Below are 57,671 nucleotides of genomic sequence, written 5' to 3'. Positions count from 1 at the left end.
CAGATCTAGTAAAAGCAAAACAAGAGCTGTCAAAGGAAGAGCTTAAAGAAAAAAACAAATCAAAAAGAGATCAAGAGGAATTTCAAAAGAAACAAATCCTATTTCAACGTGAACAGACAAATTTTCAACATGAGCAAGAAAAGCTTCAATTAAAATTACAAACTGATATTTCTAATCAAAAGGAAGTTTTAAATACGATTGTGAATCAAATCCATTCTACTAAAAATGAAAATAATACTAATGAAAATAAAGAATATGATTTTTTTATTTCACATGCAACTGAAGACAAAGAAACCTTCGTTCAGCCATTAGCAGAAGTTTTACAGCGAGAAAATATAAATATATGGTATGATAAGTTTCAGATGAAAATTGGTGATAGCTTACGAAAAAGAATCGATGAAGGTTTAAAATCTTCAAAATACGGCATTGTTGTTCTCTCAAGAGACTTCTTTAAAAAGAATTGGACAGAATATGAATTAAATGGACTTGTTGCTAGAGAGATGAATGGCATCAAAGTTATTTTACCTATTTGGCATAATGTAACAAAAAATGAAGTATTATCATTTAGCCCTAGCTTAGCAGATAAAGTAGCTTTGAACACCGCTATATACAGTATTGAAGAAATAGCTAATGAATTAAAAAGGCTAATTGAATAAAAAAACTTAGACTTATAAGAAAGTAAATGAATCAATAAAAAAAAAACAATGACAATGAAAAAAATATCAATAAACAATATAATTATATTCAGACAAAAATCTGAAAAAGGTAAACAAACATTTCTTAATTATTTACGAAAAAAAAGTTTAGAGAAAACTACAGAAGGAGGAAATTATTGGGTAAGAAGTTTAAGTGCTATGAGTAATGCATTTAAAAATAATGATAATAAACCGTTAAAGGATAAAATTGCAGAAATCTTAGATCTTTTTAATCCTAAATTGACTAAACAGACTAAAGACATGTATCAAAGAAATCTTGATATTTTACATAATTATGAAGATTTTGATTTCTCAACATGGATGCCAGGAACAATAAATATTTTATCTAAAACAAATAAAAGATCAATAATATATCTAAATACTGTTCCTGTACAAATTACACCTAACCAAATCTATTCTTTTGATAAAGATGATAGAAAATGTGTAGGAGCAATTTGGTTTGTTTCTAAATTAGAAGGCTACACAACAGAAGAGCTTGGAATATTTTCAGAAGCTCTTTTTATCTATCTATCAAATAATTTTGAAGAAGAATACTCGGTAAGTCAAGAAAATTGTTTAGTTGTTGATGTTTTAGCAAAAAAAGAAGTTAATTATAAAATGATTATAGATAAAGAAATTTCTTCAGTCTTCAATTCAACATTATTAGCAATAAAAAAGCTAATGTAAGAATATAACAATAAATTAAAACTTCGGACTAACATTAAGGAATAAAACTAGAAACGTATTCACCTTATTTTGAAAATATACATTACGATAATATAAACATTCACTATGAGCAACCAAGAAAACTTTAAAAATTTTATCTCTAAACTAAATGATAGAAATCTACAAAGAAAAAGGGAATCAGGATTTACTTCATATGTTCTTTACTCAGCATTAATATTTTGTTTATATAAATTATATAAAAATGTATTTTATTATTTTCAAAATTTAGATAGTTTGGATATATATAATTCTATATTTTTAATATGCTTTACTTCAAACTCAATGATAGCTTGCTATTATATTATAATAACTTTTCAATCTGAAAAAAAAACATTTTCAAACTTAACGACCATTAAACATAATAAGTTAAATATGAATTTTTATGGATATCTTTTGATGTTCATATTTTTTCTAATACCTATATTAAGTACTTTTTTATCAATAAGATTTAGAACAACACAGCTAGATTTTGAATACTTTTTAATTTTAGGAATTTTAAATCTAATTTCTATATCAATACTTACTAAGATTCTAGTAAATAATCCAAAGAAAATAAAAATTGTAAAATCAAATAATGATACCATCCCAATCGAAGCCATAACGTTTTTTACTTCATTAGGTGTGATAATTTATTCTTTTATTATTTCAGTAAAAATAGAATTATTTGAAAAATTTATATTTGTTAAAATTGTGATTCTAACATATGTCATTTTATTTATTATAGATAGAATTATTAATCAAAATAATAATGATGATAATACATTTAATTTAGAAAATTTCGAATATGAAATCTATTTAAAAAATTTTAATGATGATCAGATTAGAGAAAAATTACAAGAAAATTATATCGGTTATTTAATTGATGATTGGATAGAATTTAATATCAAAAAAATTAATACCTCCTCTTTTAATATAGCAAATAAAATCACTAATATAAAATCTCAATTAGTAACTTTAAGCAAAGAAGTTGATGCTAAAAAATACCCCATAGAATTTGAGGGTAGAAAAAAACAAATAATTGGCAATTTTCAAGAAGAACTTAAAATAGAAGTTAATAGTTTTAGTAAATTAATTAATGATATAAAGAAAATAATTAATGATAAACGAAATTTAACTGATATTGAAAATCAACAATTAATTGATTTAGAAGAAAATATAAGTAAATTTACATCAAAATATAAAGATTACAAGATTTAATTTTAACAGTAACAATTAGTATTATAGACTAAAAATTACCGCACAGCAGTCTTTTATTTATTAGTATCATCGGGCTTTAGCCCGATATAAAAAGAAAAATACAAAAGGCTTTAGCCAATTATATTACTCACAAAAGAAAACGGGCTAAAGCCCGTTGCTATTGATTTATTCTATACTTTTATTAATGTATTATTATGTACAAAAAACGGGCTCCCTTCGACTAACTCAGGATTACAGCCCGTTTATATTGAATTATTGAATTTTATATTACAATAAGTTTTCGTCTACAAGGTTTGGAAGCGTTACTTTCAGATTTGGTTCTGCTTCCATCGCTCTTTTAATCGCAAAAACAGCGCCTTCGTTTCTTGCCCAGCTTCTTCTTGAGATTCCGTTGTTTACATCCCAGAAAAGCATGGATTTTAATCTTCTGTCAGCATCATCGCTTCCGTCAAGAAGCATTCCGAAACCTCCGTTGATTACTTCTCCCCAGCCTACTCCACCACCATTGTGAATAGAAACCCAGGTAGCTCCACGGAAACTATCACCAATTACGTTGTGAATGGCCATATCTGCGGTAAATCTTGATCCGTCATAGATATTGGAAGTCTCTCTGTAAGGAGAATCTGTTCCTGAAACATCGTGGTGGTCTCTTCCCAATACTACAGGTCCTATTTCTCCATTTCTAATGGCTTTGTTGAAGGCTTCAGCAATTTTCATTCTTCCTTCTGCATCTGCATAAAGGATTCTCGCCTGAGAACCTACCACCAGTTTATTTTCCTGTGCTCCTTTGATCCACTGGATGTTGTCTTTCATCTGCTGCTGGATCTCTTCAGGAGAGTTTTTAACCATTTCTTCCAACACTGCACAGGCAATATCATCCGTTTTCTGAAGGTCTTCCGGATTTCCGCTGGAACATACCCAACGGAACGGCCCGAAACCATAATCGAAACACATAGGTCCCATGATATCCTGTACATAACTCGGATATTTGAATTCTCTTCCTAATGTTGGATTTTCTGCCATTACATCTGCTCCGGCTCTGGAAGCTTCCAGTAAAAAGGCATTTCCGTAATCAAAGAAATACGTTCCTTTCGCTGTATGTTTGTTGATGGCTGCAGCATGTCTTCTCAATGTTTCCTGAACTTTTTCTTTGAACAGTTCTGGGTTTTCAGCCATCATGGTATTAGATTCTTCAAAGCTTTGTCCTGCAGGATAATATCCACCTGCCCAAGGATTGTGAAGTGAAGTCTGATCTGATCCGATGTCGATTCTTACATCTTCCTGATCAAATTTCTCCCAAACCTCTACAATATTTCCAAGGTAAGCCAAAGACACGGTTTCTTTGTTAGCCTGCGCTTCTCTTACTCTTTTTACTAATGAATCAAGATCTTCATGAATTTCATTCACCCATTTCTGATCATGACGGATCTTTGTGATCTTTGGATTCACTTCTGCACATACCGTAACACACCCTGCAATATTCCCTGCTTTGGGCTGAGCTCCGCTCATTCCACCTAGTCCTGAAGTTACAAAAAGTCCACCTTTCGGTTCTTTTTTGATTTTTCTGAAAGCATTTAATACCGTAATCGTTGTTCCGTGAACAATTCCCTGAGGGCCAATATACATATAACTTCCCGCCGTCATTTGCCCATACTGGGTAACGCCTAATGCATTGAATTTCTCCCAGTCATCCGGTTTTGAATAATTCGGAATCATCATTCCATTGGTTACAACCACTCTTGGTGCATCTTTATGGGAAGGGAACAATCCCATCGGATGTCCTGAATACATGACCAATGTCTGATCATTATTCATTTCCGACAGATATTTCATCGTCAGCAGATACTGTGCCCAGTTTGAGAAAACCGCTCCATTTCCACCATAAGTAATCAGTTCGTGAGGGTGCTGTGCTACGGCATAATCCAGGTTATTCTGAATCATCAGCATAATAGCTTTCGCTTGCTCAGATTTCCCGGGATAGTCTGTAATAGGTCTCGCCTTCATTTCATAATCCGGACGGAAACGGTACATATAAATTCTTCCATAATCTTCCAGCTCCTGCTTAAACTCAGGAATCAGTTCTGCGTGAAATTGAGGATCAAAATAACGTAAAGCATTCTTCAATGCCAGCTTTTTCTCTTCTTCTCCTAAAATTTCTTTACGCTTCGGAGCATGGTTGATATTGGTTTCGTATGGTTTCGGTTGTGGCAGCTGATTTGGAATCCCCTGCTGTATCTGTTCTTGGAATGTCATATTGCTATTTAAAGGTCTATGTTTTAAACAATGTTTGAAGTCTTAAAGATATTCAAAATAGGAAATATAGGCAAGTGGGGAAAGGAAAGAATGACTGAGGGTTTAGGGTTTAGGGTTTAGGGTTTAGGGTTTAGGGTTTAGGGTTTAGGCAAAATTATCTAATCTGTAAATCAGTAGCTATTAGATATTAAATACTATATTTGAAAAGACGCACCTCAATTCCCATCACATGGAGGGGAATTGTCCTTACCAAAAGCAGTCATTATTCAACATAAAAAAACCTTACTGAAATTCAATAAGGCTGGTTTTTGTATCGTCAAAGTTTAAGTTAAAACATCATCATTTTCTTCTTCATGATCATCTTCATTATCGCTGAGACTCCAGTAATTATTTTCTTCATCTTCCTCGCCTATTTCTTCCATTTCATCATCATCTTCAGCACCTGGAATATCTAAACCCTTATCAATTTTATCATCATCAAAATCTTCGTCCAGAATAGGGTTCCCGTCTCCATCGAGCGAAATATGTTTTTCTCTCTTAAATATATCTTCGTTGGGGTTATAATCCATCTGTTCTAACCTCTTGTTTTGTTCATTACTATTTTTCTCTGGTGCCATACTATTTAAGATTTTAGGTTTATATAATCAGAACAAAAATAATTCCAAGTTATGATGATTGATGAGAATAAACGTCAGGATTTGCACAATTTGGCATTTTTTCATTTTTTGAAAAAGCAATGATATTTCCCGCAGCCAGTCTTGCCATTCCGTTTCTGGCCTCAACAGTAGCAGATCCAATATGTGGCAGAATACAGACACTTGAAAGTCCCAGAATAGGATCATCAGCAGACATTGGTTCCGGATTGGTAACATCCAGACCGGCTCCCCAGATTTTCTTATCAACAAGTGCCTGATACAGATCTTTTTGGTTGTGAAAACCGCCTCTTGCTGTATTGATGAAAATCGCATCCGGCTTCATCTGTTCAAATATGGACTCATTGAATAATTCTGTATGTTCGGGAGTGAAATTGGCATGTACACTCAATACATCTGAATTTTTGATCAATTCATCAAAAGAAACATAGGTTGCTCCCAACTCTTTTTCTGCTTCTTCATTTTGTCGGCGATTGTGATAGATGATATTCATTCCAAAAGCCTTTTTTGATTTTTCAGCCATTTCATAACCGATACGACCCAACCCAAAAACCCCAAGTGTTTTTCCGTATAATTCCTGTCCCAAAGCATGTAAAGGATCAAATCCTCCCCAGTTATCCTCTTTTACTTTCTGAAAATTATAACTAGCTCTTCTTGCAACAGACTGCATCAGTAAAAAGGCTACATCGGAAGTTGCCCTGCTCAGCACATCCGGGGTATTTCCAATCGGAATGTTTCTTTTTGTAGCTTCCTGAATATCTACATGATCAAATCCTACAGAATATAGAGCAATGGCTTTCACATTCGGACAGGCATCAAAAAAATTCTTATCATATTTGAAATCTCCGCCTACATTTAGGATGGTATCTGTATTTTTACAGTAATAAATCCACTCTTCGTAAGAAAGGTCTTCCTTTTCTGGAAAAAGAAGTTCTAAGCCTGCTTCTTTCAGCATTTTAATTCCTGTTTCGGGAATTCTTTTATTGATAAAAACTTTCATTATACAATACTTTTTTTGATGATTCTAAATAAAAAAACCTCACTCGCGAAAAGTAAGGTTATTGAACTTTAATATTAAAAATTTATTTCTTTTCATCTGAATGTTCAGTATCTGTTTTATTTTTCCTTGGTGAGAAAGTTGAAGATCGAGGGGTTTTAATTCCATCAATTTTCATTCCGAAATAGAGTTAAAAATTTTAAATTTTGGATAAAATCACATGAATTTTTATTCAAGAAAAGCAGACTAAAGTCTGTTCTTATTGATAAGAATAATTTTCAAAAGAACTGGTGTTTGAGACCAGTTAGTCTACCAATTCCGTTCTATTGATTGGTATTTCCAAGCATCGGAACAAATTTATAAGCCCCAAATTCTTCTTTTTCAAATTCTGTTGGGCCTACTTTTGTAAATCGGTATAAAACCTGTTCATCTGTTGGGCCCAATGGAATCACCATTATTCCTCCGACATTCAGTTGTTTCAAAAGTTCTGTCGGTAATGTGGAAGCTCCACACGTTACGATTATTTTATCAAAAGGAGCAAAAGTAGGAAGTCCGGCAAAACCATCTCCAAAACTTTGGAATTTTGGAAACAAATGAAGCTCTCTGAGTTTCTTTTTAGAAAAATCAAACAGATCTTTCTGTCTTTCAACGGTATATACATGAGCTTTCATCGCCATCAGAACAGCAGTCTGGTATCCACATCCTGTTCCGATTTCCAGTATTTTTTCACCTGGTTTCACCTTCAACAGTTCAGACTGTTCCGCTACCGTGGAAGGATGGGAAATAGTCTGGTGCGCCAGAATGGGAAATGCCCTGTCTTCATAGGCAAAGTCTTCAAAAATACTTTCGATAAAAAGGTGTCTCGGAACTTCACTCATCGCCAGAAGTACATTTTCATCCGAAATTCCAATTCTCTGTCGAAGATATTCAACTAAAATCTTTCTTTTTCCTTTATGTACAAACGAATCCTGCATTTGACAAAAGTAAGAAATTAGAAATTAGATTTTACAAATTGGAGCAAAGAATTATCCACAAAAAAGAAGCAATCAAAAAAATGACTGCTTTATTTTTGTTTCTTAATTCCATTTTATAGGATAAGGTCCGTAAAACGCGCTAAAGGTATTATCAGCACATCTTTTTCTGACGAAAAAGTTATAATTCTGGGTTTTACTTAGTCCTGTATAGATGGCTTTTTGACCTGCAATTGCTAACTGTCCACTCGCAGGAGGTGCCGAACTTATCGTTAAAACAGTTTCATATGCAGAAACACCATCATTATCCCAGGATACTGTAGCATCAAAAGTAGAAGAAAGCGTGGAGGAAGTCGTTTTGGTATACGTTGCATACGCTGGCTGTACACAAGTTGTCGTACTACTTGCCAAAACAGTAATAGGTCCCGCCCAGTTACTTCGTCCATTGTCTATTCCGCAATTTTTTCTTACGTAAAGATCATACTTATTATTCTGATAGAGCGGGAGGCTATAGGAATTTTTGTAGGTGACCACTGTGGTTCCCTTTCCTAAAGAAAAGCCATGTTCTCCATACTGCACTTCATAATATCCTTCGCCCATGGTGTTCATGTTCCAGGAAAGGGTGTTACTCCCTTTTTCAAATGTCAAATTGGTTGGAGTTCCACATTGAGCCTGCGGGTCATACGGGCTATCTCCTATACATCCGGCAGTACACAATCCAAAGAAGAGTACAATTGAAATTATTCTTTTCATCGTTATTTTTCAGACCGTGAATTTACTGTAATTTCTTTAATGAATAAATGTGCTGAACCTTGAATATATCAAGTGAAAAGTCATGTATTTTATAAATGTACATTCACTATATTTACAAAAATTTAATACAGCTATGTTAAAAGCAGGTTTGGTAGGTGCCGGACACTTGGGAAAAATACATTTAAAACTTCTTAATCAGTCTGATAGATATGAATTTGTAGGTTTCCACGATAAAGATGTTGAAAACGGAAAGAAATTAGAAGCCGAATTCGGATATAAATATTTTGAAAATTTTGATGAATTGCTTGAGCAGATTGACATGCTTGACATTGTCACTCCCACAGTTTATCATTATGATTATGCGCTAAAAGCCATCGAAAAAGGTCTTCATTTCTTTATTGAAAAACCGGTAACCCAAACGCTTGAGCAGGCAGAAGAAATTCTTCGTTTGTGCCAGGAAAAAGGAATCAAAGCACAGGTAGGACACGTTGAGAGATATAATCCTGCATTTATTGCTACTAAAGAATACATCAGTACTCCGATGTTTATTGAAATTCACAGGCTGGCAGAGTTTAATCCTCGTGGTACGGATGTTTCTGTAGTATTGGATCTTATGATTCACGATCTTGATATTCTTTTAAGTATTGCGAAATCTAAAGTGAAAAACATTCACGCAAGCGGTGTTTGTGTAGTAAGCAAAACTCCGGATATTGCCAATGCAAGAATAGAGTTTGAAAATGGATGTGTAGCCAATCTTACGACTTCCAGAATTTCTATGAAAGCTATGAGAAAGAGCAGATTCTTCCAAAAAGATGCTTACATTTCCGTTGATTTTCTTGAGAAAAAAGCTGAAGTAATCAGAATGAAGGATGCTCCTGAAAACCCTACTCCATTTGATATGATTATTGAAAATGCAGAGGGAGAAAAGAACCAGATCTTGTTTGAATACCCTAATATCCAGCCTAACAATGCTATTCTGGATGAATTGAATTCTTTTGCAGATGCCATCACAGACAACAAAAATGTAGAGGTTTCTCTTGAAGACGGAACTGAAGCATTGAAAGTGGCTTTAGAAATTATGAGACTTATTAGTTAAAAATACGCTGTCTAAATAAGCAGCAATAGATATAATGCTATCTTATAATCAGAATAATGGGGTTATGAGGTAGCTTTTTTTATTTTACAAACGCAAAGGTTTCATTTTCAGCTATGTATTAATTGAGTGAGCAAAGGTTGAATCGATTAAAAATCGATTTGATGAAGCGGTATTATTTATTCTGTTAATTTCTGATTTGCATCCTTTAATTCTTGTGATGAAATAAAAACTTTTCATTAACAATTGCTTATTTATCAATAAAAAATCCTTTTCAAAATAAAAAAACTATATATTTGAAGAATAATTCGATACAATATTGAAAGATTTTGTTTTACATATATGGATATCTGACATCTTTAATGAACTGAATACAGATTCATCTTGTAATGTCAGCATTCTCTATCAACTCTAATATTTCCCTATTCTTTTAAACCATTGAAAATACTATGAAAAGAGCCATTCTATTATCCGCAGTTTTATTGTCTCAATTTGGGACATCACAATTATTAAAAACTTCCGGACAGAAAATCGTTAATGATAAAGGTGAAAATATTCAATTGAAAGGCCTTGGGCTGGGCGGTTGGATGCTTCAGGAAGGATATATGCTGAAAACTGCTGATTTTGCGGGACCTCAGTATAAGATTAAGGAGAAAATTGCAGAATTAATTGGTGAAGACGGAATGAATGAGTTCTACAAAGCGTATCTTAAAAACGGAATCACAAAACAGGATATTGATTTTCTGGCTAAAGCAGGATTCAATTCTATAAGGCTGCCGATGCATTACAATCTTTATACGCTGCCGATTGAAAAAGAGCCTGTAAAGGGAAAAGATACGTGGCTGGATGAAGGTTTTAAAATGACTGATGATCTTCTTCAATGGTGTACAGATAACAAAATATATTTGATTCTGGATCTTCATGCTGCTCCGGGTGGCCAGGGAAATGATGCTAATATCTCTGATAATGATAAGTCTAAACCTTCGCTTTGGGAGAATGAAGAGAATCAGAGAAAGACTGTAGCACTATGGAAAAGGCTGGCCGAAAGATATAAAGACAATCCATGGATTGGAGGTTATGACCTGATTAATGAACCTAATATCAATTTCACAGGTAAAAATCCTAATGGTACTGATGAAATGTCTAATGCTCCACTTTGGAAGCTTCAGAAGGATATCACAGCAGCCATCAGAGAGGTTGATAAAAAGCATATTATTTTCATTGAAGGAAACGGATGGGGAAATAATTATAACGGATTACCGGCTATATGGGATAATAATATGGCTTTTAGTTTTCATAAATACTGGAATTACAATGATGATCAAACGCTGAAATTTGCACTGGATCTAAGAGAAAAGCATAATATGCCAATCTGGCTTGGTGAGACTGGTGAGAATTCAAATGTTTGGTTTACTGAACTGATCCAGCTTTTGGGTAAACACAATATCGGGTATGCATTCTGGCCGATGAAAAAGATTGATAATATTGCCGGAATTAACAATGTAAAAATCACTCCTGAGTATGAGAAACTGTTGGATTACTGGAAAAATGGCGGTGAAAAACCATCTAAAGAGTATGCAAAAAAAGCTTTACTACAGATTGCAGACCATTACAAACTGAACAATACTGAGATTAAGAGAGATGTGATTGATGCGATGTTCAGACAGATTACAGAGGCTTCTACAAAACCGTTCAGAAACCATCAGGCGCCGGGAAGAATATTCGCTTCAGAATATGATTTGGGAAGAATGGGTTCTGCTTATCTGGATAAAGATTTTATTAACCTTTGGGTAAGTGATCCTGCCAAAAGATCGGAATGGAACTCCGGACAGCAGATGAGAAATGATGGTGTAGATATCTATAAATGTAACGACAAGGTTACGAACCAATATTATGTGGGGAAAACAGAAACCGGAGAATGGCTTCAGTATACGGTTCAGTCAAAAGGAGATAGAAATTATGCAATTGACATCAGATATTCGGCTTCCAATGCCTCTAAAATAAGAATTGAAACAGCTTCCGGAAAAGTTTTAGCTACGATACCGCTGGCATACACTGGAGGAAATGAGAACTGGAAGACCATTTCGGCAAAAAACATCAACCTTCAGAAGGGAGAAAATAAAATCAGAATCGTCTTTGAAAATGATGGTGCCAATCTGAATTATTTTGAATTAAAATAGTAATAATTGTCTTAAATTGCAGCTCTCTTTTGGTCTTCAGAAGAGAGCTTTTTTAATGATATTATTATGAAAAAAACAGCATTCTTTTTTCTTTTGATCTCAGCATTTACATTTGCTCAGACTTCTCTATTAGAACAAAAAATAAACTCAATTCTTAAGAACAAAAAGGCAACCGTAGGTGTTTCGGTCTTAGGCTTTGAAAATGGTTTTAAATATAATAAAAATGCAGACAAAAAGCTTCCGATGCAAAGTGTATTTAAATTTCACATTGCTGTTGCGGTTTTGAATGCAGTAGATCAGGGGAAACTTTCCTTAGATCAGAAAATTAAATTGGATCATTCAAATTTATTGGAGAACACATGGTCGCCGCTTCGTGATCAATATGCCGGAAAAGAGGTTGAAATTCCGTTAAGTGAAGTGATTGAATATACAGTTGCCAAAAGCGATAATAATGGCTGTGACATTCTTTTAAAACTATTGGGAGGAACTCAGACTGTACAGAAGTTTATGGATTCCAAAGGAGTAAAAGGCTTTCAGATCAAATATAATGAAGAGGCAATGCATAAAGACTGGAATGTTCAGTATGAAAATTACAGCACTACAAAATCAGCAGCTGATGCTCTTAAAAAATTCTATGACGGAAAATTATTATCCAAAAAATCTACAGATTATCTGATGAAAGTAATGTGGTCTACTTCAACAGGATTGAATAAAATGGTAGAGCAGCTTCCAAAAAACACTCCCGTGGCAAGAAAAACTGGATCTTCCGGGAAGAATGATGCAGGCTTAACAGGTGCGGAAAATGAAATTGGGATCATTACTTTACCTAATGGCAAACATTATGCATTAGCTGTATTTGTCAGTAACTCAACGGAAACGGATACCATTAACTGCAAGATGATTTCAGATATTTCCAGGGAAGTCTGGGAATATTTTAATAAATAAAATTTTAAGCTTATTTTTAAAGCGATTTTAACATGAAAAAATTAATAGTAACAACGGCTCTATTTGCTTTCACATTCTTTTATTCTCAGAAGAATCAGAATTATTTACAAATCAGCTACGGAAGTGTCTGCTGTGGTCCGCCATCTGATAAGCCTGTGGTAAGCTTTCTGAAGGAATTTAAGAATAAAAGCCAGATCAAAAGTATGGAGATCCTGATAGAAAAAGGAAGAGGTAGAGAAGGAGAATATACATTATATGTTGGTACTGATTTTCTTACAAAGAATCAAAAAAAACGACTTGTAAGAGGATTAACAGCGGCTGTTTCTAATCAGAATAACAGTAAGAAAAATCAAAATGTAGGAAATGTTTTCTTTGATTCTACAGCGGTTGTCACTCAATCGGAGCTTACGGACATAAAAAATTTAACTATCTATAAAAAATAAAGGAAAAATGATCAAAAACATTGTAGTTATCGGAGCAGGAACCATGGGAAATGGTATTGCACATACTTTCGCACAAAGCGGTTTTAAAGTAAATCTTGTAGACGTATCCCAGGAAGCTTTGGACAGAGGTTTAAAAACCATTACTACCAATCTTGACAGAATCATTGCAAAAGGAAACCTTACAGAGGAGCAAAAAGCAGAAACTTTAGGCAACATCACAACTTTTACAGCATTAAATGATGCAGTAGGAGCTGCTGACCTTATTGTGGAGGCTGCTACAGAAAACATGGATCTTAAATTGAAGATCTTCGGTCAGATGGACGAACTGGCCCCTGCAGGCTGTATCCTTGCAACCAATACTTCATCTATATCAATCACCAAAATTGCTGCAGCTACCAAAAGAGCTGATAAAGTAATCGGTATGCACTTCATGAACCCAGTTCCCATCATGAAACTGGTAGAAATCATCAAAGGATATTCTACATCTAAAGAGACTTTTGATGCTATTTATGACATGAGTAAAACGCTAGGGAAAGTTCCTGTAGAGGTGAATGACTATCCAGGTTTTGTGGCGAACAGAATTTTGATGCCAATGATTAATGAGTCTATCGAAACACTTTACAACGGAGTTGCTGGTGTAGAAGAAATTGATACGGTAATGAAATTGGGAATGGCTCATCCGATGGGCCCACTTCAGCTGGCTGACTTTATTGGTCTTGATGTATGCCTTGCCATCCTGAATGTAATGTATGACGGTTTCAAAAATCCTAAGTACGCTCCAAACCCATTGCTTGTAAATATGGTAACAGCGGGGAAACTTGGTGTAAAATCAGGTGAAGGGTTCTACGATTATTCTGAAAGCAAAAAAGCTGAAAAAGTTTCAAAAATGTTTTTGAAGTAATTTTAAGTCAATAATTTTATTTATCTTTGAGAAAGTTAAAACATTAAAAAAATGAAATTACCAAAGTTTTTATTAGCAGATAATTCGGAATTTCCAGAGGATCTATTCGTAGTTCATACAGAATATCCAAGATTTATCTTAAACGTTGAGGAAGAAGAAGTTGAGTGGTTAGATGATCTTGAAGGTGATGATGAAGAAACGATGGCAGACGAGGCTACTAAAGTAGTAGAAGCAGCGTTCAAATGGTGCGACGAAGAGTTGGCTAAGTACGACGAAGAAGAGGAAGATTAATAATACTCTAAACATAAAAAAGGAACTCAATTGAGTTCCTTTTGTTTTTTATTCTGATTTAGTGAATTTCAATAGTAAAAGATTGTCTTTATACAATTCTAAAGTATTTCCGGAAATCACATATTTGTTTGCTTTTCCCATCATATCCATAAAGTTCTGCTCTACTCCAATATTGTTGCACATCATTTTTGTAGATCCCATTTGTCCCGCTGTAAAACCACCTGTAGACGGATCTATTGTAGCTGTTCCGAAATAGTTGTTACATCCGGCATTTCCAGTGATCTTTTCTCCTTCAATATTCAATGTTGGAACTTTGCCTTTTACCGTTTCAGCCAATGTCCATTTTGTGTTGGCAAGAGCAGGCTGAGCTTTTCCTACTTTAGACGCAGACGGGCTTGTCATGGATCCACATGAAGCCAAAACTGCAACTGTACATATACTTAAAAAAAGATTTTTCATTTTTTACTTTTTGAATTAACCCAAATTTACGGAAATTATATTATTTAAACGGGTTGCCGTGAATTTTATTATTCTTTAACACTTGATATTTTGAATATTTTTCAGAATTATTTTTATGTTCTTGATGATCAAAAAAAGGGTTAAAAGCGCTAAAACATAAGAACTTTATCTGCACTAAAGTTGTAACGTTGCCTTCTCATTCCGAAGGAATCTATACTATAATTGTTTTATAAAACATACTGAGACTCCTACGGAGTGACAAGATTGGGATAGATTATTTTTATAAAAACCTTCTATTTTAAACACTAATAACACTAATATATTCACAAATATCACAAATGCTATTCAATAAGAATGGGCTATAATCCTGAACCTAGTCGAAGGGAGCCCATTTTGTCTAAACAAAAATTCATTTGGCTTTAGCTGAAACATGTTAATACATTTTTATTAAACCTTAAAAAAACGGACTTAAAAAGTCCGTTTTTATTATCGTGAAATATATATTTTCAAGTATTAAGATCTCAATTCTGCGTTGAATTCTTTCTGGAAAGCTTTGATAAGAGAATCCATTACTTCAGTGATCTCTTTTTCTTCCAGTGTTTTTTCTTCGTTTAACAGCTCGAAGCTCATTGCATAAGACTTCTTACCTTCAGGAAGATTTTTACCTTCATACACATCGAACAGATTAATATTCTTAATGAATGGAGATTTGTTCTTTTTAGCCGTCTGATATAAATCCTGATAATTTACCGTTTTATCAATTAATAAAGCCAAGTCTCTTCTGATTTTGTTGAATTTCGGAATATCTTTGAATTTCAGTTCATTTTTAGAACGCAATTCCTGAGCATATTCCAATTCAATTTCTGCATAGAAACATTCCTGATCGATATCAAAATCTTTCAATAAAGCCGGAGCTACTTTTCCAATTCTCACCAAAGCTTTACCATCCGCTTCGTATACCAATGCATCGGAGAATCTTTCGTCAGACAGAGCTACTTCTTTATAGTTTACAGCAAGTCTTTCCAATAAAACTTTCACATAGGCTTTAAGGTTATAGAAACTTACAGCAGACTTTGACTGAAGCCAGTTTTCTGCAACATCTCTTCCGGAAACCAATAATGCCAATTGCTTTCTTTCTTCGTATTTATCTTTTTTGTGATAAATTTTTCCTAATTCGAAGAATTTGATATCCTGATTCTTTCTGTTGATATTGTATACTGTATTCTGAAGAAGTCCTTCTAATAAAGACTTTCTCATGAATGCCAGATCTCCGCTTAAAGGGTTTAATAGTTTTACCGCATCTGTTTCATCTTTTACAGAAGTCAATGAATTGTTCATTACTTCATTGAAACCAATACTTTGTAAAGTTCTTGCCCAGCTGTTTTCCAGTTCATCCTGATCGTTAGCACTTAGCTTAACAGGAGTAAACGAAATCTTCTGTGGAGCATCAATTTTATTATATCCGTAGATTCTTAAAATCTCTTCAATCACATCAATTTCTCTCGTTACATCCGCTCTGTAAGCAGGAACAGAGATTTCAAAACCGTTAGGAATTTCATTTAAAACCTGAATTTCCAAAGCTTTTAAGATTTCCTTTACTTTTTCTCTGTGAATTTTTGTTCCTAAAATCTGTTCAATTTTAGAGAATCTGATAATCACATAGTTATCTTCTATTTTCTTAGGATATTCTTCCAGTAACTCCCCTACTAATTTTCCTTCAGCAATTTCCTGAATCATTTTAACAGCATGAGTGATTGCTGTTCTTGTAAGGTTTGGATCTACCCCTCTTTCAAATCTGAAAGAAGCATCTGTATTCAAGCTGTGTGCTTTAGCTCCTTTTCTTACGGCGATAGGATTGAAATAAGCACTTTCAAGGAATATTATTTTCGTAGCTTCAGATACTCCTGATTTCTCACCACCGAATACTCCGGCAATACACATTGGCTTATCTTTACCGTCTTTGATCATGATTTCAGAACCATTCAATGTTCTTTCAACACCATCTAAAGTCGTAAATTTCGTTCCCGGTTTTACCACACCTACTTTCACTTTCTTATCTGCAATTTTGTCTGCATCAAATGCATGAAGCGGCTGTCCATATCCGTGAAGAATATAGTTTGTAATATCTACAACGTTATTGATCGGGCTTAATCCGATCGCTTTCAATCTGTCTTTTAACCAAGATGGTGATTCTGCAACTTTTACATCTTCAATCACAGCTCCGATATATCTTGGACACAATTCTGCATCTTCAATTTCCAATTTGAAATCATGAGTTCCCTCACTATTCAAAACTTCAGAAGCTACTTTATTAAATTGAGATTTCAATTGGTTTGTAGAAAGATAAGCGTGTAAATCTCTGGCAACACCATAGTGAGACATAGCATCTGTTCTGTTCGGTGTTAATCCGATTTCAAACACTTCGTCATTGGTAAGTTCAAAATAGTCAGCAAAGTTTTTCCCTACTTCATATTTAGTTTCATCCAGCACCATGATACCTCCATGATCATCACTAAGACCAAGTTCATCCTCAGCACAGATCATTCCCTGAGAAACCTCACCTCTGATTTTTGCTTCTTTAATTTCAAAAAAGTTTCCGGTTTTGTCATAGATTTTCGTTCCGACAACAGCTACAGGAACAGTTTGTCCAGCTTCTACATTAGGAGCTCCACAAACAATGTTCAACACTTTTCCGTTTCCTACGTCTACAGTTGTCTTCTTCAGTTTGTCAGCATTAGGATGTTTTTCGCAAGTTAAAACTTTACCTACAACAATTCCTTCCAGGCTGCCTCTTACACTTTCAAATTTATCTATCCCTTCAACCTCAAGACCTATATCTGTAAGGAATTCACCGATTCTTTCAGTTTTTGATTCCGTTTTTACAAAGTCTTTCAGCCAGTTGTTTGATATTTTCATTTGTTAATCTATCTACTTATTTAATTTGTCAGATGCCACAAAGGTTTCATCTGCTCTATTTTGAAACTTTTATTTGAAATTCCACACTTATTTCGATGTGTTTTTTCAAGCTACAAATGTCGTGTTTTTTTGAGAAATAGAGAAATTTAGAAGCCACTTTAAGATAATAAATTTTCGTTAATCTTATGCTATTTTTTATTTGAGGGTTAAAGTTTGTAAAGTAAATTTCCTTTCATAACCTTTAATATCACTTTGAGTTTCCAAAATATCCAAAGGATAATATTTTTCTAAAATAGATTTCTCAAATACTACAGGATGGTATAAAGATCGTATTTTGTCCGTTACCCACATTTCACGTTTGTAGATAGTATTTCTAATAAATTCAAGATAATCTTCATCATTCCCCTCATTATTTTCTTTGTATTCGTAAATTACCTTATAACAATCATAACCATTGATTGTTTTTTTACTTTTCTTATCTACAATTGTTCTCAATATTATATTTGAAGAATAAGCATATATCTTTTCATTAAAAGTAGTTGTGGAATCTATTTTTGAAAATGTAGTAGAAATATTCTTTTGCGTATCAATTACTTCATATCGCTCAGACATTATTTCATCTGCCGAATTAGAGCTTATAATTTTGAAGTTGTCAAATTTAAAAGCATAGATTTGTGAAGAATCTTGTGGAAACATCATCATTTCCATCATTTCAGCATTCTGTGATACCATCTGCTCTATTTCTATTTCTTTTCCTTTTCCATTACTTTCTTTTAATAAAGAATTTTGTAAAGTTTTTTTAAATTTCTCTTTTGAAATTTGTAAATCTTTATCAAATAATTTACGATCTATAATCTTTGATACTTCTTTAAATGTAATTTCTCCTTTTGTAGGTATAAATGGTTTATTGGCTTGAGCATTAACGCTCAAACCAATAAACATAATAAAAATGAAAACTATTTTTTTCATAATTTTATAATTTGCCATAAACTTTTTCTCTTTCTCCTCCTGGAGCTACCCATTCATTATAGCTTAATTCGGATGGCTGAAATTCTATTCCTGTACAACCTGTATCTTCTATCTTATTTTTTAGTTTTTCAGATACATAATAGCCTACACCACCTGAAACATATCTTAGTGAAAAAAAATCATCGCCGATAATGTCTTCTTTTAAAGCTAATTTTTCAATGATTGTTATTTCCAATTTTTCCTTTGTTCTTTTCAAGTGATTTTCAAACTCTTCTAAATCATCTACGTGAATCTCTATATTTTTGGTAGAATATGTGACATTAAAATTTTCATCTTTTTTCTCATAAATAATTTTACAATTTTTGAAATCAATAAATTCTTGATTAAACTCATACATATTTATTAACCAATAATCATGATATGCCTCATTCTTCTTTAAAATACTTATATTGAAAAATTGCATTCCTGTATTTCTGCTTTTTTCTAATATTCTTTTCAATGTACCACTCATAATTAATTTACCGGATATTGGTCCTCCGTCCATTATCAAATCATTAACTTTTGAATTGGCAAAAAGTTCAATATCTAATAAGTATGGTTCAAAATTTATCTTTTCATGATAGATATTTCCTACAAACTTTGGAACTTCCCAATATAATTGACCAGTGGGAGGAATTTTAAGTTTATAATCTTTTATATAGTTATCATTTCCTCTTATTTTCGTACTTAATGTAAAATTTATTTTGTAATAATTCATAATTTAAAAGACTAAATCATTTAGATGTGTATTTGGATTATTAATTATAGCTTGTTTAGCTTGATTGATTATTTTCATTAATTCCACATATGATTGCTCAGCCGTTAGATTAGAAGGCAATGCTTGTAATTTAGTAAAAATTCTATTATTATAAGCATGATGATTAGGTTGATTTCTCCATGAGGCAACTGCAATACCATTTAAAGCCTCATTCAAATGAAATGCATTCATTGATTTTGCTGCTTTTTGTACTATTGGGTGCGTTTGTATATTATAAGCCCAAGGTATAATATGATGTGCCTGCTTTGCTTTATCTGTTAGTTTTAATACTTTTCTCAGTTGATTTGAATATCCAAATTTAATCAATCCATCTGTTCCAACAACCCATTTTAACACTTGTCTGGAAGCAATATCGGAAGCATTCATAACTTTTACTCCAAATTTAGATCCTGTTGCAAACCAACCTGCAATAGGAATTGCTGAAGCATAGCTTAAACTTGCATTCAAACCATCCCCTTGTATAGTATAAATAACACCATTTGTTAAGTCGCATACTTCTCCTATAACAGGAACTAAACCTCCCAAATCTAATAGCAATTGTATTGTTTCTCCAGAAGCTTTCCAAAAACATTTTGCTTTACTCCATTCAGGATAAAATTTTCTATTAAAATGATAATTTGCAATAATCATTTTAGTTTTTTCATGAATCACATTTTGTGGTACAATAATAATAGAAGGGCAGCATTGATTAAGAACTGTTCCCATCTGCGCTTCCGTCATGGTTTCAATGTCTGCATAAGAGGTAAATGCAACAAATGCTTCGTTTGTTTCTTTTATATATTCTTCATCATAAGGAGAGTTTTCAATTTCTAGATTTATAGCTACATAATCTTGAATCTCTGATACCGAAAGTAGAGAAAGCTTATTGTGAAAATCTAATGTATAACCATCAAGAAAGAACTTTTTAAACTGTGCTGTTGTTATAGTACTTGGCAAATTGGCCTGCAAACACAGTGTAATGAAATTTTGTGCTTCTATGCTCCCTCCATTTAGATCAAAAAAAGCTTGGAAAGTATCATAAAACTCAGTATTTGCCATGTCATAAAGAATAGTTTTTAAATCTACTGGAAGTTTTTTAGCATAAAAAAAGAATCTACTAAGAGTTGGAATTGTAGGTGTTTCTGTATTACTTCCTCCTCCTAAACCTCCTCCATCACCAGAACCAGTACCACCTCCTGGTGCACCGTCAATTCCGAGACTTGTATCTGCTGTACATACTAATGCTACAACAGTAATATGTTGAGCTGGGTAACCTCCTTGATTTTGCCAATTACAGCTTCCCCAACTGCTTTCATTTCCTTGATGATGTTCTCCTGTGTAGCAAGAAAAATACATATCTACTGTTTGATAAGAACAAGATTCGGCAACTCCCATACTTCTATTAGAAATCACTCCTCCATAAGTTCCTTTTGCAAGTTCAATAGCAGTAGCTCTATCAGCTGTTTTCACTCCTTTTCCTGAAAGTAGGTCAAGTTTTTCCTGTTGTGTAAAATTATACGTTACTAAAAGCTCTTTATAGCTTCCATCAGGCAAAGAAGATAACACCAGATTTTCTAAAGGAGCATCTTCAGGAGCATTTTCCCGGACCAGATTAAATGTGTAAGTGTGGAAAGTCGGTCCAGATTCAATGTATGTCACATTGTCTGTGTCAATGGAAACACCATTTGCATAATCAACGGTTTTGCCTAATGCATTGGTTTTAATGTTTGTTAAATTGTTTTGTGCTTTTTGTAATTCAGTTTTAAGAAGTGATTTATGTTTACTTTGTTCTAAACGAATTGTTTTAGATGTTGGTCTGAATTGACTACTGTTGTTGTATATTTCTTGTTCTGTTGTTAGTTCATTCCTACAGGAATATAACAAGACCATAATGGCTACTAAGGAAAGTAACCTTGAAATAAATTTGTTTTTCATTGTGAATTTATGTTTAAATTAATAAGCGGTAATAGTACCAATTATCGACAAATTATTATATAGGTATTTCCCCTATATTTTAAATGTGGTTTTTACGGGAGTTCGTTTTACCCTGATAGAATAGATTTTTTCATTGTGTTCTATTTAAGTTAGCTATTAGTAATATTATCAATGCATTGTGATTTATATATTTAATAATTGAACAAGTATAAGAACATTTCATAAAAATATTATATTACTTTTGCAATAAAAATATTACTTTTGTAACAAAAATTACAATCATTGGTTATGGAAACTATGGAAATCATTATTGAAAAGATAAAAGAACATCGCAAAAAGAAAGGGTTTTCCCATGAAAATATGGCAGATGAGTTACACATCAGCCAGGCTGCATATAGTAAAATAGAGAAAAACGAGACCAAACTTACTGTAGACCGCCTGTACCAAATAGCAGAAATATTAGAAACCCCGGTTTATGAACTACTGGATGTAAACCCAAATAATATTTATAATCAACAATACTTTTATGACACTTCGGTGGGTCATCAAGAAATTCAAAATCTCTATCAGGAGAATAAGGATAAAACCGGTAAGATAGAATTTTTGTATGAAGAAAGGTTAAAAGATAAAGACAAGATGATAGAGCAACTACAAAATATCATCACTTCATTGAAAAAATAAAAGCCGGAAAATTCCGGCTTTTTTGTATATGTTATGTTAATGTTACAATCCGATTACCGGCATTGACAACATTAAGATATTTTCATTTTCTTCAAGACCGTCAAGAGGTTCGATGATCCCTGGTCTGTTAGGTTGGGACATTTTCATAGTGATATCGTCAGATCCTAGGATTGTCAGCATTTCAGTTAAGAATTTTGAACTGAATCCGATATTGATATCTTCTCCGTTGTAGTCACAAGGAATCTGCATGTCTGCTTTGTTTGCATATTCAGTATCTTCTGCATGAAGGTGAAGAATATTACCGGAAAGCTTGAATCTTACCTGATTGGTAGATTTGTTAGACATAATAGATGCTCTTTTGATTGCTCCTAACAACAAGTTTCTGTTGATTGTCAATACATTTGGGTTTTCCTTTGGAATTACCGCTGTATAGTTTGGATATTTTCCGTCAATCAGTCTACAGATCCAGATATGTTTACCAAAAGTAAATTTAGCCATATTCTCATTGAAGTCGATGGTAACGTCTTCATTGGAACTTGCCAGGATATTTTTGAAAATGTTCAGAGGCTTTTTAGGCATGATAAACTCCATCGGCTCAGCATTCATCAGGTCTGCTCTTTTGTACACCACCAATCTGTGGGAGTCTGTAGAAACGAAATTGGTTTCATTTTCTCCAAACTGGAAAAGAACTCCTGTCATTACCGGACGAAGAGAGTCGTTACTTGTAGCAAATAGTGTGTTTGTCAAAGCTTCAGACAAAACTCCTGCAGGCATCGTTACACTTTGTGAAGCGTCGAATTCCGGCAATTCAGGATAGTCTTCAGCATTGTCTAATGCTACTGCGAAATTATCTTTTTCATCTAAAATCTCAAGCTGGCTTCCAGTACCTTCGACATTGTCTTTTACAACAAATGTCAGAGGCTGTTCACCATATGTCTTGATAAAATCCTGAAAAATTTTAGCAGGAACAGCAAATTTACCTGTATCATCAGACTTTACTTCCAGAGAAGTAACAAGAGTTGTCTCGCCGTCAGATGCTGTAATGGTAACATTATTTCCGTCTAATTCAAAAAGATAGTTTTCTAAAATCGGTCTCGATTGAGAGCTTGATATTACGCCACTTACAGTTTGCAACGCCTTCTGCAGTTCACCACTTGAAATAATAAATTTCATAGATTTATAAAATAAGTTTCTACAAATATAATAAATAGATACAACAAAGAAAAGAATAATATGGAGGAGTTTTTCACAAATATCCTTAACCTGTTTTGAGCCTTGATATTATACTTAGATTTCTGCGGATATTCGTTTTTTTATCAAATACAAAACCTATATTTGTGAAAAAAGTTTGAAAATCATGCAAAAACCTCCCATTCATAAAAGTTTTCTCAATGCTTTCCGGGGTGTTTTCATGATGATAAAAACAGAAAGAAATTTCCAGATTGAACTTCTGGCATTCTTTGTCAATCTCTTTCTTATTTTTTATTTCAAATTAAACAGTACAGATACTGCATTGGTTCTTATTGCTTCGTTTGCTGTCTTAAGTGCCGAAATTTTCAATACTGCTATTGAAAAGATCTGTGATATCATTCAGCCTGATTTTGACAAAAGAATTGGCTTTATTAAAGATATTGCTGCAGGTGCTGTGGTGCTGACGGCCATAGCAGCAGTAATTGTCGGGATTCTGGTGTATGGAAAATATGTTGTAAGATTTATGAAGACCATAAAACTCTTGTTTTTATAGGTTCTAACCACCCCGTCAAAAATTCTTTGAATTTTCGTCACCCCTCCAGGGAGGAGAATATCACGTCTTCAGTTCAAAAGTATCTGAAAGTTAGAAATATTTTATTTTTTTTATTTCACAGCGATGAAAATATCAATTTCTGCGTCTAATGGATTCTGTGATTTTTTTCCATAGACTTCAAAATCAGCTGTAAATGTTCTTCCTAAATCCATATTCCAGATTTTGATCCATTCATTGATTACCAAATCTTTTGAAACATCTCCTTTTACTGTAAATTTCAGATAATCTCCACCATCAAAAGAATACCCAACCATTCCTTCCGGAATATCATCAAGGTTTTCTACTTCACATCCAAGAACTGTAGTGTATGGTTTTGTGTGGTCTTTTTCGTAGTCTGTGTAAATGGAATAGATGGTATTGTCTATTTTATTTGGAATTGAATTGACAATATCTTCGTTTATCATTTTCTCCCATAATACCGGAATGTCTTTTGCAGCCTGCCCATTTTCATTGGTTGTTCTTACTGAGATTCCGATTACCTTAAAAGGTTTTATTTTTACGTTATTCATTATTAATTCTTTATGATAGAGCAAAGATAAGAGGAGGTTGTGACAAGGGGGTGTCAGGAGTTTTTTTAAATTGATTGAATAGGATATTGTTTTTAAGTTTTGGCTAAAGCCATTTTGAGGGTTAAGATTTTTACATAAACGGGCTAAAGCCCGTTCCTATTGAATTGAATTTCTGCGGCTATTTTCTTTTGGCTTAGTCTATTCCAATTTTGTCTCTCCGTAGGAGTCTCAATATATTTTATAAACCAATTATTGTATAAATTCCTTGCTTTGCTCGGAATAACAAAGGTTCCGTTGGAATTTTATCTGAGATAGTGAGATTGCTTCGCTTTGCTCGCAATGACTATTTCCCGACATAGATAAATCCTTTTTTTCCGGATTTAAAAATGGTTTCAATTCTTTTATAATCATCTACTTCATATTCGTCAGCCTGAAGGATTTCTGCTTCTGTTATTTCAAAAAGCACTCCTTCTACCTGATCATCATCATTCCCAGAAAATTCAAGTACGGGATGGTATTTCTGGCCGCTTTTTCGCAGTACTTCAGGATCTGTAATTTCAAGCATACTTAATTTGTAGCCTGATAAAATATCTTTTTCACCCTGTAGAAGTCTTCCAAAGGTTTCCTTTTGAACCTGTTCTTTTTGCAAGGTTCCGTAAGAAAATAAATATGGCATTATAAATATTTTTCAATAATTGGGATTGCGATTTCAGCCATCATTCCATAGCCTTTTTCATTAGGATGTACACCGTCTGCGGAAAGAAGGATTTCTTTGTCATCCAGAAAAGCGGAATAGAAATCAATATATGCCAGAGAATTTTCAGCTGCAATATCTTTCAAGATCTGATTGTAAACAACTACATCCTCATTGATTCTTTTCTTCCCGGAACTTACCACTACTCCATCTATTTTTTGAGAAAAAGGAAGAATGCTTACGAGATAAATTGTATCGGAAAACTTTATGGCATGTGCGATAGCTTCTTTAATATTATTCCTAAATTTTTCAGGATCTACGATCTGTACTCCATCTTTTACTGCAAGATCATTGGCTCCATAGCATAGAAAAATGATATTTCCATCGGCAGAATTTCTTGCGTTTAATTCATGAGGAATTCTTTTTAATAATCCTTCTGTTGTTTCTCCTCCTATTCCTAGATTGAACAGGATCAGTTCATCTCCATTTCCTTCGTGAAATTTCTGCAGGGCATATCTTTTCAGAATATCTACCCAACCGCCAAAAACTCCGTCATATTCACCGTAGGTAATGCTGTCACCGAAGAACAGCCCGTAAATAATTTTCTTCATTCAACTTTATTGTTTCCTGTTTTGTTGAAGTAAAAGTATTAAGAAAAAACTGTTTAAGAGAAATAATTATCCTGAATTTATACGGTTTTTAACGCAAAGTATATATTCTAAATGAAAGGGAGCAAAGAATGACAAGTTGATTTGATGAAGCTAGCTGGAAAATGTAAACATTTAAAAATTTTCATTCATTACTCATTACTCATCATTCCAACTTAAATGTAATATTGGCATGTGATTCTATTATTTCTACCAGGATATCAAAAAGAGTCTGTCCTTTTCCTTCTGTCAAATCATCCAGTTTCTGTTGAATTAATTCTGTGTTGAAAGGTTTTCCTTTTCTGATTTTGTTTTCGTAGAATTCTTGGGTAGCTTCATAGCCTAAATCTTCTTTTGATTTTTCTGATTCTTTCCAAATGATTTCAATTTCTTCTTTACCTTCAATCACTCCGAAACCACCATAAAGAATGTCATCAAAGCCATCCAATGTTCCTACTTTCCAGTCTGTATCTTTCATCAGGACATTGGAAGCTTCTTCGTAGAAACCTCCTAAAGACGAAAAATGATCGCCATTGATGACGATCATTTTTCTTGTATTATTATTTGAAGTATTCAACACCGTTTTTGAATATGTTGTGATAATTCGCGGTTGGTATATTCTTCATGAGACCTTCAGCAAATCGTTCCGGGTGTCCCATTCTTCCATAGATCTTTCCACATGGGCTGGTAATTCCTTCGATTCCGAATAGTGAGTTATTCGGGTTGAAAGGCATCCCATGGGCAATGTTTCCATCAAGATCTATGTATTGGGTGGCAATCTGTCCGTTTTCATACAATTTCTTGATTTCTTCTTCCGAAGCCATGAAACGTCCTTCTCCGTGGGAAATCGGAATAGTGAAAGTTTGACCTTTCATTCCTTTTAACCAAGGGCTTTCGTCATTCACTACCTGTACCGTTACCATCTGAGAGATATGTCTTCTGATCGCGTTGTGTGCCAGCGTTGGAGAGTTTTCATCCAGATCTTTGATTCTTCCGTAAGGTAATAATCCTGACTTCACAAGCGCCTGGAATCCGTTACAGATACCGATAATCATCCCATCTCTGTCTAACAATTCGTGAACTGCGTTTTTCATCTTCTCGTTTTTCAGAACGTTTACAATGAATTTTGCAGAACCATCCGGCTCATCACCTGCGGAGAAACCTCCTGAGAATGCAAGAATCTGAGAAGTTCTGATCTCTTCTACCCATGCATCAATGCTTTCATCCAATAACTGGTGATTGATATTGATTAAAGGTAAGCTGCTTACTACAGCTCCTTCTTTCTGGAATGCATTCAGCGTGTCATACTCACAGTTAGTTCCCGGGAATACCGGAGCAAAAACTTTTGGCTGTGCAATTCCGTGTTTTTTAATGATGATATTTCTTGGGTTGACAGAATTGTGTTTTGTATCAATTTCAACCGTGATTTTTTCTTTTTCTACTGTTGGGAAAAGGTTCTCGAATGTATTGGTATTGGCCGCTACAAGGTCTGTAATATTTGATTCAAGACCGTTAATTTTTAAAGTTCCTGAGTCTTTTACTTCTCCGATTAACTGAAGAGCAGTCGAACTTAATTCTTCTTTTGATTCGATGATTAGGCTACCGATATTTTTAGCTAGTAGATCTGTTTCATCAGCATTGATTTCAGCACCTAGTCTGTTTCCGAAGCTCATTTTTGCTAAAGCTACTGCAAGACCTCCTTCTTTCACTGTTTTCACAGAAACAATTTTTCCTGCTTTGATATTTTCGAAAATGAATTCAAAAACTTCTTTTAAAGCATTATAGTTCGGAAGTCCGCTTTCCTGAGCAATGTGATTGAAGAAATACAGTTTGTTTCCTTCATTTTTCAATTCTGGAGAGATGATATTTTCTTTATCTCCGTTGGCACATGCAAAAGAAATCAAGGTTGGCGGGACATTAAGATCCTGGTACGTTCCACTCATGGAATCTTTCCCTCCGATGGCAGCAAGACCTAAATTGATCTGTGCATCGTAAGCTCCTAAAAGTGAAGCCAAAGGTTTACCCCATTTTTCTGGATTTTGTCCTAGTTTCTCAAAGTATTCCTGAAAGCTTAGTCTGATATTTTTATAATCACCTCCCATTGCTACGATCTTTGCCACACTTTCTACTACAGCATAAGATGATCCTAACAGTGAGTTTTGTTTTGATATTTCAGCATCGAATCCCCAGCTTGCCAAAGAAACAGTTTTAATATCTTTTGCTCCTAAAATTGGTAATGTCTGCACACTTCCTTCCATCAGGGTCTGCTGATATTTTCCTCCTAAAGGCATAGCCACTGTAGTAGCTCCAATTGAAGAGTCAAACATTTCCAATAGTCCTTTTTGGGAAGCAACGTTTTTATCTTTTAAGATGTTCAGGAAGTTTTCTGCGGTGAACGCTTTTGTTTCTTCTTTTACTTCTTCAAGGTGAGTGATTTTCACTTCCTGAGATTTTGAACATCCGTTGGTATCTAAGAAAGCTCTTGAAAGGTCTACAATTTTGTCTCCTTTCCAGAACATCTGCATTTTTCCGGAATCTGTCACTTTTGCCACTTCTACTGCAACGATGTTTTCAGCTTCACAGAATTTGATGAATTTTTCTTTATCCTGAGGATCTACTACCACCGCCATTCTTTCCTGAGATTCAGAAATAGCCAGCTCGGTTCCGTTTAATCCTTCATATTTTAAAGGTAATACGTCAAGGTTTACTTCTAAAGAGTCTGCAATTTCACCAATTGCTACAGAAACACCTCCTGCTCCGAAATCGTTTGATTTTTTGATCAGCTTCGTTACTTCAGGATTTCTGAATAATCTCTGAATTTTACGCTCTTCTACCGCATTTCCTTTCTGAACTTCAGAACTCATGGTGTGGATAGAAGTTTCGTCCTGTTCTTTTGAGCTTCCGCTTGCTCCTCCTACTCCGTCACGGCCTGTTGCTCCTCCTAAAATGATGATTGAATCACCATTTTCAGGTTTTTCACGTCTTACCCAGTCTACAGGAACAGCTCCGGTAACGAAACCTACTTCCATTCTCTTGGCTTTGTATCCTTCATCATAGATTTCGGAAACCATTGTAGTGGCAAGACCGATCTGGTTACCATAAGATGAATATCCGTTGGCAGCCTGTTTTGTAATGGTTTTCTGAGGTAATTTTCCTGGTAAAGTTTTGTCAACAGATTCTAAAACATCTGCCGCACCCGTTAATCTCATCGCCTGGAAAACGAAAGACCTTCCGGATAATGGGTCTCTGATAGCACCTCCCAAACAAGTGGATGCTCCTCCAAAAGGTTCAATTTCTGTTGGGTGGTTATGCGTTTCGTTTTTGAATAATAAATACCAAGGTTCTTTTTTACCGTCGTATTCTGCTTCAATCTGGATCGTACATGCATTGATCTCGTCTGAAATAACAAGATTATCCAGGTTTCCTGTTTTATGGAAATATTTACCGCATACTGTTGCCAGATCCATTAAGGAAATTGGCTTCAACTCACGGCCTAAGAATTTTCTTTTTTCGATATAATCATTGAAAATAGTTTCCAATGTGTGTTTGAACTGACCTTCAAACTGAATGTCTGACAACTGTGTTTCGAAAGTGGTGTGACGACAGTGGTCGCTCCAATACGTGTCTAATACTTTTAATTCTGTTTCCGTAGGATTTCTTTCTTCAGTTTTGAAGTATTCCTGAATGAATTTCAAGTCGTCTAATCCTAATGCAAAACCATGATTATTGTAAAAACTTTCAAGTTCCGCATCATTGAAATTGATGAAGTTTTCGTGGATGATTACTTTTGATGGTGTTTCATCAGCAGGAATATCCAGAATTGACAAGTCTTTTTCCTGAGACTCTACTTTATTGATCAGAAGGTCTTTGATTTTAACCAAATCCGCTTCAGAAACTCCTTCAAATTCGATTAGTTTTCCACTTCTTACTTTTGATTTTTCATTTTCTGTCAGTAAAGCGATACACTGCTGCGCAGAATCTGCTCTCTGATCATACTGACCAGGCAAAAACTCCATTCCGAAATGAATAGCTTTTGCAGGGTTTTCTGTGTGTAAAATATCAGTAACAGGGTCTACAAAGGTGTTGTTTACTACTTTTTCGAATTCTCCGTCATTCAAGTTGAAAATATCATATACATTGTATACTTTCACGCTTTGAACTGCCGGAACAACCGCTTTTACTTCATCAAAAATTTTTGGACTTTCAACATCGAAAATTCCTCTTTTTTCTACGAAAATTCTTTTGTTATTAGACATTAGATGTCAGATTTTTAATATTAGATTTATTTTTTATTTTCAAATTTATTTCTTGCTATCTCTATTGAACGATGCAATTTTTCAAGCAAAACTTTTTCAGAAGGTAAGATAAGTAAATATTCTGCTACTTTTATATTATCCCCTTCCAGATTCATGAGTTCTATATGTTCGGTATTTTTTCCTGAACAAAGGATTAAACCAATGGGAGGGTTCTCCCCTTCTACTTTTTCATATTTATTCAGATATGAGAGATATAGCTCCATCTGACCTTTATGACTGGCTTCAAATTCACCTAATTTTAGCTCGATAACAACTAAAGATTTTAGTTTCCTATGATAGAAAAGTAAATCCAGGTAGTAATCTCTATTATCTATTGTGATTCTTTTTTGTCTTGAAAGAAATGCAAAATCACTTCCCAACTCAGAAATGAATTTTTGCAGCTCTACAATAATGGCTTCTTCCAAATCTTTTTCAGAAAAGGTATCTTTCAATTCTAAAAAATCAAGAAAATAGGGATCTTTAAAAACCAAATCAGGATTTAAAATATTCTTTTCAGACCAGTTTTTCAGCTCTTTATGTATTATTTCTTCAGGCTTTTTACTTATTGCTGTTCGTTCAAAAAGCAGAGAATTGATTTTTTCTCTCAAGATCCTAACACTCCAGTTTTCAATTTTACAAACTTCAAGATAAAAGTTTCTTTTAGTATCTTGAGAAATAGGTATAAGAAGCAAAAAATGGGTCCATGATAATTGTCGCATCGCTGATGCGACAATTTCAAAGTCATCGAAAACAGATGCAAATTGCATCATTTTTCGGATATTTTTTTCAGAGAATGAATTTCCAAATTCTAATGTAAGTTGTTGAGAGATTTGTACAATAACTTCTTTGCCATACTCTGCTCTTTTATTATCTAAAACATCTTCATTTATTCTTTTTCCTATTTCCCAGTACAAAACCACCATTGCCGAGTTTACCTGAGCTGCAACCTGACTTTTCGTCTTGTCTACCAGCTCCTTCAGATCGGTCATTAATTGTTGATGATTTTGATTCTGTAACATTATTAAAATTAGATGTCAGATTTTTAATATTAGATTTATTTTTCTTTTTACTTTTCTGAATTTAAAGTTTCTATCTTTAAATCCATCTGTATGGGAAATTTTGGAGAAGATTTCTCTCTAACCATTATTCCGTACAAATTTAAAGGAATAAGTCGTATTTTTTTCAAATTTGACCTATGTAATTTCCAAATTTATTTTATTTGTTTATAAATTTATTGGGATTTTCCTTATGCTCTTTCTGAAAGTCTTCTGCATTTTTTATTTCTTCTTTCAGCCAGTTTTCAAAAGGAACATTCTTTTCATTAAAATCCTCAATGGCATAAAATGTTTTACCATCTTCTGAGACCAGGAATTTGAAACGATAAAGCATATCCAATTCTTTCTTCCTGTCATTATAAGTATTCACCTGATAATAAGGAAAGTTTTCTTTTGGCCTTTCTACAATTTCAAAAAACAGATTCTTTTCTTTCTCAGATAATTTATTGTAAAAGTTTACATAATAAAGATCTGCAAGCTTTTTCTTCTGTTTTTCAAAGAAGTGAAGGATATTTTTCTCTTTTTCATTGTATTGAAATGGATTAGGATAATATTTCCCCTCTATTTCAACATCCTTCTCTGTTGATTTCGCCAATGGCTGAACAGTTTGTCCTTTAATATTCATAACACCCCATTTTCCTCCTACAATGGATCTGTGTTCGTCATTTGTTTTTTCCCAATCGCATCCGTCACAAAATACTGCGTAACCATAATTAAAAGGTGAGGCAAAATCATGCTCAGCTTCAATAATAATTTTGCCGTTACGGTCTGCAAATCCTACTTTACCCTTCTTAACCAATCTTCTCAAGCCTTCGGAGAAGTAATCTGCTCCATTATCATAAAGGAAAGGCTGGTACAGAAATTTTCCATTTTTGTCATACACATATCCCCATGCATTTTTCTCTGATTTCTCACCTTCTTTACTGCCATCAAAAAGAATGGTTTCTCCTTCTACAGGATCTCCATCTTTTAGGAATGAAAAGATTTTGAACTGTGCAGGAACAATTATTTTTCCGGCTTTATCTTTTACTCCAACTAAAGAATCTTTGGATTTAAAATAATGTAAATCCTCTTTACTCTGAGAAAAAGAAATAATTGGAATCAATAAAATGGTTACCAGTAGTTTTTTCATAGCAATGGAGTGGGAAATAAAATATGCAGCCCAAAAGACTGCATATTGTTTTATACTTTAAGATCAGCTTCCAATCCTATTAAGTCTTTGTTTTGGTCTATAATCGGCTGCACTTCATTTTTGATGAATTCCTCCGTCTGGATCGGCGCGAAACCAATAAAGTTTTTAGGATCTAAAACTTCTTTCAGTTTTGATTTGTCTAGTTTTAAAGAATCATCGTTTAAGATTCTTTCGATAAGGTCATTTTCTTTTCCTTCTTCTTTCACTTTTTTGGAAGCTTCCATAGAATGAACTCTGATCACCTCGTGGATTTCCTGACGGTCACCACCAGCTTTTACTTCTTCCATGATGATATATTCTGTCGCCATGAAAGGAAGTTCTTCCATAATATGTTTGTTGATTCTGTTTGGATATACAACAATTCCGTTCATAATGTTGTTCCAGATTAATAGAATAGCATCAACCGCTAAAAATGCCTGTGGAATGGTTAATCTCTTGTTTGCAGAGTCATCTAATGTTCTTTCAAACCATTGTGTAGAAGCTACCATTGCAGAACTTGTTGTCAAAGACATTACGTATTTTGCCAACGCTCCAATTCTTTCGCTTCTCATTGGGTTACGCTTGTATGCCATTGCCGATGAACCGATCTGGTTTTTCTCGAATGGTTCTTCAATTTCCTTAAGGTTTTGAAGTAAACGTAAATCGTTTGTGAATTTGTGCGCAGATTGTGCAATATTTCCTAGTAAAGCAACTACTTTAGCATCAATTTTTCTATCATAAGTTTGTCCGGAAACTCCGAAAACTTTTTCGAAACCGAATCTTTTTGAAAGTTCTTTATCTAAGTGTTTTACTTTAGAATAGTCACCGTTGAAAAGTTCAAGGAAGCTTGCAGCAGTTCCTGTAGTTCCTTTTACGCCTCTGAAACGAAGTGTTTCAAGGAAGAAATCCAATTCTTCGATGTCAAGAACCAAACTCTGTAACCAAAGTGTAGCTCTTTTTCCAACTGTCGTCAACTGAGCCGGCTGGAAGTGAGTGAATCCTAAAGTGGGAAGGTCTTTATACTGAATCGCAAAATCCGAAAGATTTTTCATCACGTTCACCAACTTTTTCTTTAAGATTAAAAGTCCGTCACGGATTTGAATTAAGTCTGTGTTGTCTCCTACAAAAGCTGAAGTTGCTCCCAAGTGGATAATTCCTTTTGCTGAAGGCGCCACATCACCATATGCGTGAACGTGAGCCATTACATCATGACGGAATTTTTTCTCATACTCTGCCGCTTTTACGTAATCGATATTTTCAGCATTTGCTTTCAATTCTGCAATCTGCTCGTCTGTGATATCAAGACCAAGGTCTTTTTCAATTTCAGCAAGAGCTATCCAAAGCTTTCTCCAATTCTGGAATTTATTATTGTGTGAGAAGTTAAATAACATTTCTTCACTGGAGTAGCGTTCTTCCAATGGATTTTTGTAGGAATTCATTCGTTCTTTTACTTTTTAGATGTACAAAAATACGATTTTTCAGTGAGAGAGGAAAATCCTGTTTCCATGATTTTCAACTATATTTTGATGATTTTTATTTATACTTTTACCTTGAAGCAAAAGTATACAAAAGTTCAAGACGGGAATCATCCACTAAAAATTTAAATGGAGTCTTAAAATTTCCAAACTCGCTTGGATCATATGGTTCTCCTTCGGGTCTAAATTTCGTCCATGCTCAAACAGTGGAAATTTTTTAACGGATTCCATTTAAATTTTCTTAACGCTCCTGATTCCTAAGTCGATTGATAAACAATACATAAAACAGGCTATCTCATTTATGAGACAGCCCGCTTTACATTATTTTCATGAATCAGATTAATCAATAAGTCCGCATGATGAACCTACAGGAATACATTTTTTCACAAATGAACACCAGAAGTATCCAGGCAGACACATTGGGATTCCTCCCTGAACGGTTTTCAATTCTCTTTTTGAAAGTTTTCTTAGATTTTTCATAGTACTATTTTTTGTTTTTTCCTACTCTATATGCTTTTCGGATTACGCTTTAATTTGGTAGATCCAATATACATATTTTTCGGATATAAAAATATAAACTACTCATTTTATACAATTTACACCCAAACATCCATCTACTAATAGTATTTATACTTTTGCCTTGAAGCAAAAGTATACAAAAGTTCAAGACGGGAATCATCCGCTAAAATTTTGAATGGACTCCTATTACAATTGTCTTATTAATAACTTTTGTAAAATTTATATTTTCCTAAACCGCCCTTTCTAAAAATGCTAAATTCTTCGGTGTTTGCTTTTTTAGAAATAGAATCTGCAATGTATCATTTTTAGAGTCAGTCGTTGTTATGCAATAATCATTGCTATAATAAAACTGTAATGATTTATTCTCATACTTATAAACTTTGATAATTTTTGCTTGCACATTATTTGTATAGAAAAAATAACTATTTAGGAATACCACCCTGTAAACATAAAAATATGTAAATGCAATTAATCCCAGTAAGAGAGGAATAAAGCGATAATAATTATTCTTTTTCATAACTTAAATTGAGATATTATATAAACTCTAACTAATAAAAATTAACATTTTAGAATAGCAACCTTTATTATGGCCTATTTTTTAACGTTTTATAAAAACTATAATCTCCTGAACTATCAATCCTATAGATTTGATAGTTTTCAGAGTCTTTTGCCTTATAAATTGAATCTCCTATCTTTAAATCACTCTCATCAGGAGCATAAATCCAAAAAGCGTAATTAAAATCAGAATCTCCAACAAATTTTGCAACCTTAGAGTTTTCAAACTTTCTATTGGATTTTATATCTTTAATTATACCATTTAGCCCCGAAGTATAAAATTTATTGTGCTTATTAACATTCCAGAAAATCACAAATAATACACTTATACAAATAATTATAATAATTATATTTCTTCTTTTTAATTTCATATTAGTCTGATCCCATTCCAGATACTCCATCTGCAGGTGCAAGGATTACTTCTCGTTTAATTGTTTAAATTGTATTTTCTAATTTGCTGAATTAAATTATTTTTTAAAACACTATCATTTCTAAAAATATATTCTATTGAATCACCTCTATTTTTTGAAATAGAATCGCCAATTTTGTATGGATAATCTAACAACTCTACTGATCCATTAGAATATTTTACAAATAAGAAATTATGTTCATTCTTATCCCTATAAATATCAATAACTTTTTCATGTCTATTAATTTCTAATATCTGCTGCTTTGTCAGATTATTAGAATTATAACTCAAATAAAAAATTACAAGAAACACAATTGATCCGAATATTAAACCCAAAATAATCAGTGCTTTTTTACTGGATTTATCCAATTCAAAAATACTTTCCATATGTGTATTTTATATTTTGTCCACATTACAAACAAAAACTATATTATATCTCTAAAAACCTTACATGCAAGATACTTTTTAGGATTTTTTTAATATTAATTAAAGACCCTTTCTTCTTCTAATAAATCCAATAAAAAAATAAAGACCGATGGACAACATTATTGAAATCCCTATTGCTAAATAAGTCTGAAAGGGGATGTTGTGGCTGCTGCTAAGTGCCGTTAATAAATACAACCCGAAAAATAAAGTACTGACAATACAAATAAACTGTACTATTTTCAATCCTGTTTTCATTGATTAATTATTTACCTAATACATCTTTTATCCAGTAAGAGTAAGGCTGTTGAGATAATGCAAATGCCAAAATAAAAAAACTAATTTTAAAAAATAAGTTCTCTTTACAATAAATAAAAATAGCATAGTACATGTAAGAAAGTAAAACAGGAATAAAATATACAATGATCATCATATTTTCCATCGCAGCAACACTATTTTTAACTTTATACATGTTTATAAATCTGTCCAGTTTAAAAACATTATAATATATTATTAAAAAATATAAAATATTTATACTGAAAAATGATTAATGTATGAAACAAAAATCTCCCCACAAGTTTTAGAATAAGATGAATATTGAGTGATAACATAGTTTATCTGATCATTAGTTTAATTGAATTAAAAAAGTTCAAAAATATAAAATTTTATTTTCCAGGTTATTATTTTTGGGGGAATGATTATTAATATTTGCATATTCAATCAATATTATCAGGTCTATTTGAAATTTCTAATATAATAAAAAAGCCACTCTTCCGAGTGGCTTCCTATTTTTGAGAATCTGATCTTATTGATAAATGACTTCATCATTTTTTTTGATCTGATAACTTTTTTTGTACGGAGTTAAAATATAAGTATCTTTAACATGAGTTCCGCTTTTCCAGACTTTTTCTTTTCCCTGTTTGTCCAGAATGATACTTTTTGCCGCTCCATCCGGAATAAATATTTCAGCTTTTGTCATGCTTTTATTGAAAATCACTGCGGTGCCTGAAATATAACTTTTATCTGTACTGACTTCTTTAAGTTTTATTTTCTGATCAAAAGTTCTTATACAGTTATTTTTAATCTGAGAATAGGTATACCCTGCTGAGCCAATACAACCATGTACATCTCTATCACCTCCTAAAACAGGAGATTTTTGAGCAAAAATACATGTACCAAGGAGCATTGCACTGAATAAAATAGTTTTTTTCATAGGTTAAATTTTTGTTTTCTGACTGGTTAAAGATATCACAAAAATGTGACATCAATTAATTTCTCTCTAAGTTACAAAAAACCACTCTTTCGAGTGGCTTTTCATCTTTAAAATTTGATCCTATTGATAGATTACAATATTATCTTTTTTAAGCTGGTATCCGTTTTTCTTGAAAGGAACCAATACATAGCCATCTTTTTTCCAGGCTTTGGCTTTACCTCCGGCTCTGGTTAGGATGATACTTCCTGACTCGGCATCTTTAACGAAAACCTCAGCTTTTTTCATGTCTTTGCTGAAGATTACTGCAGCTATTGAAGTATAGCTTTCTTTCGGAGCTACTTCTGTTAACTTAATTTTTTGTTCAAAAGTTCTTACACAATCCTTTTTAATTTGAGAATAGGTATATCCTGCTGAACCGATACATCCATGTGCATCTCTGTCTCCACCTTTAATAGGTGTTTGTTGTGCAAATACTAATGAACCCAGGAACATTGCGCTAAGGAAAATTGTTTTTTTCATATTGATTTTTTTATATAATAATAGTTACCGAGTTATTATTAAAAATCATGCCAAATAAACCATAACACACATTTCTGTGAATAAATTTCTTTTTTATTACTTAGTCCAATTGATCTTTGAATGCTTTACATCAGCAGAACTTGTACCAATCATAACATCAAACTCACCTGATTCCCAGTCGTATTTCAAATCTCCGTTGTAGAATTTAAGCGTTTCAGGGGTAATATCAAAAGTAACTTTTTTAGATTCTCCTTTTTTCAAAAATACTTTCTGGAAACCTTTTAGTTCTTTTACCGGTCTTGTAATGCTTCCTACCATGTCTCTGATATATAGCTGAACCACTTCTGCCCCATCATAATTACCATTGTTGGTCACTGTAACAGATGCTTGAACCGTCTGATTTCCTTTTGGATTGGCATTAGATACTGCAACATCAGAGTACCCAAATTTTGTATAGCTTAAACCAAACCCAAACGGATACAATGGCGTATTACACTCATCCATATAATTGGAACGGAATCTTTGATACTCACATTTATCTGTTAATTCCTGACTTAATGGGCGGCCAGTATTTTTAGCATTATAGTAAATTGGAACCTGTCCAAGACTTCTTGGGAAAGTCATCGGAAGTTTTCCTGATGGGTTCACTTTTCCGAAAAGAACATCTGCAATGGCATTTCCAGCTTCTGAACCTGCAAACCACGCATTAAGAATAGCATCCGGAGTATCTTTTACATTCGTTAAAGCCAATGGACGGCCTGTGAAAAGAACCACAGCAATAGGTTTTCCGGTTTTCTTTAATTCATTTAAAAGATCAACCTGAGACTGAGGAATGGTAATTTCAGTTCTTGAAGATGATTCTCCGCTCATTTCTGCAGATTCTCCGATTGCCAGAACAATAACATCTGCTTTATTGGCAACATCTACAGCTTCTTTTAACAATTCGTCTTTAAAACGGTTATCTCTATCAGTTTTTTTGCCATGAGCAGCATAAATGTCTTCTAATTTAGCATCATAATCAATATTGGCACCTTTAGCAGAAAGGAACTTTACTTCTTTGCCATAGTTAGCCTGAAGCCCCTGCATCAGGTTTACTGCTTTATCATGTTTTGCAGCAACACTCCAGGTTCCGGCCATGTTTAATGAATTATTCACCAATGGTCCGATTACCGCAACAGTTCCTGATTTTTTCAAAGGAAGAACCTGGTTTTCATTTTTCATCAAAACCATCGACTGAGCAGCAGCACTTCTAGCAATATTTCGATTTTCCATGCTGAAAACTTCTTTTGCAGCCAGTTTTACATCTCCGTATTTGTATGGATCTGTAAATAATCCTAAATCATATTTTGCTTCAAGGATTCTTTTAGCTGCCAGATCTATTTCAGCCTGTGTTACTTTTCCTTCAGATAAAGATTCTTTTAATGTGGTTAAAAAACCTTCACCTACCATATCCATATCCACACCTGCTTTCAAAGCTAATGCAGAAACCTGCTGAAGATCTCCCATACCATGATCAACCATTTCGTTAATTCCGGTATAATCTGTTACAACGAACCCTTTAAAGTTCCATTTGTTTCTTAAAACTTCGGTTTGAAGCCATCTGTTTCCTGTTGCCGGAACTCCGTCCACTTCGTTGAAAGAAGCCATCACGGAAGCTACCCCCGCATCAACAGCCGCTTTGTAAGGTGGAAAATATTCGTTGAACATTCTCACATGGCTCATATCAACAGTATTGTAATCTCTTCCGGCTTCACCGGCTCCGTATAGTGCAAAGTGCTTCACACAAGCCAGAATGGTATTTCCAACGGATAAATCTTTCCCTTGATACCCATAGACCATATTTTTTGCAATTTCACTTCCTAAATAAGGATCTTCACCGGAACCTTCGGAAACTCTCCCCCATCTTGGTTCGCGGGAAATATCCACCATTGGAGAGAACGTCCAGTTGATCCCATCAGAAGACGCTTCTTTGGCAGCCACTCTTGCTGACTGCTGAACCAGATTCATGTCCCATGAAGCGGCTAAACCTAATGGAATAGGAAATGTTGTTTCATAACCATGGATAACATCCATCCCGAAAATCAAAGGAATTTTCAGACGGCTGTTTTCTACTGCTACTTTTTGAACGGCTCTGATTTTCTCAGCACCTTTTATATTGAATAGTCCACCTACTAAACCTTGTTCCACTTTTTTACCGATGTCTGAACTTTTAGCCAGACCTGTAGTAAAATCACCGGAACTGGGTAAATTCAGCTGACCAATCTTTTCATCCAATGTCATTTTAGATAAAAGATTGTCTACAAAAGCTTTCTTTTTAGCCTGATACTGAGCCGTCTGATAAGACTGAACGGGCTTATCTACCATTTCCTGTGCAGAAAATACAGGAGCCAATGCTAAAGTGGCGATTACAATTAACTTTTTCATAAATCTATCTTCTTAAATTATTGTTTTTATATTTTTTAGTTTTAATATTTAAACTATTCTACAATCAAGTACAATTCGTTCTTATTTTTATTTGATTCCAAATATCCCAAAACACAAATTAAACTCCCATACTCATTCATGCTATTATCGTTTTGGGAAATGTCCAACCATTCAAGATATTTTTTTTCAAGATCATTCGGATGAAGATGTTTCCCTTTGTATTGGGATAAATTAATTAATTTTCTAATTCCGAATTCTTTAATGTGTTCTATTTTAACCTCTGTTTGAAAAATAAAATTTAATAAATTAAAAAAATTCTGATCATTTATTACTTTGTTTTCAAATAGTAGGTTTTCCGTCGTACATTTTTCAAAAAACCTATTTTCATCCAATAGACTATTATCATCAGATTCATCTAATCCAATAAAAATTAATTCCATTATTTCCCTTTCTTCTTAGATAACATCCATTCATAGAACTTCGGATTTGAGTAGGCAGAATCCCATGAATTATGATTATCATTCGGGAAAATCACCAATTCTGCGTTCGGATTCACAGGGTGCAGCTTTTGGTAAAAATTCAAAGCATTGGCAGGAAGTACAATATCATCCATTCCGCCATGAAATATTTTCATGTTCAAATCTTTAAATTGCTCAATATTCGCTGTCATGACCTGATCTGTAGGTGCACAAACTGAAGCTACAGCGGCAAACATTTCCGGATGCTCCATCGCCAGTTTCAAAGTTCCCCATCCTCCCATAGAAAGTCCTGTAAGATAAATACGGGAAGCATCAATTTTATATTTTTTCTGAATTTCCTGGATCAGATTATATATAGTAACGGTATCCCACCATGCTCCTTCCGGACATTGTGGAGCGAGAATAGCCACGGGTTCTTTGATCAGGTTTTTATAGGTAAAAGGGCTGTGTGCCTTTACCAGATCAAGATTGGTTCCGCGCTCTCCCGAACCATGAAGAAAAACGATCAAAGGAACATTTCCTTTTGCATTCTGGGGATAGTCCAGAATATAAGACATTTTTTCCTGTCTTTTAATTTCTTTATTCAGTTCTGCTTTTATTTCCTGAGCATTCATTTGTAATGAAAACGGCAGTAGTAAAAGGAGAATATGTTTTAATTTTATTTTCATATTGTTAATTGGTTTTGGCTAAAGCCCATTCCTATTGAATTATTTTATTCCATATTTTGTTGACTGAAAGCTTAGCTTTTTCAATCCCTGCTGAATTTCAGGCGCATTCATAAATAGTTTCCAAAGAAATCCGGATCTGTAGTTTTCAATCATTGGAGCAATAGTTCCCTGATCAATGGCTAGGTATCTTGGAGTAAACCAGTTGTTATAGTTGATTGAAGTGGCATCATAAGGACCAGCTGATCCTATAAATTCCGGTTTTTGAGTATAAATAAATCTCAGGAAAGCCATTGATTCTTTTGGAGTATAGGGAAAGCTGCTCAATGCTGCTGTAGGCGTTATGACTCCGTTATCATTGCTCGGCATATGAGCGGTATATCCTGCACTTCCATCCTCATTTCTGGTATAACCGGCTGTCAGTCCCCAATAGTTAGGTCCATATCCTTTCCATTGTTTTGGATTTTCAACACAGTATTTGTAATCGATGAGGGTTTGGTTTTTATTGATATCAAAGAAGTTTTTCACAAGTTTATCGGATAGTCCTGTAGGATCAAGCCCGATATATGAATATTGTGCCCAGAAAAGCGGTCCTCCATATTCTTCGGCATAATTGTGTTTTACATACAGGGGTAACCCATATTTTGTTTTGTCTGTAAGGTAGGTTCCGTTTCTCGTCCAGCCTTTGTAATAGGTTTCGGCATCAATGGAATAGGTAGGTGAAGATGCTGCCAGAATATAGGTAATCAGACATTCGTTATAGCCCTCCAGAGGAAAGTTCATTTCCCATTGATATTCTGGTGACCAGTGCCAGTAAAGGACTTTTTGCCCTCCTTTGGTGTACCAGTTCCACTGAATTCCTTTCCATAGCTCATCACATTTTGCTGCGAGGGCTTTTTCTTCCGTAGTTCCGTTTTTGAAGTATTCACGAACCATCAGAATTCCTGAAGTAAGGAAAGCGGTTTCCACAAGATCCCCGCCATTATCTTTTTTACCAAAAGGAACGGCTTTTCCGGTTTCTCCATTGATCCAATGTGACCATGCTCCTTTGTGGCGGTCTGCCTTTGCAAGAAAATCCATGATATGAGTAAGCCTTTTTACAGCTTCTTTTCTTGGAACAAATCCTCTTTCTACCCCTACGAGAATAGTTGCCAATCCGAATCCTGAACCTCCTGTAGTGATTACATGCTTGTCATTATCCGGATAGACATTGTCTTCATGATAACGTTCTCTTCCCAGCATTGAGTTAGGCTCAGCATAATCCCAAAAGTATTTAAGGGCATCTTTCTGTACTTTGTCCATCAGCTGTTCATCTGTAATATTACTTTTTACCGCTTCAACTTTTCCGGCTTCCTGTTGGGCTACAGGAGTATTTTTACAGGAATATACAAAGAATAAAGAGGTGACAGCGATTGATAATATGTTCCTTTTCATGAGATCTCTTGTTAGTAGGTTTCTAAAAGAAGAGGAGAACTTTCATTCTCCTCTAATGTTTATGATTTATTTTAATAGCCAGGGTTCTGAACGAAAAGTCCGTTACTCTGGTTCATAGCATCCAAAGGAATTGGGAAAAGTTCATTCTTCCCTGTTTTAAATCCTTTAGGACCTAAATAAGTAGCAGCCTGACCTGTTCTTACTAAATCCGGGAATCTATCCATTTCCATAGCCAGCTCTACCCTTCTCTCCTGCCAGATTGCAGTTCTGAGAGCACCCTGACTGGAAGCTGTAGTATTTCCAAGCTGAGCTCTGTTTCTTACTTTGTTAATACCCGTAATGGCAGCAGCTGTATTTCCTAATTCATTCGCCGCTTCTGCATTGATTAAAAGAATATCAGCAAATCTTAAGATTCTTATATTCTGGATAGAACCATAGCCACATGCATTATTATTTAAAGATGTTGGCACATATACTTTTTGGTTCCACATATTACCTGCCTGAGGATCACCTTTTTTGATCAAATCTCCTTCAAGTGTTGTTTCTCCTTCTCTAAGAATGCTTAATTCTTTTCTGATATCTCCTGGCTCAAATGCATTTTCTAATGCCTGAGTAGGTGTAAAGAATCCCCATCCAAACTGATTTCTTACCCCTTGAACTTCTGCATACTGACTTCCTCCAAATGCTGCAGAGCAGTCACAGTTCACTTCAAAAACAGATTCTGACCCAAATTCTCCAGCTGGTCTGAACAAATGGTTAAAATCCGGATCTAATGAATATCCCATACCAATAACCTGGTTAGAAGTATCATAAGCTTTTTGGTAATCTTTCATATAAAGATATACTTTTGAAAGCAATCCTAAAGCTCCTCCTTTTGTTACTCTTCCACGGTCTGCTGCAGAATAAGTCTGAGGCAGTACTTCAGAAGCAGCAATAAGATCCGAAACGATAAAGTTATAAACTTCTGCTGTAGAATTTCTAGGTTTCAGATAGTTGCCATCTGCAGGTAATCCATCAAAGATGGGAACTCCTCCATAGATTCTTACCAGATTGAAATAGAAGTAAGCTCTTAGCATTCTGGCTTCAGCTACCAATCTATTTTTAAGCGTAGCATCCATATTTATTTTCGGAACATTGGTAATCACCTGATTGGCTCTGTTTACAGCCTGCCATTGTCCGATCCAATATCCTCTTACTCCTTCATCACTTACTGTATAGGTAAAATTGTCATACGCATTAATAAAAGAGGCATCCCCAGGATTAGATCCCTTTTCTACATCATCACCAGGAACCCCAAATACATATTGTGCAGGAAAACCTGAGTTTTCCCAGCTTCTTAAAAAGCTATATATGGCGCTTGTTGCCTGCATTGCATCTTCCTGCGTTGTAAAAAAAGCAGCAGCATCAGTTCGTCCTTCGTCTTTAATATCCACAAAATCGTTATTACAACTTACCATTAGTGAAACCAAAGAGATTGTTAAAAATATTTTTTTCATGATTTTTTAATTAAAATGTTAAGTTCATACCGAATGTATAAATTGCAGAGATTGGGTAAATATTATTATCAATTCCCATCTGTACTCTATCTGTATTTGTAATCTCTGGAGAGAAACCATGATATTTAAAACTTGTCCATGGATTCTGCGCACTCACATATAATCTCAATTTTGTGATTGAAAGAGCTTTTGCAAATGTTTTTGGCAAGTTATATCCGATCTGAACATTTCTTAATCTGATGTAGCTGCCGTCTTCCACATAGAAACTGTTTGGTAAAATAATAGATTGGTTGGAGGTAATCATGGCATTGGTATTAGAAGTACCCGCTCCATGCCATCTGTTATTATACATATCTAAATCCCATGTTTCATTTCCAAAACGCTGTTCACGGTTATAGTTGTATATTTTATTACCAAATACGCCTTGGAAATCAACCGCAATATCAAAATCATATACATTAAAATTAACTCCAAACCCATAAGTTCCTTTAGGAATTGGGCTTCCTAAGAATGTTTTATCTCTTGAGTCAATAGTTCCGTTACCATCCTGATCTGCAAATTTGAACCATCCTGCTTTTGCTCCAGGCTGTCCTGAAGCAGCTGCTTCTGCATCAGTCTGGAAAACACCTGCCACCTGATAACCATAGTAAGAACCTACTGGCTGACCACTCTGCAATCTTACAATTGAATTTCCGAATAAACTAGCTCCTGTTTCTAAATAAGATCCACCATACACTGATGTAATCTCATTTTTAAGGGATGTGAAGTTACCATAAATACCAAAAGTAATATTCTCATTAATTTTGGTATTATAATTAACAGAAACTTCAAAACCTCTATTGTTAAAAGAGTAAGCATTAGTAAAAAAACTATTCCAGTTGCTTGCACCGGATACCGTTCCCTGAAATATACTATAAACTACATCTTTAGAGTCTTTATCATAATAAGCGGCATCAATTTTAAGTTTATTATTAAACAATGCCATTTCCAACCCTACATCTTTACCTGTTGTAGTTTCCCAGCCAATATTCGGATTAATAAACTCTGTAATAGTCTGAGCCGGGTAACCAGTATTGCCAAAATATGCTCCTCCTCCTATAATAGTCGTATTTGCATTAAACTTCCTTTGTACAGTCGGGTTTCCAAGCTCACCATAACTGGCTCTCAATTTTAATAAATTAAAAACATTCTGCTCACTCATAAAGTCTTCTTTAGATATTACCCAACCTGCACTAATTGCCGGAAAGGTTTTGGATCTATCAACACTGATTTGTGAACTGGCATCTCTACGTATGGATGCATTTAATAAGTACTTTCCTTTGTAATCGTAATTTAACCTTCCAAAGAAAGATTCAATTCTTTGCTGATCCTGAAAAACTCCGGAAACAAGAGCATCATCTCTATCTACACCTTCCACATGAACAAGGTCTGTTCCATTGGCAATATTTAAAGAACCATTGGTTCCATCATAATTAACACTTCTTGCAGACCAATAATCTTGTGATAAGGTAGTTCTCGTTCTTGAAAAACCAGCTAGTACATCAAGATTATGATTACCAAATTTCTTCTTCCAGTTGATCGTATTGTCCCAAACATAATTACTGTTTCTGAAATTCCTTGTAACCAATGTAGATTTTACTTGGTTAGCAACAGGAACATAACCTAATGTTGGAGTATATTCATATTGGCTAGGATTATAATTATCACTAGAATAGCTGATTCTGAATGTAAAATCTTTCAGGAATTTTAGTTCTCCCCAGATGTTATTAAGCAATCTTTCCTGTCTTACCTGAGAACGGTACATATCCAGTTTTGCTCTTGGGTTAGGTATAGAATACCCATTGAAAAACTGATAATCTCCTGTACTAGGATTCATTACTGAAAATATAGGAGGAGCATTATATGCATCTAACAAAGGATTTTGTGCTACATCAGTACGCATTTTGGAAAAACTGAAGTTATCTCCAATGGTAATGTTATCTGTAATTTTATAGCTAAGGTTTAATTTTGTATTAAATCTGTTAAAACCACTTCCGGAATTAATTCCGTGGCCTGCTGCAAGGTTACCTTCATCCTGAAGATATCCTATACTCCCATAATAATTCAGTTTTCCTATACTTCCTGTAGCAGAAAAATCATTAGAATTAATAATACTGGTACGGAAAATTTCATTATACCAATTTGTATCAGCAGGGAAATTGGCTCTGGAAATGGCTCCATTAAGGTTTCCGTTATCATTCATGAGCTTCTCATTGTAAAGCTCAATGTATTGATCAGAATTAACCATTTTAGGAATATTGGTCACCTTTTTAAACCCTAAATATGAATTTACGTTAAAAATAGGCTTTCCTTTTCCAGTCTTGGTCTTGATGATAACAGCCCCATTGGCAGCCTGAGCTCCAAAAATGGCCAAACTCGATGGATCTTTCAGTACACTCATTGATTCAATATCCTGAGGATTAAGGAAAGAGATATCAGTCGTTATCATACCATCTACAATAAAAACTGTATTTCCTGTTAAGGAACCAACTCCTCTGATGTCTACTCGCGGAGATCCCCCAGGAGTACCTGTATTGGTAATGTTCACCCCTGCAAGCCTACCCTGTATAGAACTTATTGGGTTGGCATTCGGTTTGTCGGCAAGATCTTTTGCAGAAACCATTCCGATACTTCCGGTAACGTTTTCTTTTTTCTGAGCTCCATATCCAATCAGAACCACTTCTTCGATCTTCTGCTCTTTGGCAGTAGTATCTTTTCTAGCAGTCTGCGCATTGACATTCATACCGAAGTATAGAACAGCAATCAGACATGAATACTTTAAATTACTTTGTTTCATATAGTTTCAATTTTATTCAAATAAATTCAATCTTTTTTTGTCCCTAAATAGTGGAGTTATTTAAAATCTCAAAAAAAGACATTAGCCAAAAATATAAAAAATATTGAACAATGTTAAATTATCTTAAACATTTAAATATTCACCTGTTTTATTGTATTTAAAATGACAAATATTCAAATATTATAATTTTATACTCAATATAATGATCAATTAACCATTATTTCATTAATGTTAAATTAACATTTCAACTCTAAAAATTCACCAAATCTGACCTTCAATTTAATATTTTGTTAAATAGAGAATAGTAATTACCTTTGGTGCAGTTTTTGAGAAAAGGATTTAGACAATAATCAATAAAAAGATCAATGAAAAAATATATCATTGCAGCCGCTCTTATGATCGGGACCGGTGCTGTCATTACCACGAGTGTACAATCGTGCACAACATTGGCCACATCAGACATGGGGCTCTCTATTATAAAAAGAATTCTGCTTAATGGTATTGATAAGGGAATGGGCATCTACGGAAACAAAGAAGCTTTTCTGCAGAATAATATGGTAGATAAGGCTCTTCCAAAAGAATTGAGAGATATCAACTCTATGCTGGAGAAGGTAGCTCCGTCATTGGTCGCCAAAGAAAGAGATTATATTGCACAGGCAGCAGTTTATACGGTAAATACCTCGAAACCGATTTTAGAAGGTGCTGTAAACAGTCTGAATGCTCAGGATGTAACGAGAATCATGCAGGGAACTACGGCTACACAGGTTCTGAAAGAAAAAACATCCCAGCAGCTTATTGCAGCCATTGCTCCCAAAGTAGACGAAAAACTGAATGAATATGGAATTGTAAAAACCATTAACACTGCATTATCGGGAAGTAACTTTTTGGGAAGTCTTTTAGGAGGAAATAAAAATACAGTCAATTCCGGTGGATTGAGTCAACTTGCTTCAGAGCAACTGGTAAACGGGCTGTTCAATATCATTGAAGATTATGAGCATCAGAACTCCAAAGCCCTTCTTGGACCATTTGGAAAATAGGAAAAATTTCGTTATATTTATATTATATTAATAATTGGAGATGGATATATTACAAGGAAATCAACACGCAAATCCTGAGGATTTTTACAAGTCTTTGAAGGACAAACTGGAAGATCATCATGATTTTCCGGAGGATTATTTATTTAAATTTATTATTCCTACTGACCAATCAAAACTTACTGAAATTTACAGAGTTTTTGATGGTATTAAATTTACACTGGGAAACCGAGAAAGTAAAAATGGAAAATACACAGCCTGCAACATCAATGCATTTGTTTTAGATGCCAATCAGGTTGTGAATATTTATAAAGAAGTAGCAAAAATAGAAGGCGTTATTCTATTGTAAAAGCAAAAGCCGTTTCATCATGTCATGAAGCGGTTTTTTATTATCCAAAAAATATAAACCAAAGCACAATGAACATCCAACTGATCTTATTTAATGTTATTTTAACGGCCACCACTGCAACGAGCTGTATGCATAAAAATAATAGTGATAATACAACCAATATCACCAACGCAGTTCAAAAGCAAAAGATTGAACAAATTCAATTAACTGAAATGACAAGAGGGTTCAGAAAAAGCATTATCTACACCCCATCTTCAAAGACAACAAACACCAATGGAGAAGTTGTTAATGCTAAGATATCTCCTTCAGAATGGAGTACGGTTTCTAAGCTGGCCGAAACTATTGATCTATCCAAAATAGCAGGTCTCCCATCTCCTACTACAGGCCGACACTCTGACCGTGCATTGGCAAGCAATCTTATAATCACTTCCAATGGAACTGAGTATACCTCTTCAAGTTTTGACTCCGGTAATCCTCCAAAGGAACTGGAAGCGTTATACAATGCAATAATCGGATCTGATAAGACTAAAGACAAAACCCGATAAAATAAAAAATCCGCTCTTTACCGAGTGGATTTTTTTACGTATTTATTTTTCAATAAAGAATTTCACATTTTCAATAGGTCTTCCCAGCATTGCTACTGAACCTTTTACTAAAATAGGCCTTTGTATCAGAGATGGGTTTTCTGACAGAATCTTGAGCCATTCTTCTTCTGAGTAATTTTTATCTGCATAATTTTCAAGATACAGCTTATCTGTTTTACGGATGATGTGAAAAACACTCTGATTGAGTTTTTTCAGCACAGTTTTGATCTCAAGAATACTTAGCGGATCTTCAACAATATTAATGATCTCAAAAGTCACTCCGTTTTCGTCAAGATACTCTAATACAGCATTTGACTTTGAACAATTTCCGTTATGTAAAACTTTAACTACCATGATCTATTATTCAAAAAATTAAACTTGCTTTCAACAAATTTAAAAAGAATTACCCTGAGTATGTCTTAATGTACTGATAAAAATATGTTAAAACAACCCGTGAAGTTCAGCTTCAATTTTTTCCAGAATAAATCCGAAATCTTCCGGTTTTTCTACGAAATCAAGATCATCCACTTCTACGATCAGAAGCTTTCCTTCCGTATAATTGGAAATCCATTTTTCGTACTTCTGATTGAGTTTGGAAAGGTATTCAATACTGATTGATGCTTCATATTCACGACCTCTTTTGTAGATTTTTTTAACCAGATTGGGAACGTCTGATTTTAAGTAAATCAACAGATCCGGAGCAGAAACAAAAGATTTCATCAAATCAAAAACTGATGAATAGTTATTGAAGTCTCTGTCTGAAAGAAGGTTCATATCATTTAAGTTTTCTGCAAAAATGTGCGCATCTTCATAAATGGTACGATCCTGAATAATGTTTTTACCACTTTCTCTGATTTCCTTCACCTGACGGAATCTGCTTCCCAGGAAATACACCTGCAATGCAAAGCTCCACTTGCTCATATCTGAATAAAAATCCTCCAGATAAGGGTTATGATCTACGTCTTCAAATTGTGCATCCCATCCGTAATGCTTGGAAAGCATCGTTGTCAAAGTTGTTTTTCCAGCTCCGATGTTTCCTGTAACTGCAATATGCATAATATTCTTTTTCCTTGTATTTACTGATTAATTGATAAGTTTTTCTAACCCGTCAGTCTGAACTTCAGAAACATCTTCAATCAATTTCTGTAATGTATTGTCTGAAGGTTTCTCTGCCAAAGTCTCTTTTGGTTTTTCTTCAACTTTTTCTACAGGTTTTTCTGTAGGCTGCTGTAGAGGTTCCGGCTGAGCTTCAAGCTGTTTTTGCTGTTTGGCTTTCTTTACTTTTTCAAGGCTGTAAAGATAGAGTTTGTTACCCTTGATTTCAAAATAAGAGAGGATATTTTTATCCACAATTTGTGCATCCTGATCTTCAAAAATAGTAGACATTCCTTTTTCAGGAATATATTGTGAAATGAAATTATTAGCCACCACAAGAATGGCATCATTCTCTCTTCTAAATCGCTTCCCGTTATCTAAAGGGGCTTCAAACAGTTTTTCAAATTTCAGGGTATAAATTCTGATGTGTTTTCTTGTTAAAATATAGACCTTATTTTCATAGACCAGCATATCCATCAGATCTTCGAAACTGATATCAAAAGGATATGAATTGATGGTCGTATCATTTCTGAAATTATACTGTATCAAACGTTTTGTACTGTCATCCAGAAGCCAAAGTTGCTGCAGATCTTCGGCATATGCCATTCTGATGAACCCAAATTTTTGTTTAAAATCAAGCTTTTGAATTTCATTCATATTCTGATCTACAAACTTCATTTCCTGAGCATTTTCAGAAAACAAAGGTACGTTGAGAGGGTTTTGTACGGATTGTACTTTATAAGGAACAGTAAGCATCATTTTCCCGATCTGCTTTCCTAAAGAATCATATTTGGTAAAACTAAAATCCTTGTTTTTATAGATATACAGACTTCCATAGTCATCGGCAAGCATGTCTTTAGCTTCCTTGAGTTTCAAGGTATCTAAAGGAATCATATTCTGTGCTGAGGCTGTACAGAAAAGGAGAAAAAATAGTATGTTTAAAAACTTCACTCTGCTTTTTTAATGGGGTCAAGATACTGAAAAATAATTTCATCCAAAAGAGGATTAAATCCAGTAAAATCTTCTTTAATAGTAATCAAAATCGAGACCATCTTGCTGTTGAAAAAAGAACTTTTTCCCCCAATTTTAACATTGAGAAGTATAATTTAATTTATTGAAAAGAAATTTCATAGATTTTCGGCCAGTTCTTTCCTGTTATAAGCATATTTTCGCCTTTAAAGGCAATTCCATTCAAAACATGTTCGCTATCGCCGCGGCTATTCTCCTTTGTAAGCTGGGTAAAATCAAACTTCCCTACTACATCTCCGGTTTTGGGATTAATTTTCAGAATGACAGGTTTATGCCAGACATTTGCATAGATAAAGCCATTGTGGTATTCTAGTTCATTAAGCTGATCATAAATATTTTTGCTTCCGGCAACACAAACAGTTTTTACTACTTTTGACGGATTATCAACATCCAGAAAATAAAGATTCTTTGTACCATCTGTAGCAATCAGATTTTTTCCGTCATACGTAAGCCCCCATCCTTCTCCGATGATATTAGGCAAAGGAAATTCGGATATTTTCTTTAACGTGTTTTTATCGTAAATAAAACCAAGTTTATTCCGGTAAGTCAGCTGATATATTTTATCTTCGGCAATGGTACAGCCTTCAGAGAAAATCTCAGCAGGCTGCCTGGCAACGATTTTAGGAGCAGAAGATCCTAATGTATATTTGATCAATTGCGAGGCATTGTTCATCCCGTCACTTTCATATACAGTATTTCCTTCCACTACAAAACCCTCAATAAAGTTTTTTGGATCGTGAGGGTAATCAGCTATTATTTTATATGGAATGTCCTGTTCCTTGATTTTTGAGAATATATTGATGGTAGCATCCTGATTCAGGACTTCACCGCCTTTTGTTTTGATAATAAAGATGACATTGTTATCTCCCAAGGTGAAAAACTTCGGATTAATCGTTAAATCTGTAGTTTCTTTATCTCCCTGGCTGACTGCTATGCTTTCTGTATTTTCTGTAATTTCTTCTGGTAATTCAATTTTATCTCCAAAATGATAGCCTTTTTCTTCTTTTGCATTATTGTAATCTGCCAAAGAATCGAGCATTTTTTCATTGTTGCTGCAAGAGGCAAGTAAAAGAAATGCAGCAAAGCCAATGTTGATATTTCGCTTAATAAAGTTATTAATCATGACTCAAAAATACTAAATTTTAGTCCTTAAAACGAAAATAGCGCTCCCAAAGGAACGCTATTTATGTATTTTATTAATAAATCAGATTACTTGATCTGAACTTCATAAATTTTCGGCCAGTTTTTACCTGTTACAAGCATGTTATCACCTTTGAAAGTAATTCCATTCAGTACGTCATCACTTCCTTTGGTATTCTGTTTTGCAATTTCAGTAAAATCAAAAGTTCCTACAACTTCTCCGTTAACAGGGTTGATTTTTAGAATAATAGGTTTTTGCCATACGTTGGCATAGATAAATCCGTTGTGGAATTCAAGCTCGTTCAATTGGTCATACACCTGAGAGCTCCCTGCAACACCGATATATTTAATTAATTTTGAAGGATCATTTGCGTCAAGAAAATATAAAAGCTTACTTCCGTCAGAAGCAATCAGGTTTTTCCCGTCATACGTCAATCCCCAGCCCTCACCTAATACGTTAGGATAAGGGAATTCTGACAACAGTTTTAAAGAGCTTTTATCATAGATATATCCTTTTTTACTCTGCCATGTCAGCTGATACACTTTATCCCCAACAATGGTACTTCCTTCCGAAAAGTCTTCTTTAGCCTGTTTTGTAGAAGCAAGCGGAGTGGTTGTTCCAAGGGTATATTTTAAAATCTGAGAAGATCCGTTCTGTCCGTCACTTTCATAGATGGTATTTCCTTCAATCTGGAATCCCTGTACAAAGTTTTTAGGATCATGAGGATATTCTGCTACAATCTGATAAGCGATATTTTTTTCAGGATTTTTTGCAAATACATTGATGGTAGCATCCTGATTCAGGACTTCACCGCCTTTTGTTTTGATATTAAATGTAACGGCATTATCACCTAATGTAAAAAATTTAGGATCAATTGCTAAGTCTGTTGTTTCTTTATCTCCAAAGCTGATGGTTACGCTTTCTGTATTGTCTGTTACCTCTTTCGGAAGCTCAAGCTTATCTCCGAAATGGTATCCCTTCGCCTCCATAGAAATATTATAAGTGCTTAATGTATTAAGAATCTCTTTATCCTTATTACAAGACGCTAATAATAAAATCGCTGCGAAACCCGCTATTATACTTTTTTTCATTGAATTTCTAAATATTTCTCCAAAAATAGCAAATTTTATTCCGTATTGCCAACATTATCTGCTGCTTCACCAAATTGTAATATATAACCGTTGTTATCATAGATAGCAAATTCTCTCATTCCCCATTCAAAAGTTTCAATTTCATAGCATACTTTTGCCTTTGTCTTAAGGTCTTCCCAAAGATCATCCACTTTATTTACGTTGAAATAAAATGAACCGGAAAATCCGATTGAAGTATTGTTCTCATGTTCATTAGGCTGAGAGAGCATAATATATACATTATCTTTTCTAAGGGAAGCCCATTGCCAGTCATCATTCCTGCCCATGAGAGTAAATCCTAGAATATTCATGTAAAATACTATAGTTTCATCCAGATTTTCTGTCCAGAAAATAGGACGAAGGGCGGTAAACTGTGTCATGATTCCTGTAATTCAAAAGTGTTTCTTTGGATTTTCATATTAAGAGAAACCCATGTTTCCTGATCAATCTTTGCTTCGCTTTTAACGTCCGGATCAAAAGCAAATCCTACTTTCCTGTAGCATTCGATAGCTCCGGTATTCCAGTCGTAGACATTTAGCTCTGCAGTTTCTTTATCAAAGTGACTGAAACCGTATTTCAGAAGTTGCTGCATTACTTTCTTACCATATCCCTTTCCTCTGTTGTTTTCATCCCAGATCAGAATTCTTCCCAGCAGGAATGTTTTTTCTTTTAAGTAAATCTGAGCATGACCAATGGTATTTCCGGTTTGATCTGTAATTTTAAACAAGGTTCTTTTCTCATCAGACAAATCGGTTTCCAGTTGCTCTTCTGTAAGTGGAAAACGATATACGGGTCCGGCGAACTGAAGCAGCATTCTTTCGTCTTTTATCTTTGAAATCAGTTGTGAAGTATCCTCTGCTGTAAAAGGCTGTAATGTAATCATCGTCTATTTTTCTAAATATTCTTTTAGACTCTGTCCCAAAATGGTGTTCCAGCCTTCTGTAAAGTTTTCTCTTGAAAAACCTTCTCCTAAGTCTTTGAAGTTTTCAATGTCTTCATGGGTTAGCTTTACTAAGGTTTGTCCATTTTCAGGTAACAATTCCCAAGTCACAATAGTTTTCAGTGTTGAAAAATCCGGATAAGACCATGTGTGTTTCAATTTCTGATTCGGGATTATTTCTAAAATCTCACTATGATGATGATATTCATTAGCACCTCCGGGTTCATAGAAATTGAATTCTTTTCCTGTCTCCAATACAAAATCCTGGATATCAAAATACCAGGATTTCATTTCATTTTTATCGGTTAATGCTTTCCAGACTTTTTCAGCGGGAGCATTTATGGTGTACTGAACAATGATTGGTGTACTCATATTATGGGTTTAATAGGTTTAAATGTACACATTTTGTTCTTACTATTTAACCACAAAAGTCACAAAAGTTATATCTCTGAATTAGTCAAAGTTTAAGTTTCTACTTGTGAAAAGTATACTTAAGCCTTTAAAATTTCAGAATTTTTATTTGGTGAACTTTTTATTATACAAGTTCATTTTAACTTCTATCCTTTTGTGGCTTTTGTGGTTTATTTTTTAATTACCCATGGGAAAAACCTGTGATCTTCGCTTCATCAAAATCCAGCTGCATTTCAATGGTTCTCATCACGTGGTCATCAAATATTTTTTCTCTTTTCATTCTGTGCAGTTCATTTCTCTGTGCCTGAATGATCTGTCGCAAGACGTCTTTGTTCTCATTAATAGCCGATACATAATCTCCTGTAGAAGCCATACATTGGGCTTTATCTGCCATCAGCATCATTTCATTTTCCAACTTGTGCTTTTGATGACGCACCAGGCTGTTTGTTACGGCTAATTCAGAAAAATCATTATCCAATTTGTGCAAAGCTGTTTCTTTCAATTTTCGCATAAGGATTACTTCCTGTTTTTCTTCCGGCAGCTCACTTCCTGCATCCTGAATATTCAATAATTTCAGAATCGGACTCAACAATAATCCTTGTCCTACCAGGGTAATCAATATGATAACAAATGTGACAAATAAAATAATATTTCTGTGTGGGAATGCTTCTCCGTTAGGTAAAAAAGCGGGAATCGACAAAGCTGCAGCCAGTGAAACCACTCCCCTCATGGCAGCAAAACTGATGATGAAAGGTTCTCTCCAATCCGGTTTGGGAACTTTTAATCTTAATTCTTTAGAGCAGACTCTAGGGAAATACATTAATGCGTAACTGTACAGAATTCTTGTACCTATAATTGCACCACCAATCACAACACTGTAGAAAATACCTTCAGAGATCGTATATTCTTTCATCCCTTCCACTACAATAGGAAGTTCAAGACCAATCAAGATAAAAATGATGGTATTCATCAGGAATATGAGAACACTCCACACATTTCCGGACTGTATCCTCGAGGTATGACTCAGATAGCAATGTGAATTGTATGACATCAGTAAACCTCCGGCAACTACTGCCAATACTCCTGAAAAATGGAAATGTTCTGCACCTACATACATAATGTAAGGTACAATAAGGGTAATAATGGTATCTATATTGGAATTGGTAGGAATAATCCTAAGCAACGCTCCAAATAAAAAACCAACGGCAACTCCTACGGCAATCCCTCCAATAGCCATAGTAAAGAAATCCTGAACGGCATCTCTCCAGATAAACTGCCCTGAAATAACGGCTGCAAGGGCAAATTTAAAGACAATCAAACTGGACGCATCATTGATCAAACTCTCCCCTTCCAGAATACTGGTGATCTTTTTAGGAATTTTCATATGCTTCAGAACTGAAGTAGCGGCCACTGCATCCGGTGGAGAATTTACACCTCCTAATAAGAATCCCATGGCTACTGTAAGCCCAGGAATAATGGAAGATGAAAGATAAGCTACGACTATTGAAGTTAAAAATACCAATCCGAAAGCCATTGAAAAAATCTGCTTTCTCCATTTATGAAAGTCCTGCCATGAAGTGAACCAGGCGGCCTCAAACAAAATAGGAGGCAGAAAGATTAGGAAAACAAGATCCGGTTCTATTTCAATACGCGGCATTCCTGGTATAAAGCTTATCAGCAATCCTGCAATCACAAGAAAAATGGGATAAGCTACTTTTAATTTCTGGCCGATCATTACCAATATCATCACAGACAGCAGTACTGCAATCGATATTATAACATAGCTGTGAATCATTTTAAGTAAGTTTTTTAAGTGTTATTTTTTATTTCCGGATAATCATTTTATTACTATCCAAACCTTATAGGTTTAATTTATCCTCTAATTTCAGGCACTAATCAATTGAATTAAAGCACAATATTATTCTTCGGCGTGATAGCAGGCGGAAGATCAGATTCATCCAGCATATCTCTCATATCAATCTCTATGGTTCGGCTGATCTGAGTGATCGGAACATCGTTAGGACTTCCTTCAAATGGGTTTACAGAAGCTTCACCTACACTGTCTAAAGTATGAAAGCACCATGTTACCAGTAAAGAAAACGGAATATTAAACCATAATGTCCAGCCTTCTACGATAGTTCCGTCTCCTAATTTATCAAGTTCTTTCAACAATCCGAAAGGCACAAAAACGATGAATAAAAGCAAAAGATAAGTAGTAATTGAAGAAAAGTTTCTTGGATACGGAAAGTTTTTAATTCTTTCAGCTTTCCCCTGATCATCAGTAAACTTCACCAATTGCTGATTGATTTGTGTCCATTGAAAATCATTAAGTTCTCCTTTTTCATAAGCTTCAGACAATGCTTGGCTCTGTTTCGCCATCAATTGTGTTGCTCTGTTCTTTTTGCTTAAAATATACTGTAGTTCAGGTTCGGAAAGGTATTTTTTCAATTCGTCATCCAGTTTGGTAAGCCTCTCCGGAATGTCATATTTTTTAGCATATTCATCATATTGCTCTGTCCCCATGTTTTCCCATGCTCTTGGCTCACGAAGCTGAAATCTCAACGCTGTAAGCCACGCATAATGGCGCAGGAACATTTCTTTCACTTTACCCGGATCTTTCGAAGACAGTGCATCTCTCAGAATATATCCAAAGCTGCGGCTGTCATTGATAATCGCGCCATAGATCTGTCTTGCTTCCCAGAGTCTGCTGTAGCTGGCGTTGTTTTTAAATCCTACGATAAAAGCAACCGCTGTTCCCATGATGGCAATCGGCTGCCATGGAACTGAGAGAAATTTCCAGCCAAAAAAGTACAGGGTTGTAGGAATGGCTGATAATACAAGCAGCGCATAAATACTCCGTCTGGTCCAGATAATGAACTCACGGGCTCCAAATCTTTTTCCTGAATGCATAGGTGTTTATTTTTTGTGGTGTTTATTATTTTTTATTTTTTCAAATAATGGTTTTCCTCAGGGCATTCAGCTGCGGTTATGATCAGTTTTTAGTAAATGGAATATTGTTATAAAAACCAATCTGAATCTGTCCACGGTTTCTGTTCTCCTGAATCTGGTTCATATAACCGGCTTCAATCCTCATGTTTTTATTAATAACATATCCTAAAGCTCCATATACTCTGTTTCTGTCGAAAACCGGACTGTCAAAGTGTAGAAAAATCTCATTATATACTGAAGCATAAAGGGTTTTTGGCAGCATTTCCTTTTGGGTGATCGGGATATTAACTCCAAGCATATATCGGAATCTCATTCTAAAGTCATCCTGCAGAAAACGTTCTTCCAAACGGTAACGGTGCTGAAGATAGAAACGTCCAAATTTCTGCTTGGTAATATATTGCTGAAAAATTCGGTGTTCTATATTCTCTTTTTTCTCTCCGTTTACATAAGGCTGGCTGAGAATGAAACCGTATCCCAATAAAACATTATTGTTATTTTCGGTAAGATCATACCCAATTCCTGTACGGATCAGC

At 34.4% G+C, this 57,671-nt stretch carries 55 protein-coding genes (2 of these 55 only partly in view); 14 read left to right on the top strand and 41 right to left on the bottom strand.

Annotation, left to right across the window (positions count from 1 at the left end):
- The 3 genes from CQ046_RS03260 to CQ046_RS03250 form a co-directional block, all read left to right on the top strand.
- Nucleotides 1-656 carry the 3' portion of a toll/interleukin-1 receptor domain-containing protein gene (locus CQ046_RS03260; RefSeq protein ID WP_105700886.1) on the top strand. The gene continues 259 nt to the left of window position 1, outside the view, so 656 of the gene's 915 nt are visible here — the last part of the coding sequence; the start codon falls outside the window, past its left edge; the stop codon is at nucleotides 654-656.
- 54 nt (nucleotides 657-710) lie between these two features.
- Nucleotides 711-1,382, top strand: coding sequence for a hypothetical protein (locus CQ046_RS03255; protein WP_123906566.1), 672 nt, complete (start codon nucleotides 711-713; stop codon nucleotides 1,380-1,382).
- 105 nt (nucleotides 1,383-1,487) lie between these two features.
- Nucleotides 1,488-2,618 (top strand): hypothetical protein, encoded by a 1,131-nt coding sequence (locus CQ046_RS03250; protein WP_105700884.1) that lies wholly within the window; start codon nucleotides 1,488-1,490, stop codon nucleotides 2,616-2,618.
- Between the two features lie 267 nt (nucleotides 2,619-2,885).
- On the opposite strand, the gene CQ046_RS03245 is transcribed toward CQ046_RS03250, so the two are convergent.
- The 5 genes from CQ046_RS03245 to CQ046_RS03225 form a co-directional block, all read right to left on the bottom strand.
- Complete coding sequence (locus CQ046_RS03245) at nucleotides 2,886-4,871, bottom strand: urocanate hydratase (protein ID WP_105700883.1); 1,986 nt, start codon at nucleotides 4,869-4,871, stop codon at nucleotides 2,886-2,888.
- Nucleotides 4,872-5,194: 323 nt separating this feature from the next.
- On the bottom strand, nucleotides 5,195-5,488 hold the full coding sequence (locus tag CQ046_RS03240) for a hypothetical protein (protein WP_105700882.1): 294 nt from the start codon (nucleotides 5,486-5,488) through the stop codon (nucleotides 5,195-5,197).
- A 49-nt stretch (nucleotides 5,489-5,537) separates the two neighbouring features.
- Nucleotides 5,538-6,524 (bottom strand): 2-hydroxyacid dehydrogenase, encoded by a 987-nt coding sequence (locus CQ046_RS03235; protein ID WP_105700881.1) that lies wholly within the window; start codon nucleotides 6,522-6,524, stop codon nucleotides 5,538-5,540.
- A gap of 320 nt (nucleotides 6,525-6,844) precedes the next feature.
- Entirely contained in the window at nucleotides 6,845-7,495 is a 651-nt protein-coding gene (locus CQ046_RS03230; RefSeq protein WP_105700880.1) for a protein-L-isoaspartate(D-aspartate) O-methyltransferase, read from the bottom strand.
- Nucleotides 7,496-7,597: 102 nt separating this feature from the next.
- Nucleotides 7,598-8,245 (bottom strand): hypothetical protein, encoded by a 648-nt coding sequence (locus CQ046_RS03225; protein ID WP_105700879.1) that lies wholly within the window; start codon nucleotides 8,243-8,245, stop codon nucleotides 7,598-7,600.
- Between the two features lie 133 nt (nucleotides 8,246-8,378).
- Here CQ046_RS03225 and CQ046_RS03220 point away from each other — a divergent pair, with 133 nt between their 5' ends.
- From CQ046_RS03220 to CQ046_RS03195, 6 genes are all read left to right on the top strand, one after another.
- On the top strand, nucleotides 8,379-9,341 hold the full coding sequence (locus CQ046_RS03220; RefSeq protein ID WP_105700878.1) for a Gfo/Idh/MocA family protein: 963 nt from the start codon (nucleotides 8,379-8,381) through the stop codon (nucleotides 9,339-9,341).
- A 446-nt stretch (nucleotides 9,342-9,787) separates the two neighbouring features.
- Nucleotides 9,788-11,518 carry a cellulase family glycosylhydrolase gene (locus tag CQ046_RS03215; protein ID WP_105700877.1) on the top strand — a complete coding sequence of 577 codons (1,731 nt, stop codon included), beginning with the start codon at nucleotides 9,788-9,790 and terminating at the stop codon, nucleotides 11,516-11,518.
- 66 nt (nucleotides 11,519-11,584) lie between these two features.
- On the top strand, nucleotides 11,585-12,463 hold the full coding sequence (gene bla-A, locus CQ046_RS03210; protein WP_105700876.1) for a CGA/CIA family class A beta-lactamase: 879 nt from the start codon (nucleotides 11,585-11,587) through the stop codon (nucleotides 12,461-12,463).
- Nucleotides 12,464-12,495: 32 nt separating this feature from the next.
- Nucleotides 12,496-12,906 (top strand): hypothetical protein, encoded by a 411-nt coding sequence (locus CQ046_RS03205; RefSeq protein ID WP_105700875.1) that lies wholly within the window; start codon nucleotides 12,496-12,498, stop codon nucleotides 12,904-12,906.
- A gap of 10 nt (nucleotides 12,907-12,916) precedes the next feature.
- A complete protein-coding gene (locus tag CQ046_RS03200) occupies nucleotides 12,917-13,807 on the top strand; it encodes a 3-hydroxybutyryl-CoA dehydrogenase (RefSeq protein ID WP_185126140.1) in 891 nt (296 codons plus the stop codon).
- Between the two features lie 51 nt (nucleotides 13,808-13,858).
- Complete coding sequence (locus tag CQ046_RS03195) at nucleotides 13,859-14,098, top strand: hypothetical protein (protein ID WP_002977986.1); 240 nt, start codon at nucleotides 13,859-13,861, stop codon at nucleotides 14,096-14,098.
- A gap of 48 nt (nucleotides 14,099-14,146) precedes the next feature.
- Here the strand turns inward: CQ046_RS03195 and CQ046_RS03190 are convergent, their stop codons facing one another.
- The 5 genes from CQ046_RS03190 to CQ046_RS03170 form a co-directional block, all read right to left on the bottom strand.
- Nucleotides 14,147-14,557 (bottom strand): META domain-containing protein, encoded by a 411-nt coding sequence (locus tag CQ046_RS03190; RefSeq protein ID WP_105700873.1) that lies wholly within the window; start codon nucleotides 14,555-14,557, stop codon nucleotides 14,147-14,149.
- A 513-nt stretch (nucleotides 14,558-15,070) separates the two neighbouring features.
- On the bottom strand, nucleotides 15,071-17,473 hold the full coding sequence (gene pheT / locus CQ046_RS03185; protein WP_105700872.1) for a phenylalanine--tRNA ligase subunit beta: 2,403 nt from the start codon (nucleotides 17,471-17,473) through the stop codon (nucleotides 15,071-15,073).
- A 195-nt stretch (nucleotides 17,474-17,668) separates the two neighbouring features.
- Nucleotides 17,669-18,442 (bottom strand): hypothetical protein, encoded by a 774-nt coding sequence (locus tag CQ046_RS03180; protein WP_105700871.1) that lies wholly within the window; start codon nucleotides 18,440-18,442, stop codon nucleotides 17,669-17,671.
- Between the two features lie 4 nt (nucleotides 18,443-18,446).
- Entirely contained in the window at nucleotides 18,447-19,199 is a 753-nt protein-coding gene (locus CQ046_RS03175; RefSeq protein ID WP_105700870.1) for an imm11 family protein, read from the bottom strand.
- A gap of 3 nt (nucleotides 19,200-19,202) precedes the next feature.
- Complete coding sequence (locus CQ046_RS03170; RefSeq protein ID WP_105700869.1) at nucleotides 19,203-21,173, bottom strand: AHH domain-containing protein; 1,971 nt, start codon at nucleotides 21,171-21,173, stop codon at nucleotides 19,203-19,205.
- A gap of 288 nt (nucleotides 21,174-21,461) precedes the next feature.
- Here CQ046_RS03170 and CQ046_RS03165 point away from each other — a divergent pair, with 288 nt between their 5' ends.
- Complete coding sequence (locus CQ046_RS03165; RefSeq protein WP_105700868.1) at nucleotides 21,462-21,854, top strand: helix-turn-helix domain-containing protein; 393 nt, start codon at nucleotides 21,462-21,464, stop codon at nucleotides 21,852-21,854.
- Nucleotides 21,855-21,896: 42 nt separating this feature from the next.
- On the opposite strand, the gene dnaN is transcribed toward CQ046_RS03165, so the two are convergent.
- Nucleotides 21,897-23,027 (bottom strand): DNA polymerase III subunit beta, encoded by a 1,131-nt coding sequence (gene dnaN / locus CQ046_RS03160; protein ID WP_105700867.1) that lies wholly within the window; start codon nucleotides 23,025-23,027, stop codon nucleotides 21,897-21,899.
- Between the two features lie 184 nt (nucleotides 23,028-23,211).
- Between dnaN and CQ046_RS03155 the strand changes: the two genes are divergently transcribed.
- Nucleotides 23,212-23,598, top strand: a complete 387-nt coding sequence (locus tag CQ046_RS03155; protein WP_105700866.1) for a diacylglycerol kinase family protein — start codon at nucleotides 23,212-23,214, stop codon at nucleotides 23,596-23,598.
- 110 nt (nucleotides 23,599-23,708) lie between these two features.
- On the opposite strand, the gene CQ046_RS03150 is transcribed toward CQ046_RS03155, so the two are convergent.
- The 19 genes from CQ046_RS03150 to CQ046_RS03055 form a co-directional block, all read right to left on the bottom strand.
- A complete protein-coding gene (locus tag CQ046_RS03150) occupies nucleotides 23,709-24,167 on the bottom strand; it encodes a GyrI-like domain-containing protein (RefSeq protein WP_105700865.1) in 459 nt (152 codons plus the stop codon).
- 343 nt (nucleotides 24,168-24,510) lie between these two features.
- Nucleotides 24,511-24,843, bottom strand: a complete 333-nt coding sequence (locus CQ046_RS03145) for a gamma-glutamylcyclotransferase family protein (RefSeq protein WP_105700864.1) — start codon at nucleotides 24,841-24,843, stop codon at nucleotides 24,511-24,513.
- A complete protein-coding gene (locus CQ046_RS03140) occupies nucleotides 24,843-25,472 on the bottom strand; it encodes an SGNH/GDSL hydrolase family protein (RefSeq protein WP_105700863.1) in 630 nt (209 codons plus the stop codon). Before CQ046_RS03140 ends, CQ046_RS03145 begins: the two co-directional genes overlap by 1 nt.
- A gap of 202 nt (nucleotides 25,473-25,674) precedes the next feature.
- The gene (locus CQ046_RS03135) at nucleotides 25,675-26,088 is read right to left on the bottom strand and encodes a ribonuclease inhibitor (RefSeq protein ID WP_105700862.1); all 414 of its coding nucleotides are present in this window, start codon (nucleotides 26,086-26,088) and stop codon (nucleotides 25,675-25,677) included.
- Nucleotides 26,069-29,764 (bottom strand): phosphoribosylformylglycinamidine synthase, encoded by a 3,696-nt coding sequence (locus CQ046_RS03130; RefSeq protein WP_105700861.1) that lies wholly within the window; start codon nucleotides 29,762-29,764, stop codon nucleotides 26,069-26,071. The genes CQ046_RS03135 and CQ046_RS03130 overlap by 20 nt, the downstream gene beginning before the upstream one ends.
- Before the next feature lie 26 nt (nucleotides 29,765-29,790).
- The gene (locus CQ046_RS03125; protein WP_228406868.1) at nucleotides 29,791-30,792 is read right to left on the bottom strand and encodes a YhcG family protein; all 1,002 of its coding nucleotides are present in this window, start codon (nucleotides 30,790-30,792) and stop codon (nucleotides 29,791-29,793) included.
- A 226-nt stretch (nucleotides 30,793-31,018) separates the two neighbouring features.
- Nucleotides 31,019-31,990, bottom strand: a complete 972-nt coding sequence (locus CQ046_RS03120) for a WG repeat-containing protein (protein WP_105700859.1) — start codon at nucleotides 31,988-31,990, stop codon at nucleotides 31,019-31,021.
- Nucleotides 31,991-32,040: 50 nt separating this feature from the next.
- Nucleotides 32,041-33,468 (bottom strand): adenylosuccinate lyase, encoded by a 1,428-nt coding sequence (purB, locus tag CQ046_RS03115; protein ID WP_076597264.1) that lies wholly within the window; start codon nucleotides 33,466-33,468, stop codon nucleotides 32,041-32,043.
- 375 nt (nucleotides 33,469-33,843) lie between these two features.
- Complete coding sequence (locus CQ046_RS23495) at nucleotides 33,844-33,984, bottom strand: bacteriocin-like protein (RefSeq protein WP_156118435.1); 141 nt, start codon at nucleotides 33,982-33,984, stop codon at nucleotides 33,844-33,846.
- Nucleotides 33,985-34,607: 623 nt separating this feature from the next.
- The gene (locus CQ046_RS03105; protein ID WP_123906565.1) at nucleotides 34,608-34,949 is read right to left on the bottom strand and encodes a hypothetical protein; all 342 of its coding nucleotides are present in this window, start codon (nucleotides 34,947-34,949) and stop codon (nucleotides 34,608-34,610) included.
- A 56-nt stretch (nucleotides 34,950-35,005) separates the two neighbouring features.
- Entirely contained in the window at nucleotides 35,006-35,374 is a 369-nt protein-coding gene (locus CQ046_RS03100) for a hypothetical protein (RefSeq protein ID WP_105700856.1), read from the bottom strand.
- Between the two features lie 841 nt (nucleotides 35,375-36,215).
- Nucleotides 36,216-36,623: a hypothetical protein gene (locus tag CQ046_RS03090; protein WP_105700854.1), complete on the bottom strand. Its 408-nt coding sequence runs from the start codon at nucleotides 36,621-36,623 to the stop codon at nucleotides 36,216-36,218.
- Nucleotides 36,624-36,743: 120 nt separating this feature from the next.
- Nucleotides 36,744-37,142, bottom strand: a complete 399-nt coding sequence (locus CQ046_RS03085) for a hypothetical protein (RefSeq protein WP_105700853.1) — start codon at nucleotides 37,140-37,142, stop codon at nucleotides 36,744-36,746.
- 96 nt (nucleotides 37,143-37,238) lie between these two features.
- On the bottom strand, nucleotides 37,239-39,566 hold the full coding sequence (bglX, locus tag CQ046_RS03080; protein ID WP_105700852.1) for a beta-glucosidase BglX: 2,328 nt from the start codon (nucleotides 39,564-39,566) through the stop codon (nucleotides 37,239-37,241).
- A gap of 53 nt (nucleotides 39,567-39,619) precedes the next feature.
- Nucleotides 39,620-40,006, bottom strand: a complete 387-nt coding sequence (locus CQ046_RS03075; RefSeq protein WP_105700851.1) for a hypothetical protein — start codon at nucleotides 40,004-40,006, stop codon at nucleotides 39,620-39,622.
- The gene (locus CQ046_RS03070) at nucleotides 40,006-40,713 is read right to left on the bottom strand and encodes a prolyl oligopeptidase family serine peptidase (protein WP_105700850.1); all 708 of its coding nucleotides are present in this window, start codon (nucleotides 40,711-40,713) and stop codon (nucleotides 40,006-40,008) included. The genes CQ046_RS03075 and CQ046_RS03070 overlap by 1 nt, the downstream gene beginning before the upstream one ends.
- Nucleotides 40,714-40,752: 39 nt before the next feature.
- Nucleotides 40,753-42,144 carry a glucoamylase family protein gene (locus tag CQ046_RS03065; protein WP_105700849.1) on the bottom strand — a complete coding sequence of 464 codons (1,392 nt, stop codon included), beginning with the start codon at nucleotides 42,142-42,144 and terminating at the stop codon, nucleotides 40,753-40,755.
- 71 nt (nucleotides 42,145-42,215) lie between these two features.
- Nucleotides 42,216-43,640, bottom strand: a complete 1,425-nt coding sequence (locus tag CQ046_RS03060; RefSeq protein ID WP_105700848.1) for a RagB/SusD family nutrient uptake outer membrane protein — start codon at nucleotides 43,638-43,640, stop codon at nucleotides 42,216-42,218.
- 10 nt (nucleotides 43,641-43,650) lie between these two features.
- Entirely contained in the window at nucleotides 43,651-46,476 is a 2,826-nt protein-coding gene (locus tag CQ046_RS03055) for a SusC/RagA family TonB-linked outer membrane protein (protein ID WP_105700847.1), read from the bottom strand.
- A 365-nt stretch (nucleotides 46,477-46,841) separates the two neighbouring features.
- Between CQ046_RS03055 and CQ046_RS03050 the strand changes: the two genes are divergently transcribed.
- From CQ046_RS03050 to CQ046_RS03040, 3 genes are all read left to right on the top strand, one after another.
- On the top strand, nucleotides 46,842-47,513 hold the full coding sequence (locus CQ046_RS03050; protein ID WP_105700846.1) for a DUF4197 family protein: 672 nt from the start codon (nucleotides 46,842-46,844) through the stop codon (nucleotides 47,511-47,513).
- Nucleotides 47,514-47,553: 40 nt separating this feature from the next.
- Nucleotides 47,554-47,859, top strand: coding sequence for a DUF493 family protein (locus CQ046_RS03045; protein WP_105700845.1), 306 nt, complete (start codon nucleotides 47,554-47,556; stop codon nucleotides 47,857-47,859).
- Nucleotides 47,860-47,927: 68 nt separating this feature from the next.
- Nucleotides 47,928-48,404, top strand: coding sequence for a hypothetical protein (locus CQ046_RS03040; protein ID WP_105700844.1), 477 nt, complete (start codon nucleotides 47,928-47,930; stop codon nucleotides 48,402-48,404).
- A 42-nt stretch (nucleotides 48,405-48,446) separates the two neighbouring features.
- On the opposite strand, the gene CQ046_RS03035 is transcribed toward CQ046_RS03040, so the two are convergent.
- From CQ046_RS03035 to CQ046_RS02985, 11 genes are all read right to left on the bottom strand, one after another.
- A complete protein-coding gene (locus CQ046_RS03035) occupies nucleotides 48,447-48,797 on the bottom strand; it encodes an ArsC/Spx/MgsR family protein (protein ID WP_105700843.1) in 351 nt (116 codons plus the stop codon).
- Nucleotides 48,798-48,884: 87 nt separating this feature from the next.
- Nucleotides 48,885-49,499: a deoxynucleoside kinase gene (locus CQ046_RS03030; protein ID WP_002977952.1), complete on the bottom strand. Its 615-nt coding sequence runs from the start codon at nucleotides 49,497-49,499 to the stop codon at nucleotides 48,885-48,887.
- 27 nt (nucleotides 49,500-49,526) lie between these two features.
- A complete protein-coding gene (locus CQ046_RS03025) occupies nucleotides 49,527-50,489 on the bottom strand; it encodes a hypothetical protein (protein WP_228406867.1) in 963 nt (320 codons plus the stop codon).
- Nucleotides 50,490-50,649: 160 nt separating this feature from the next.
- Nucleotides 50,650-51,675 (bottom strand): glutaminyl-peptide cyclotransferase, encoded by a 1,026-nt coding sequence (locus CQ046_RS03020; RefSeq protein WP_105700933.1) that lies wholly within the window; start codon nucleotides 51,673-51,675, stop codon nucleotides 50,650-50,652.
- A 101-nt stretch (nucleotides 51,676-51,776) separates the two neighbouring features.
- Nucleotides 51,777-52,799, bottom strand: a complete 1,023-nt coding sequence (locus CQ046_RS03015; protein ID WP_105700841.1) for a glutaminyl-peptide cyclotransferase — start codon at nucleotides 52,797-52,799, stop codon at nucleotides 51,777-51,779.
- A 35-nt stretch (nucleotides 52,800-52,834) separates the two neighbouring features.
- Nucleotides 52,835-53,218 carry a VOC family protein gene (locus tag CQ046_RS03010; protein WP_105700840.1) on the bottom strand — a complete coding sequence of 128 codons (384 nt, stop codon included), beginning with the start codon at nucleotides 53,216-53,218 and terminating at the stop codon, nucleotides 52,835-52,837.
- On the bottom strand, nucleotides 53,215-53,721 hold the full coding sequence (locus tag CQ046_RS03005) for a GNAT family N-acetyltransferase (RefSeq protein WP_105700839.1): 507 nt from the start codon (nucleotides 53,719-53,721) through the stop codon (nucleotides 53,215-53,217). The genes CQ046_RS03010 and CQ046_RS03005 overlap by 4 nt, the downstream gene beginning before the upstream one ends.
- Nucleotides 53,722-53,724: 3 nt before the next feature.
- Nucleotides 53,725-54,150 carry an SRPBCC family protein gene (locus tag CQ046_RS03000; RefSeq protein ID WP_105700838.1) on the bottom strand — a complete coding sequence of 142 codons (426 nt, stop codon included), beginning with the start codon at nucleotides 54,148-54,150 and terminating at the stop codon, nucleotides 53,725-53,727.
- Between the two features lie 220 nt (nucleotides 54,151-54,370).
- Nucleotides 54,371-55,984, bottom strand: a complete 1,614-nt coding sequence (locus tag CQ046_RS02995) for a Na+/H+ antiporter (protein ID WP_105700837.1) — start codon at nucleotides 55,982-55,984, stop codon at nucleotides 54,371-54,373.
- Between the two features lie 110 nt (nucleotides 55,985-56,094).
- Nucleotides 56,095-57,099: a bestrophin family protein gene (locus CQ046_RS02990; RefSeq protein ID WP_105700836.1), complete on the bottom strand. Its 1,005-nt coding sequence runs from the start codon at nucleotides 57,097-57,099 to the stop codon at nucleotides 56,095-56,097.
- An 82-nt stretch (nucleotides 57,100-57,181) separates the two neighbouring features.
- A protein-coding gene (locus CQ046_RS02985) for a DUF2490 domain-containing protein (protein ID WP_105700835.1) crosses the window boundary here: on the bottom strand, nucleotides 57,182-57,671 show its 3' portion. 188 nt of this gene lie beyond the right edge of the window; the window shows 490 of its 678 coding nt (coding positions 189-678); its start codon lies off the right edge, out of view — the gene reads right to left on this strand; it ends in the stop codon at nucleotides 57,182-57,184.

Source organism: Chryseobacterium sp. MYb7 (assembly GCF_002979455.1).
GTDB lineage: Bacteria > Bacteroidota > Bacteroidia > Flavobacteriales > Weeksellaceae > Chryseobacterium.
The sequence above is the reverse complement of the archived record's forward strand: the minus strand, read 5'-3'. Positions and strand labels throughout refer to the sequence as shown.

Excerpts from the sequence above, each read along its gene's own strand:
- CQ046_RS03035 (WP_105700843.1), bottom strand. The coding sequence starts at position 48,797 with ATGGTAGTTAAAGTTTTACATAACGGAAATTGTTCAAAGTCAAATGCT.
- CQ046_RS03015 (WP_105700841.1), bottom strand. The coding sequence starts at position 52,799 with ATGAAAAAAAGTATAATAGCGGGTTTCGCAGCGATTTTATTATTAGCG.
- CQ046_RS03075 (WP_105700851.1), bottom strand. The coding sequence starts at position 40,006 with ATGGAATTAATTTTTATTGGATTAGATGAATCTGATGATAATAGTCTA.
- CQ046_RS03105 (WP_123906565.1), bottom strand. The coding sequence starts at position 34,949 with ATGAAATTAAAAAGAAGAAATATAATTATTATAATTATTTGTATAAGT.
- CQ046_RS03255 (WP_123906566.1), top strand. The coding sequence starts at position 711 with ATGAAAAAAATATCAATAAACAATATAATTATATTCAGACAAAAATCT.
- CQ046_RS03140 (WP_105700863.1), bottom strand. The coding sequence starts at position 25,472 with ATGAAGAAAATTATTTACGGGCTGTTCTTCGGTGACAGCATTACCTAC.
- CQ046_RS03065 (WP_105700849.1), bottom strand. The coding sequence starts at position 42,144 with ATGAAAAGGAACATATTATCAATCGCTGTCACCTCTTTATTCTTTGTA.
- CQ046_RS03000 (WP_105700838.1), bottom strand. The coding sequence starts at position 54,150 with ATGAGTACACCAATCATTGTTCAGTACACCATAAATGCTCCCGCTGAA.
- CQ046_RS03240 (WP_105700882.1), bottom strand. The coding sequence starts at position 5,488 with ATGGCACCAGAGAAAAATAGTAATGAACAAAACAAGAGGTTAGAACAG.
- CQ046_RS03165 (WP_105700868.1), top strand. The coding sequence starts at position 21,462 with ATGGAAACTATGGAAATCATTATTGAAAAGATAAAAGAACATCGCAAA.
- bglX (WP_105700852.1), bottom strand. The coding sequence starts at position 39,566 with ATGAAAAAGTTAATTGTAATCGCCACTTTAGCATTGGCTCCTGTATTT.
- CQ046_RS03215 (WP_105700877.1), top strand. The coding sequence starts at position 9,788 with ATGAAAAGAGCCATTCTATTATCCGCAGTTTTATTGTCTCAATTTGGG.
- purB (WP_076597264.1), bottom strand. The coding sequence starts at position 33,468 with ATGAATTCCTACAAAAATCCATTGGAAGAACGCTACTCCAGTGAAGAA.
- dnaN (WP_105700867.1), bottom strand. The coding sequence starts at position 23,027 with ATGAAATTTATTATTTCAAGTGGTGAACTGCAGAAGGCGTTGCAAACT.
- CQ046_RS03120 (WP_105700859.1), bottom strand. The coding sequence starts at position 31,990 with ATGAAAAAACTACTGGTAACCATTTTATTGATTCCAATTATTTCTTTT.
- CQ046_RS03245 (WP_105700883.1), bottom strand. The coding sequence starts at position 4,871 with ATGACATTCCAAGAACAGATACAGCAGGGGATTCCAAATCAGCTGCCA.
- CQ046_RS03070 (WP_105700850.1), bottom strand. The coding sequence starts at position 40,713 with ATGAAAATAAAATTAAAACATATTCTCCTTTTACTACTGCCGTTTTCA.
- CQ046_RS03005 (WP_105700839.1), bottom strand. The coding sequence starts at position 53,721 with ATGATTACATTACAGCCTTTTACAGCAGAGGATACTTCACAACTGATT.
- CQ046_RS03100 (WP_105700856.1), bottom strand. The coding sequence starts at position 35,374 with ATGGAAAGTATTTTTGAATTGGATAAATCCAGTAAAAAAGCACTGATT.
- CQ046_RS02995 (WP_105700837.1), bottom strand. The coding sequence starts at position 55,984 with ATGATTCACAGCTATGTTATAATATCGATTGCAGTACTGCTGTCTGTG.
- bla-A (WP_105700876.1), top strand. The coding sequence starts at position 11,585 with ATGAAAAAAACAGCATTCTTTTTTCTTTTGATCTCAGCATTTACATTT.
- CQ046_RS03205 (WP_105700875.1), top strand. The coding sequence starts at position 12,496 with ATGAAAAAATTAATAGTAACAACGGCTCTATTTGCTTTCACATTCTTT.
- CQ046_RS03045 (WP_105700845.1), top strand. The coding sequence starts at position 47,554 with ATGGATATATTACAAGGAAATCAACACGCAAATCCTGAGGATTTTTAC.
- pheT (WP_105700872.1), bottom strand. The coding sequence starts at position 17,473 with ATGAAAATATCAAACAACTGGCTGAAAGACTTTGTAAAAACGGAATCA.
- CQ046_RS03125 (WP_228406868.1), bottom strand. The coding sequence starts at position 30,792 with ATGACCGATCTGAAGGAGCTGGTAGACAAGACGAAAAGTCAGGTTGCA.
- CQ046_RS02990 (WP_105700836.1), bottom strand. The coding sequence starts at position 57,099 with ATGCATTCAGGAAAAAGATTTGGAGCCCGTGAGTTCATTATCTGGACC.
- CQ046_RS03040 (WP_105700844.1), top strand. The coding sequence starts at position 47,928 with ATGAACATCCAACTGATCTTATTTAATGTTATTTTAACGGCCACCACT.
- CQ046_RS03150 (WP_105700865.1), bottom strand. The coding sequence starts at position 24,167 with ATGAATAACGTAAAAATAAAACCTTTTAAGGTAATCGGAATCTCAGTA.
- CQ046_RS03145 (WP_105700864.1), bottom strand. The coding sequence starts at position 24,843 with ATGCCATATTTATTTTCTTACGGAACCTTGCAAAAAGAACAGGTTCAA.
- CQ046_RS03010 (WP_105700840.1), bottom strand. The coding sequence starts at position 53,218 with ATGACACAGTTTACCGCCCTTCGTCCTATTTTCTGGACAGAAAATCTG.
- CQ046_RS03220 (WP_105700878.1), top strand. The coding sequence starts at position 8,379 with ATGTTAAAAGCAGGTTTGGTAGGTGCCGGACACTTGGGAAAAATACAT.
- CQ046_RS03130 (WP_105700861.1), bottom strand. The coding sequence starts at position 29,764 with ATGTCTAATAACAAAAGAATTTTCGTAGAAAAAAGAGGAATTTTCGAT.
- CQ046_RS03055 (WP_105700847.1), bottom strand. The coding sequence starts at position 46,476 with ATGAAACAAAGTAATTTAAAGTATTCATGTCTGATTGCTGTTCTATAC.
- CQ046_RS03170 (WP_105700869.1), bottom strand. The coding sequence starts at position 21,173 with ATGAAAAACAAATTTATTTCAAGGTTACTTTCCTTAGTAGCCATTATG.
- CQ046_RS23495 (WP_156118435.1), bottom strand. The coding sequence starts at position 33,984 with ATGAAAAATCTAAGAAAACTTTCAAAAAGAGAATTGAAAACCGTTCAG.
- CQ046_RS03230 (WP_105700880.1), bottom strand. The coding sequence starts at position 7,495 with ATGCAGGATTCGTTTGTACATAAAGGAAAAAGAAAGATTTTAGTTGAA.
- CQ046_RS03235 (WP_105700881.1), bottom strand. The coding sequence starts at position 6,524 with ATGAAAGTTTTTATCAATAAAAGAATTCCCGAAACAGGAATTAAAATG.
- CQ046_RS03180 (WP_105700871.1), bottom strand. The coding sequence starts at position 18,442 with ATGAAAAAAATAGTTTTCATTTTTATTATGTTTATTGGTTTGAGCGTT.
- CQ046_RS03090 (WP_105700854.1), bottom strand. The coding sequence starts at position 36,623 with ATGAAAAAAACTATTTTATTCAGTGCAATGCTCCTTGGTACATGTATT.
- CQ046_RS03225 (WP_105700879.1), bottom strand. The coding sequence starts at position 8,245 with ATGAAAAGAATAATTTCAATTGTACTCTTCTTTGGATTGTGTACTGCC.
- CQ046_RS03030 (WP_002977952.1), bottom strand. The coding sequence starts at position 49,499 with ATGCATATTGCAGTTACAGGAAACATCGGAGCTGGAAAAACAACTTTG.
- CQ046_RS03190 (WP_105700873.1), bottom strand. The coding sequence starts at position 14,557 with ATGAAAAATCTTTTTTTAAGTATATGTACAGTTGCAGTTTTGGCTTCA.
- CQ046_RS03155 (WP_105700866.1), top strand. The coding sequence starts at position 23,212 with ATGCAAAAACCTCCCATTCATAAAAGTTTTCTCAATGCTTTCCGGGGT.
- CQ046_RS03195 (WP_002977986.1), top strand. The coding sequence starts at position 13,859 with ATGAAATTACCAAAGTTTTTATTAGCAGATAATTCGGAATTTCCAGAG.
- CQ046_RS03060 (WP_105700848.1), bottom strand. The coding sequence starts at position 43,640 with ATGAAAAAAATATTTTTAACAATCTCTTTGGTTTCACTAATGGTAAGT.
- CQ046_RS03175 (WP_105700870.1), bottom strand. The coding sequence starts at position 19,199 with ATGAATTATTACAAAATAAATTTTACATTAAGTACGAAAATAAGAGGA.
- CQ046_RS03050 (WP_105700846.1), top strand. The coding sequence starts at position 46,842 with ATGAAAAAATATATCATTGCAGCCGCTCTTATGATCGGGACCGGTGCT.
- CQ046_RS03085 (WP_105700853.1), bottom strand. The coding sequence starts at position 37,142 with ATGAAAAAAACAATTTTCCTTAGCGCAATGTTCCTGGGTTCATTAGTA.
- CQ046_RS03250 (WP_105700884.1), top strand. The coding sequence starts at position 1,488 with ATGAGCAACCAAGAAAACTTTAAAAATTTTATCTCTAAACTAAATGAT.